At 63.3% G+C, this 57,671-nt stretch carries 50 protein-coding genes, 2 tRNA genes and 1 other RNA gene (2 of these 53 only partly in view); 32 read left to right on the forward strand and 21 right to left on the reverse strand.

Annotated elements, in window-relative coordinates; translation table 11 throughout:
- Positions 1–1,605: the 5' portion of a mechanosensitive ion channel domain-containing protein gene (locus MSG32_RS14485; RefSeq protein ID WP_248380408.1), read on the reverse strand. The gene continues 780 nt to the left of window position 1, outside the view; 1,605 of the gene's 2,385 nt are visible here — the first part of the coding sequence; the start codon lies at positions 1,603–1,605; its stop codon lies beyond the left edge, outside the window.
- A gap of 664 nt (positions 1,606–2,269) precedes the next feature.
- On the opposite strand from MSG32_RS14485, the gene MSG32_RS14490 reads away from it, so the two are divergent.
- From MSG32_RS14490 to MSG32_RS14505, 4 genes are all read left to right on the forward strand, one after another.
- Positions 2,270–3,166, forward strand: coding sequence for an ABC transporter substrate-binding protein (locus MSG32_RS14490; protein WP_248380410.1), 897 nt, complete (start codon positions 2,270–2,272; stop codon positions 3,164–3,166).
- Between the two features lie 176 nt (positions 3,167–3,342).
- Positions 3,343–4,311 (forward strand): iron ABC transporter permease, encoded by a 969-nt coding sequence (locus tag MSG32_RS14495; RefSeq protein ID WP_043333495.1) that lies wholly within the window; start codon positions 3,343–3,345, stop codon positions 4,309–4,311.
- A 138-nt stretch (positions 4,312–4,449) separates the two neighbouring features.
- Positions 4,450–5,508: an iron ABC transporter permease gene (locus MSG32_RS14500; protein ID WP_082388719.1), complete on the forward strand. Its 1,059-nt coding sequence runs from the start codon at positions 4,450–4,452 to the stop codon at positions 5,506–5,508.
- A 153-nt stretch (positions 5,509–5,661) separates the two neighbouring features.
- On the forward strand, positions 5,662–6,519 hold the full coding sequence (locus MSG32_RS14505; protein ID WP_054556486.1) for an ABC transporter ATP-binding protein: 858 nt from the start codon (positions 5,662–5,664) through the stop codon (positions 6,517–6,519).
- 179 nt (positions 6,520–6,698) lie between these two features.
- Here MSG32_RS14505 and ssrA read toward each other — a convergent pair.
- Positions 6,699–7,053: a transfer-messenger RNA gene (gene ssrA / locus MSG32_RS14510) on the reverse strand.
- Between the two features lie 135 nt (positions 7,054–7,188).
- On the reverse strand, positions 7,189–7,665 hold the full coding sequence (smpB, locus tag MSG32_RS14515; RefSeq protein ID WP_043333345.1) for an SsrA-binding protein SmpB: 477 nt from the start codon (positions 7,663–7,665) through the stop codon (positions 7,189–7,191).
- A gap of 162 nt (positions 7,666–7,827) precedes the next feature.
- Here smpB and MSG32_RS14520 point away from each other — a divergent pair, with 162 nt between their 5' ends.
- Entirely contained in the window at positions 7,828–8,265 is a 438-nt protein-coding gene (locus MSG32_RS14520; protein WP_043333347.1) for a type II toxin-antitoxin system RatA family toxin, read from the forward strand.
- Positions 8,266–8,352: 87 nt separating this feature from the next.
- A complete protein-coding gene (locus MSG32_RS14525) occupies positions 8,353–8,664 on the forward strand; it encodes an RnfH family protein (protein WP_043333350.1) in 312 nt (103 codons plus the stop codon).
- A 92-nt stretch (positions 8,665–8,756) separates the two neighbouring features.
- Here the strand turns inward: MSG32_RS14525 and bamE are convergent, their stop codons facing one another.
- A complete protein-coding gene (gene bamE, locus MSG32_RS14530) occupies positions 8,757–9,185 on the reverse strand; it encodes an outer membrane protein assembly factor BamE (RefSeq protein WP_052384519.1) in 429 nt (142 codons plus the stop codon).
- 78 nt (positions 9,186–9,263) lie between these two features.
- On the opposite strand from bamE, the gene fur reads away from it, so the two are divergent.
- Complete coding sequence (fur, locus tag MSG32_RS14535) at positions 9,264–9,686, forward strand: ferric iron uptake transcriptional regulator (protein ID WP_043333352.1); 423 nt, start codon at positions 9,264–9,266, stop codon at positions 9,684–9,686.
- 205 nt (positions 9,687–9,891) lie between these two features.
- On the opposite strand, the gene recN is transcribed toward fur, so the two are convergent.
- Complete coding sequence (gene recN, locus MSG32_RS14540; protein WP_107335699.1) at positions 9,892–11,562, reverse strand: DNA repair protein RecN; 1,671 nt, start codon at positions 11,560–11,562, stop codon at positions 9,892–9,894.
- A 377-nt stretch (positions 11,563–11,939) separates the two neighbouring features.
- On the opposite strand from recN, the gene grpE reads away from it, so the two are divergent.
- The 3 genes from grpE (at position 11,940) to dnaJ (ending at position 16,010) form a co-directional block, all read left to right on the forward strand.
- On the forward strand, positions 11,940–12,563 hold the full coding sequence (grpE, locus tag MSG32_RS14545) for a nucleotide exchange factor GrpE (RefSeq protein ID WP_043333357.1): 624 nt from the start codon (positions 11,940–11,942) through the stop codon (positions 12,561–12,563).
- A gap of 203 nt (positions 12,564–12,766) precedes the next feature.
- The gene (dnaK, locus tag MSG32_RS14550) at positions 12,767–14,689 is read left to right on the forward strand and encodes a molecular chaperone DnaK (protein WP_248380421.1); all 1,923 of its coding nucleotides are present in this window, start codon (positions 12,767–12,769) and stop codon (positions 14,687–14,689) included.
- Positions 14,690–14,858: 169 nt separating this feature from the next.
- Entirely contained in the window at positions 14,859–16,010 is a 1,152-nt protein-coding gene (gene dnaJ, locus MSG32_RS14555) for a molecular chaperone DnaJ (RefSeq protein ID WP_043333362.1), read from the forward strand.
- Positions 16,011–16,186: 176 nt separating this feature from the next.
- On the opposite strand, the gene MSG32_RS14560 is transcribed toward dnaJ, so the two are convergent.
- Positions 16,187–17,215, reverse strand: coding sequence for an esterase-like activity of phytase family protein (locus MSG32_RS14560; protein ID WP_248380423.1), 1,029 nt, complete (start codon positions 17,213–17,215; stop codon positions 16,187–16,189).
- A 210-nt stretch (positions 17,216–17,425) separates the two neighbouring features.
- Between MSG32_RS14560 and dapB the strand changes: the two genes are divergently transcribed.
- The 4 genes from dapB (at position 17,426) to greA (ending at position 23,750) form a co-directional block, all read left to right on the forward strand.
- Complete coding sequence (gene dapB, locus MSG32_RS14565; protein ID WP_248380425.1) at positions 17,426–18,232, forward strand: 4-hydroxy-tetrahydrodipicolinate reductase; 807 nt, start codon at positions 17,426–17,428, stop codon at positions 18,230–18,232.
- A 601-nt stretch (positions 18,233–18,833) separates the two neighbouring features.
- Positions 18,834–19,979 carry a glutamine-hydrolyzing carbamoyl-phosphate synthase small subunit gene (gene carA, locus MSG32_RS14570; RefSeq protein ID WP_248380436.1) on the forward strand — a complete coding sequence of 382 codons (1,146 nt, stop codon included), beginning with the start codon at positions 18,834–18,836 and terminating at the stop codon, positions 19,977–19,979.
- A gap of 67 nt (positions 19,980–20,046) precedes the next feature.
- Positions 20,047–23,277 (forward strand): carbamoyl-phosphate synthase large subunit, encoded by a 3,231-nt coding sequence (gene carB / locus MSG32_RS14575; RefSeq protein ID WP_107335696.1) that lies wholly within the window; start codon positions 20,047–20,049, stop codon positions 23,275–23,277.
- The gene (gene greA, locus MSG32_RS14580) at positions 23,274–23,750 is read left to right on the forward strand and encodes a transcription elongation factor GreA (RefSeq protein ID WP_043333374.1); all 477 of its coding nucleotides are present in this window, start codon (positions 23,274–23,276) and stop codon (positions 23,748–23,750) included. The genes carB and greA overlap by 4 nt, the downstream gene beginning before the upstream one ends.
- A gap of 268 nt (positions 23,751–24,018) precedes the next feature.
- On the opposite strand, the gene yhbY is transcribed toward greA, so the two are convergent.
- Positions 24,019–24,333 (reverse strand): ribosome assembly RNA-binding protein YhbY, encoded by a 315-nt coding sequence (gene yhbY, locus MSG32_RS14585; protein ID WP_043333380.1) that lies wholly within the window; start codon positions 24,331–24,333, stop codon positions 24,019–24,021.
- A gap of 279 nt (positions 24,334–24,612) precedes the next feature.
- Between yhbY and rlmE the strand changes: the two genes are divergently transcribed.
- From rlmE to pnp, 15 genes are all read left to right on the forward strand, one after another.
- Positions 24,613–25,236, forward strand: a complete 624-nt coding sequence (gene rlmE, locus MSG32_RS14590) for a 23S rRNA (uridine(2552)-2'-O)-methyltransferase RlmE (protein ID WP_225347478.1) — start codon at positions 24,613–24,615, stop codon at positions 25,234–25,236.
- 481 nt (positions 25,237–25,717) lie between these two features.
- Positions 25,718–27,727, forward strand: a complete 2,010-nt coding sequence (gene ftsH, locus MSG32_RS14595) for an ATP-dependent zinc metalloprotease FtsH (RefSeq protein ID WP_248380438.1) — start codon at positions 25,718–25,720, stop codon at positions 27,725–27,727.
- Between the two features lie 477 nt (positions 27,728–28,204).
- Positions 28,205–29,047 (forward strand): dihydropteroate synthase, encoded by an 843-nt coding sequence (gene folP, locus MSG32_RS14600; protein ID WP_240548772.1) that lies wholly within the window; start codon positions 28,205–28,207, stop codon positions 29,045–29,047.
- Complete coding sequence (gene glmM / locus MSG32_RS14605) at positions 29,044–30,393, forward strand: phosphoglucosamine mutase (protein WP_043333386.1); 1,350 nt, start codon at positions 29,044–29,046, stop codon at positions 30,391–30,393. Before folP ends, glmM begins: the two co-directional genes overlap by 4 nt.
- 215 nt (positions 30,394–30,608) lie before the next feature.
- The gene (tpiA, locus tag MSG32_RS14610) at positions 30,609–31,355 is read left to right on the forward strand and encodes a triose-phosphate isomerase (RefSeq protein WP_043333389.1); all 747 of its coding nucleotides are present in this window, start codon (positions 30,609–30,611) and stop codon (positions 31,353–31,355) included.
- Positions 31,356–31,360: 5 nt separating this feature from the next.
- A complete protein-coding gene (gene secG, locus MSG32_RS14615; RefSeq protein WP_043333391.1) occupies positions 31,361–31,747 on the forward strand; it encodes a preprotein translocase subunit SecG in 387 nt (128 codons plus the stop codon).
- A 62-nt stretch (positions 31,748–31,809) separates the two neighbouring features.
- Positions 31,810–31,896, forward strand: a tRNA-Leu gene (locus MSG32_RS14620).
- A 103-nt stretch (positions 31,897–31,999) separates the two neighbouring features.
- Positions 32,000–32,076 (forward strand) — tRNA-Met (locus tag MSG32_RS14625).
- Positions 32,077–32,199: 123 nt separating this feature from the next.
- Entirely contained in the window at positions 32,200–32,658 is a 459-nt protein-coding gene (rimP, locus tag MSG32_RS14630; protein WP_043333393.1) for a ribosome maturation factor RimP, read from the forward strand.
- Positions 32,659–32,734: 76 nt separating this feature from the next.
- The gene (gene nusA / locus MSG32_RS14635; protein ID WP_054556444.1) at positions 32,735–34,228 is read left to right on the forward strand and encodes a transcription termination factor NusA; all 1,494 of its coding nucleotides are present in this window, start codon (positions 32,735–32,737) and stop codon (positions 34,226–34,228) included.
- Positions 34,229–34,256: 28 nt separating this feature from the next.
- The gene (gene infB, locus MSG32_RS14640; protein ID WP_043333398.1) at positions 34,257–36,701 is read left to right on the forward strand and encodes a translation initiation factor IF-2; all 2,445 of its coding nucleotides are present in this window, start codon (positions 34,257–34,259) and stop codon (positions 36,699–36,701) included.
- A 27-nt stretch (positions 36,702–36,728) separates the two neighbouring features.
- The gene (gene rbfA, locus MSG32_RS14645) at positions 36,729–37,154 is read left to right on the forward strand and encodes a 30S ribosome-binding factor RbfA (protein WP_043333400.1); all 426 of its coding nucleotides are present in this window, start codon (positions 36,729–36,731) and stop codon (positions 37,152–37,154) included.
- Positions 37,154–38,083: a tRNA pseudouridine(55) synthase TruB gene (truB, locus tag MSG32_RS14650; protein WP_054556446.1), complete on the forward strand. Its 930-nt coding sequence runs from the start codon at positions 37,154–37,156 to the stop codon at positions 38,081–38,083. The genes rbfA and truB overlap by 1 nt, the downstream gene beginning before the upstream one ends.
- A 98-nt stretch (positions 38,084–38,181) precedes the next feature.
- Positions 38,182–38,451 (forward strand): 30S ribosomal protein S15, encoded by a 270-nt coding sequence (rpsO, locus tag MSG32_RS14655; RefSeq protein ID WP_024952154.1) that lies wholly within the window; start codon positions 38,182–38,184, stop codon positions 38,449–38,451.
- Positions 38,452–38,699: 248 nt separating this feature from the next.
- Positions 38,700–40,841, forward strand: a complete 2,142-nt coding sequence (gene pnp, locus MSG32_RS14660) for a polyribonucleotide nucleotidyltransferase (protein ID WP_153635064.1) — start codon at positions 38,700–38,702, stop codon at positions 40,839–40,841.
- 171 nt (positions 40,842–41,012) lie between these two features.
- Here the strand turns inward: pnp and MSG32_RS14665 are convergent, their stop codons facing one another.
- The 10 genes from MSG32_RS14665 to dksA form a co-directional block, all read right to left on the reverse strand.
- Positions 41,013–42,194 carry an acetyl-CoA C-acetyltransferase gene (locus tag MSG32_RS14665; RefSeq protein ID WP_248380440.1) on the reverse strand — a complete coding sequence of 394 codons (1,182 nt, stop codon included), beginning with the start codon at positions 42,192–42,194 and terminating at the stop codon, positions 41,013–41,015.
- Positions 42,195–42,499: 305 nt separating this feature from the next.
- Complete coding sequence (gene panD / locus MSG32_RS14670; RefSeq protein WP_043333409.1) at positions 42,500–42,880, reverse strand: aspartate 1-decarboxylase; 381 nt, start codon at positions 42,878–42,880, stop codon at positions 42,500–42,502.
- 122 nt (positions 42,881–43,002) lie between these two features.
- Positions 43,003–43,857 carry a pantoate--beta-alanine ligase gene (gene panC, locus MSG32_RS14675; protein WP_248380442.1) on the reverse strand — a complete coding sequence of 285 codons (855 nt, stop codon included), beginning with the start codon at positions 43,855–43,857 and terminating at the stop codon, positions 43,003–43,005.
- Complete coding sequence (panB, locus tag MSG32_RS14680; RefSeq protein ID WP_054556449.1) at positions 43,857–44,648, reverse strand: 3-methyl-2-oxobutanoate hydroxymethyltransferase; 792 nt, start codon at positions 44,646–44,648, stop codon at positions 43,857–43,859. The genes panC and panB overlap by 1 nt, the downstream gene beginning before the upstream one ends.
- A gap of 169 nt (positions 44,649–44,817) precedes the next feature.
- Positions 44,818–45,315, reverse strand: a complete 498-nt coding sequence (gene folK / locus MSG32_RS14685; RefSeq protein ID WP_043333416.1) for a 2-amino-4-hydroxy-6-hydroxymethyldihydropteridine diphosphokinase — start codon at positions 45,313–45,315, stop codon at positions 44,818–44,820.
- 46 nt (positions 45,316–45,361) lie between these two features.
- Positions 45,362–46,762 (reverse strand): polynucleotide adenylyltransferase PcnB, encoded by a 1,401-nt coding sequence (pcnB, locus tag MSG32_RS14690; RefSeq protein ID WP_043333418.1) that lies wholly within the window; start codon positions 46,760–46,762, stop codon positions 45,362–45,364.
- Positions 46,763–46,891: 129 nt separating this feature from the next.
- Positions 46,892–47,398, reverse strand: a complete 507-nt coding sequence (locus MSG32_RS14695) for a hypothetical protein (RefSeq protein WP_152965404.1) — start codon at positions 47,396–47,398, stop codon at positions 46,892–46,894.
- Positions 47,399–47,900: 502 nt separating this feature from the next.
- Positions 47,901–49,511 (reverse strand): sigma-54 dependent transcriptional regulator, encoded by a 1,611-nt coding sequence (locus tag MSG32_RS14700; RefSeq protein ID WP_248380444.1) that lies wholly within the window; start codon positions 49,509–49,511, stop codon positions 47,901–47,903.
- A 173-nt stretch (positions 49,512–49,684) separates the two neighbouring features.
- Complete coding sequence (gene gluQRS, locus MSG32_RS14705) at positions 49,685–50,599, reverse strand: tRNA glutamyl-Q(34) synthetase GluQRS (protein WP_248380446.1); 915 nt, start codon at positions 50,597–50,599, stop codon at positions 49,685–49,687.
- Positions 50,600–50,733: 134 nt separating this feature from the next.
- Entirely contained in the window at positions 50,734–51,171 is a 438-nt protein-coding gene (gene dksA / locus MSG32_RS14710; protein WP_043333424.1) for an RNA polymerase-binding protein DksA, read from the reverse strand.
- Between the two features lie 275 nt (positions 51,172–51,446).
- Here dksA and MSG32_RS14715 point away from each other — a divergent pair, with 275 nt between their 5' ends.
- Together MSG32_RS14715 and sfsA are read left to right on the forward strand one after the other, a co-directional pair.
- Positions 51,447–52,631, forward strand: a complete 1,185-nt coding sequence (locus MSG32_RS14715; protein ID WP_054556453.1) for an aminotransferase class I/II-fold pyridoxal phosphate-dependent enzyme — start codon at positions 51,447–51,449, stop codon at positions 52,629–52,631.
- Complete coding sequence (gene sfsA / locus MSG32_RS14720; RefSeq protein WP_248380448.1) at positions 52,628–53,473, forward strand: DNA/RNA nuclease SfsA; 846 nt, start codon at positions 52,628–52,630, stop codon at positions 53,471–53,473. Before MSG32_RS14715 ends, sfsA begins: the two co-directional genes overlap by 4 nt.
- 69 nt (positions 53,474–53,542) lie before the next feature.
- On the opposite strand, the gene MSG32_RS14725 is transcribed toward sfsA, so the two are convergent.
- Complete coding sequence (locus MSG32_RS14725) at positions 53,543–53,875, reverse strand: Rieske 2Fe-2S domain-containing protein (protein ID WP_248380450.1); 333 nt, start codon at positions 53,873–53,875, stop codon at positions 53,543–53,545.
- Positions 53,876–54,060: 185 nt separating this feature from the next.
- On the opposite strand from MSG32_RS14725, the gene MSG32_RS14730 reads away from it, so the two are divergent.
- Entirely contained in the window at positions 54,061–55,143 is a 1,083-nt protein-coding gene (locus MSG32_RS14730) for a ChaN family lipoprotein (RefSeq protein ID WP_248380452.1), read from the forward strand.
- 143 nt (positions 55,144–55,286) lie between these two features.
- Here MSG32_RS14730 and MSG32_RS14735 read toward each other — a convergent pair whose 3' ends face one another.
- From MSG32_RS14735 to MSG32_RS14745, 3 genes are all read right to left on the reverse strand, one after another.
- On the reverse strand, positions 55,287–55,790 hold the full coding sequence (locus MSG32_RS14735; protein WP_213114185.1) for a hotdog domain-containing protein: 504 nt from the start codon (positions 55,788–55,790) through the stop codon (positions 55,287–55,289).
- Between the two features lie 249 nt (positions 55,791–56,039).
- Entirely contained in the window at positions 56,040–56,654 is a 615-nt protein-coding gene (gene metW / locus MSG32_RS14740) for a methionine biosynthesis protein MetW (protein WP_213114186.1), read from the reverse strand.
- Positions 56,647–57,671, reverse strand: partial view of a homoserine O-acetyltransferase gene (locus MSG32_RS14745; protein WP_248380454.1) — the 3' portion only. It continues 169 nt past the right edge of the window; the window shows 1,025 of its 1,194 coding nt (coding positions 170–1,194); the start codon falls outside the window, past its right edge — the gene reads right to left on this strand; the stop codon is at positions 56,647–56,649. The genes metW and MSG32_RS14745 overlap by 8 nt, the downstream gene beginning before the upstream one ends.

The raw sequence follows: 57,671 nt of genomic DNA on the forward strand, positions 1-57,671 counted from the left end.
GGCACCGGCCAGCAGCGGCGCGATGTCGATGCCGATCTCGGACAGCACGATCATCGCGGTGAAGACGATCATCGCGATGGCGATGGCATTGCGGAACAGCGCCAGCAGGGTTTCTACCCGCGAGGACGGCTTGCCCTTGCCGGTGTCCGGATTGAGCTTGTGCTCGATCAGGCTGGCGATGCCGACCCAGACCGCGATGGCGAAGGCGAGAATGAACAGCACATGGAAGATGCGCGATAGCAGCAGGGCACCGGCATCGGTTGCCAGCCACTCGCCGAGCGCCACGATGTGCCAGGCATTCAGCACCATGCCGACCACCACGATCAGGATGATGGCGCGCATGATGCGCAGCGCGGTGGGAATGTAGGAGTTGAGGCGCTTCTCGAGCAGCGGCAGCTGACCGCGCAGCTTGTCGGAGATCTGGATGCGCTTGCCGATCAGCTGTGTCACCACGCGCGACAGCAGAGCACCGCCGCCGATGGCGAGCAGCGTCTTGAGCGTTGCCCCCATCATGAATGGCAGCGCCTCTTCAGGCGTCGTCTGCGAGATGATGAACAGGGTGGCGAAGTAGGCCAGCGCGATCAGATGCCAGGTGCACGCCAGAATGCGCAGACACACGGCGATGAGCGCGTTGTTCGCCTCGCGGGCTTGAGTGAGCAGGCGGTCACGCAGAATGATGCGATTGCGCGAGATCACCACGATGGCCCAGACGAGGGTGATGGCCATGATCAGCAGATTGACGAAGCTGCCGACGGCCGGCGCCAGATTGTTGTTGATCATCGGCACCACGACCAGGATGCCGTAGCCGATGAAGCCGGCCAGCATGGCCAGGGAGCGGTTCCAGTACCGCGCCACGTCATCCGGCATCGGCAGCAGACGCAGCCCCTTGTAACCGGACGAGAACAGCATGCGCATCAAGGCCTTGAACAGCTCGATGACCAGATAGGCGTTCAGGAACATCGACTCGCGCTGACCGATCACGCCCTGTTCGCCATAGGCGAAGATGGCGAGCAGATAGCCGCCGAGGAAGGCGAGACCGATGACCGCGATGTCCACCACCGCCGCGACCAGTACCGCCAGCAGGGTGCGCAGCAGCGGGCTGCGGTGCTGGCCATCCAGTGACCACTGGCTGACGCGCGAGAACAGCGGCTTGGCGAGTCTGCGCAGCACGAGGAACAGCGCGATGGTCGAGATGACGACAAGCCCGAGGCTCACGGCCTCGCTGGTGAAGCGACTCCAGTCGATCTCGTCGGCGTCCTCGTTGGCCAGACCATCGAGGGTGCCCAGCATGCGGTCCAGCGTGGCGGAGAGATCCGCGACCAGGTCCTGGCTGATGGCCGCCAGCTGACGCGACAGTGACGGCGAGTCCTCGCTCAGGGTGACGTCTTCCCCCGCCACCTCGACAGCTTGTTCACTCGCCTTGCTGTCCAGCTGTCGCAGGCCTTCGATCAGGGCCTCGCGCTGACTGGGGTCTTCCAGCAGCGTGGCCAGGCTCTCATAGGAGGATGTCGCGCCATCGCCGCTGCCGTCCTCGGCCGGGGCGGCATGGGACAGGCTGCTGAACCCGAGGCTCAACACCATCAACAGCATCATCAGGGCGGACATCAGCCAGGCAGGTCGCCATGAGTCCGGTTGGCGCGAGGCAGCAAGGGCGGGAGGGGAGTGCGGGGGTGTCGGAATCGCCACAGATGGCTTCTCCATGTCGGTGAGTGTGTGAGGCGTCGGGGTAGAGAGTGAGAGCAGGCTCCGCAGGTGCATCAGAGGCTCGCAAGCGTCCCATCAATAACGCGAGGATCTGTCAGGTAGATGTTGAAGGGGCGTCACGCGCGTCCTGCGCGCACGCCGAGCGAGAGTCCATCCCTCAGTTATCGGGGCACTTGGTGCTATCCCAACCCCTGCGGGGACTCCGCCAGAGACATTCTTGCGCACAGCCTGCGGCAGGCGTCGCCAACCTTCAAGGTCTTCAGGCGCTGCTCGGGGAAGAGGCGTGACCTGCTGCCACGCAGGATGTTGCAATGTCGCGTTGCATGAACTGGTGTGGTGAGTCACAGGATGAGTCGGTATTGTTGCGATTGATTATTATTCGTTGTTCAGGTGTGATAGTCATGCGCACAGGGGCCGCCTTGCGGTATCGTCCTGCGCAGGATCACGCCTGCCTTCGCTTGAGTGCGAGATCATTTCCTTCATTTCGGAGTACTGCATGACCGTCTCGTCGACTGCTTTTACTGCTCGTGGCATGACCCGGCCTGCATGGTTCAAACAGGGCCTGATGGCGACCTTGGCGGTAGCGCTGATGGGGGCTTCCCTGTCTGCCGAGGCACGCAGTGTCGAGACGGCCTACGGTGAGCTGGACATCGAGGGCTCGCCGCAGCGTGTCGTCACCCTGTACGAAGGCGCGCTGGATGTGGCCGTCGCCAGTCAGGTGACGCCGCTGGGCACCGTGACCACGCGTGGCGGTGATGGCGTGGCGAGCTATATCCAGTCGCAGGTGCCGGACATCAAGATCATCGGCACGCCGCGTGAGTTCAATCTCGAGGCGATCGTCGCGCTCAAGCCGGACCTGATCCTGGCGCCGCCGGGCCTCGACAAGACCCAGTACCAGCTGATGTCGCGTCTGGCGCCGACCGTCGTGCCGAGCGCTTCGGCGCTGAGCCAGCAGGGCTGGAAGGAGCAGAGTCGTGTCTATGCCGAGGCGCTGGGCGAGACGGCCGAAGCGGAACTCGAGACACGTCTGGCCGCCATCGACGCTCACGCCGCGCGTCTGAAGGCCGAGATGACCACCCCGGAAACCGCCAGTCTGGTGCGTCGCATGCCGGGCGGCCTGATGGCGATGTCCGACCAGCTGTTCGCGACCGGCCTGATGGCAGCCAGCGGCTATGAGCTGGTCGGCGGTGATCTGGTCAAGCCGGGTCGCCCGCATTCCGATCCGCTCAGCGACGAGAACATGGCACGCATCGATGCGCAGACCATCTTCCTCGCCACCATGGATGACTCCTCTGATGCCGCGGTCGACGCCCTGGCGGCAGAGCCGGCCTTCCAGCGTCTCGAGACAGCGGACCGCGACAGCCTGGTCGGCGTGAATGGCCAGTTGTGGACCAGCGCCAGCGGCCCGTTGGCCGCGGAAGCACTGCTGAAGGATATCGACCGGGCGCGCGATGATGGCTAGTCGCAGTCATGTCGGTGCACGACGTTTGACCCCTGCGCTGGCAGGGGACCTCCCGCAACCGCGACGCGGGAGGTGGTATGCAGGCTGAAGAGACCTCTCCACAGGTCCGCAGGCCACGCGCACATGCCGCCCGGATGACCCACAAGGTCTCCGGGCGTCTTGCGTTGCGTCAGGTGATGCCGCTGGCCTGTCTGAGTGCCCTGCTGACCTGTCTGGCCAGCTTGCTGTGGGGGGCTGGCGATGTCGGCCCCTGGCAGGCGCTGCAGGTGCTGGCCGGACAGGGCAGCGATCAGGCGCGCTTCGTGGTGCTCGAGCTACGCGCGCCGCGTACCCTGATCGGCATGGTGGTCGGCATGATGCTCGCCTGTGGCGGCGCCCTGATGCAGGTGGTGGCACGCAACCCGCTGGCGGAGCCGGGCTTGCTGGGCGTGAGTGCCGGGGCCTCCTTTGCCGTGGCCGTGGCCTTGTTGCTGGGGATGGAAGCGACCGGCATGCACGTGATGGTGGCGCAGAGTGGTGCGCTGCTGGGCTGCCTGTTCGTGATGAGCACCGTGCGGATGAGCGGCGCACGTCAGGACCCGGTGCGTCTGGTGCTGGCCGGCGCGGCGCTGTCGAGCCTGCTGGTGGCGCTGACGTCTCTGGCCTTGCTGATCGACCAGCGCGCGGCCGACGAGATCCGCTTCTGGGTGATCGGCAGTCTGGCCGGGCGCTCGCTGGAGGCGCTTTACAGCAGCCTGCCCAGTATCCTGCTCGCGGTGCTGCTGACGCTGTGGCTGGCGCGGCCGCTCTCCGCGATGGTGCTGGGTGAGCAGGTCGCCAGTGGCCTGGGCCATCATCCCAAGCGCGTGCGCAAGGTCGCGATCCTGGTGGTGGCGCTGCTGGTCGGTGCCGCGACGGCCCTGGCAGGGCCGGTGGCCTTTGTCGGCCTCGCCGTGCCCTATGTGGCGCGAGCGCTGTGCGGCGCCGATGTGCGGCGCACGCTGTGGCTGTGCCTGCCGCTGGGCGTGACCATGCTGCTGAGCGCCGATGTGGTCTCGCGGCTGGTCGTGCCGCCCTCGGAGCTGCCGCTGGGGGTACTGACGACCCTGATGGGCGCGCCCGTGCTGATTGCCGTGGTGCGTGCCCGCCGTCTGCCCACCCTGTAGCGACTGGTGCCTCTGGCGCTTGCGGCGTGAACGATGATGGAGGCCAGGCTGGCGCGCGTGCCGGCGCCATCGCCTCCTTGCTTGAATCGACCGGCCCTGTCAGGCGTTGTCCTGACAGGGCCTTGTTTGGAATCGATGATGTCTAGACCTTCACCGCTTGATCCCCTTCGCTCGGCCCCCACAGGCACGCTCTGGTGGCGACATGGCAAGCTGTCCCTGCTGCTGTTGCGTGCGCCATTGCTGGCGGCCGGAATACTGCTGCTGGCGCTGCTGATGGCCAGTGTCGCCTCGCTGATGCTGGGCAGTGCCGGCCTCGGGCCGTGGGATGCCTTCAAGGCGGCCTTCGGGCACGGCGAGTTCGCCACCGTCTTCGTGGTGCAGGAACTGCGCCTGCCGCGCCTGCTGGCCGGTATTGCCACAGGCGCTGCCTTCTCGCTGGCGGGCTGTCTGATGCAGACCCTGGCCGGCAATCGCCTGGCGACGCCGGGCATCATCGGCATCGACAATGGCGCGACCGCCTTCGCGGTGGCCTCCGTGGTCGGGATGGGCATCTCGCTGGCGCCGCCGGTGATGGCGTTGAGTGGTGCCGTGATCGCCACTGCGCTGGCCTTCGGGCTCTCCGGCGGCATCGGCACGCGCGGTTATCGCTTCCTGGTCGCCGGTATCGGGGTCGGGGCGCTGTTCGGTGCCGGGACGCAGCTGATGCTGGCAAGAGTCTCCATCGATGCCGCCAACAGTGCCTATCCGTGGACGGTCGGCAGCCTCAATGCGCGTGATGCCGATTCGCTCACCTGGCTGGGGCTGGCCCTGCTGATCGGCGTGCCGATCGCGCTCTGGCTGGGACGCGGGCTGAATACGCTGCGCTTCACCGACCGCGTGGCGACCGGGCTGGGGCAGCCGGTGTCGCGTGTACGCCTGATCACGCTGTGGCTGTCGGTCGTGCTGACGGCGGCGGCCGTCGCGGTGGCCGGGCCGGTAGGTATGGTGGCGCTGGTGGGCCCCGAGATCGCACGCTACCTGTCGCGCCACAAGGGCGTGCCGCTGTTGGCTTCGGCGCTGGCCGGTGCGCTGGTGATGGTGCTGGCCGACCTTGCCGGACGTACCCTGCTGTCGCCGCTGGAAATCCCGGTAGGTATCGTGATGGCCGTGGTCGGCAGCCCTTATCTGCTGTGGATACTGCTGCGCAGCCCGCGCTAGCCGTTGCCCCTATTTTCCTGCTGAGCGGTCCAGGGCCAGCCCTTGTCGCTCAGCGTCGCACGACATGTTTCAGCGGCTGATGATGTTCCAGCGGCCGATGATGTTTCAGGAGAGTGCGCCATGAGCGCTGAGACGATGCTTGATCCGCGAGCGATGAATTCCCCGGCCGATCGCCACGCCGCGGCTACCACCGACACCCTGCGAGCGAACGAGCTGTCGCTGGGCTACGGCGCGCGCCAGCGCCATGTCACCGTGATCGATTCGCTGACCCTGGGGCTGCCCGACGGCAAGGTGACGGCGATCGTCGGGCCCAACGGCTGTGGCAAGTCGACACTGCTGGCAGGGCTGGCTCGCCTGCAGTTGCCTGAGTCAGGCGCGGTGTTGCTGGAAGGCAAGGACATTCACGCCTATAAGCGGCGCGAGGTGGCCCAGCGCATCGCGCTGCTGCCTCAGGAGACGCATTCGCCCGAGGGGGTGACGGTGCATGAGCTGGTGCGTTTCGGTCGTCAGCCCTATCAGGGTGCGCTGAGTCAGTGGTCAGAGGAAGATCAGCGGCTGGTGGCCGAGGCGATGGCCGCCGCCGACATCGAGAGCCTGGCGGACCGTGAGCTGGCCTCGATGTCCGGTGGGCAGCGCCAGCGTGCCTGGATCGCCATGGCGCTGGCACAGCAGACGCCCTTGCTGCTGCTGGATGAGCCGACCTCGGCGCTGGATCTCGGCCACCAGATCGAGGTCTTCGAGCTGATCCAGCGTCTGGCCCATGAAGAGGGCAAGACCATCGTGATGGTGGTGCATGACCTGGCCAGCGCCTGCCGCTATGCCGACCACATCGTGGCCATGCACGCAGGTCGCGTGATCGCCGAGGGTGCGCCCGCCGAGGTGGTGACGCCGGAGCTGGTGCGCAAGCTCTATGGGGTCGAGTGCCGCCTGATCCCCGATCCCGACACTGGCACGCCGCTGCTGATCGGTGTACGCCGCACCAGCGAGCGCTTGAGCGGCAGCGCGACCTGAACCCGAGACTGTGGCCATGACGGGCGCTGTGGCGCCTGCGTGGCCGCTGCCGGGCCTTGAGAAGGCCTGAAGAGGGTGACTTGAGAGAGCGGTCTGCCTCTGACAGGAAAGCCCCAGCCAGAACAAATCGCCCACAAACAGAAAGGCCTCCCCGAAGGGAGGCCTTTCTGTCACGGATATGGTGGAGGCGACGGGAGTCGAACCCGTGTCCGCCGGCACTCCGCCTTCGGCTCTACATGCTTAGTTTCATTATTTGATTTAACACGACTGCCGCCAATGAACAGGCTACAGCAATGCGATTCTCTGAGTTTTAATCTCGACCTTAGAGACGTCGGCCAAGACGATCCTGTTTATACGGGCTCGTTCTCAATCCACCTTGAACAGGCGCAACGGTATCATGAGCAGCTTATGCAGCTAGAGCGTAGTTGTCGTCGTTTGCGACTATATATTTGCAACGTTTTATTTACGAGATACGTTACGATCTCGGCATGCACCTCAGGGTTTGCCACCAGCGTCGAATGCCAGAACGCCCCCATAACAGTGTTACCACTTTACTGCGTTGCTACGTCTTCATCATAACAGGTGGGGACTGTGCTACGCCAGTTCAAGCGTTCAGGAAAATTTCTGACCTGACAGTAGCTTGCTGGCGTGAGCTGCCTCACGCTGCCCTCAGCGGTCGCGCAGGATACGGGCCTTCTGACGGTTCCAGTCACGGTCTTTCTCGGTGGCGCGCTTGTCGTGCAGCTTCTTGCCTTCCACCAGCGCGATCTCGCACTTCACGATCGCATTCTTCCAGTACAGCTTGACCGGCACACAGGTGTGGCCCTTGTCCTGGGTACGCGAGAAGATGCGTGCGATCTGCTTCTTGTGCAACAGCAGCTTGCGCGTGCGCTGCGGGTCCGCCACCGCATGGGTGTTGGCGGTTTCCAGCGGGTGGATGTGGCAGCCCAGCAGCCAGGCTTCGGCATTCTTGATCACGATATAGGTATCGGTCAGCTGGCCCTTGCCTGCGCGCAGCGCCTTCACTTCCCAGCCTGCCAGTACCAGACCCGCTTCGAAGGTTTCCTCGATGTGATACTCGTGGCGTGCCTTCTTGTTCTGGGCGATCAGATTGCCGCCCTGTTCGGGTTTCTTTTTCTTGCCCATGTTGCCTCATTTGTCGTGTGCGCCTGCCGTCATCCAGTGTGGATATGGCACATCCTTCTGGATGGGGGGAGGCGTGTTACCATTCAAGGCCAGACGGCACTTCATGCGCCGGCCCATTGTTCATGATACGCATGCTGCGTATCCAAGTCAGCGGAGAGCTAGATGCCTACGGTCAACCGGTCTGCCCTGGTGCGGCATTCGGCCCGGGCAATGTTCGATCTGGTCAATGATTTCGAGCGTTATCCCGAATTCCTGTCCGGCTGCAGCAACGCGGAATTGCTGGAACGTGATGAGGACCATCTCAAGGGCAGGCTCACCCTGTCCAAGGCAGGCATGCAGCAGAGCTTCGTTACGCGCAATGACCTGTATGCCCCCGAGCGGATAGAGCTGAACCTGGTCGATGGCCCCTTCAAGCGCCTGCAGGGGACCTGGCTGTTCACGCCACTGGGCGAAGACGCCTGCAAGGTCTCGCTCGAGATGGACTTCGAGTTCAGCAATCGCCTACTGGGCATGGCGTTCGGCAAGCTGTTCAGTCAGGTCGCCGCTCAGATGGTCGAGGCCTTCACGCGCCGCGCTGACCAGATCTACACCCAGCGCTGACACCTGGCCGTTGGCCAGGGTGCAACGCCGCGCAGGTGATATATCGCACAGGTGGTATATAAAGGTGGCGAGAGCAAAGGAGCAGACATGACAGACAGAATCACGGTCGAGGTGGCCTATGCGCTGCCCGACAAGCAGAAGATCGTCTCGCTGGCGGTCGCCCCCGGTACCACGGCGCGCGAGGCCGTGCGCATGGCGCGTCTGGAGCAGCACTTTCCGACGATTGCCGCCGAGGTGTTTCTCGAGGCGGACCTGGGTATCTTCGGCAAGGCGCTGCGCAAGCCCGATGAGCATGTGCTGGACGCCGGGGACCGGGTCGAGGTCTATCGCGCCTTGATCACCGACCCCAAGCTTGCGCGCAAGCGGCGCGCCGACAAGGCCGCTCGCGCCGCTCAGTAAGACGAGAGACAGGCGAGAATCAAAAACAGCGGGGCACCTTTCAAGGTGCCCCGCTGTTGTTCTGGCTTGTCACTGAGTGAAGAGGACAGTGATCAGCGCTCTTCAGGCAGGTCGGCTGCGCCTGCCTTGGGTTCAGCACGGTTAGGCTGTGCCGCGCGAGGGTCGATGTCCAGGTCCGGCACGATGACGGTTTCCTGGTCGATGTCGCCGCTCTTGTCGATGTTGGAGAGTGAATCGCCTGCGAAGGTCAACGTCACGCGCTTGTTGATGATTTCGCCATCCGCTTTCTTGAGGCGATAGACGTAGTCCCAGCTATCCTCACTGAAGGGGGCGGTCAGCAGCGGTGAGCCCATCACGTAGATGACCTGTTCGCGGCTCATGCCCGGCTTCAATTGCTCGACCATTTCCGGCTTGATCAGGTTGCCCTGAGGAAGGTCGCGCTTGTAGACGCTGAAGTAGCTGCACCCGGTGAGCAGCGACAGGGCGCTGCAAAAGGCGACTGTTTTGATCAAGTTTTGCATTTGCCCTGAAGATTCCCTATCGTTTTGCCTTGGCCGATCATACCTGATACATCAAGCGACTGCGAAGAGTACCCCAGCATGGCCGATCAGAACCATGAACTGCGCAAGGCGGGACTCAAGGTAACCCTACCGCGAGTCAAGATCCTGCAGATCCTCGAGAAATCGACGGATCGACACCTGAGTGCCGAGGACGTGTACAAGGCGTTGCTTGAGGCTGGCGAAGATGTCGGTCTGGCGACGGTTTATCGTGTGCTCACCCAGTTTGAAACAGCGGGACTGGTGATGCGTCACAACTTCGATGGCGGTCACGCCGTCTTCGAACTGTCCCAGGAAGAGCACCATGACCACATGGTATGTCTGGACAGCGGCGAGATCATAGAGTTCTGTGATCCCGAGATCGAGCGCCGTCAGCGCGAGATCGTCGAGGAGCACGGCTATGAGCTGGTCGAGCATGCGCTAGTGCTCTACGTGCGCCCCAAGGGCGACAAGAGCGATAGCTGACGCGGGTTGCGTCAGGGATGACGTGGCCGGAGAGCCTTCTCCGGCCAGATACACGAACGGCCGCCCTCAGGGCGGCCGTTCGTGTATCTGGCGTTCATGTTTCCTCAATCCATGACTCTGGCGTTCGTCTTGTTGAGGAGCGTCATTGGACGAATGGACGTCGCTGGCAGTGCATGAACGGCGACGGCGACTTTGACGACAGCGCTCAGTGGCGGCTGTCGGCAGCGCCCAGCATCTCGCGGGCATGGGCGAGGGTCTGCTCGGAGAGATGAATGCCGCCCAGCATGCGTGCCAGCTCGCGCACGCGGCCGCTTTCATCCAGCAGCGCCATATGGGTGCGGGTCGTGTCCTTCTCGGCCTGCTTCTCTATATGCAGGTGCTGATGCGCCTGTGCGGCGACCTGCGGCAGGTGCGTGACGGTCAGCACCTGGCCCTTGTCGCCCAGGCGACGCAGCAGCTGACCGACGATCTCGGCGGTGGCGCCGGAGATGCCGACATCGACTTCATCGAAGACCAGGCTGGGGATGGTCGAGCGACTGGCAGCCACGACCTGGATCGCCAGTGACACACGCGAGAGCTCGCCGCCGGAGGCCACCTTGGCCAGCGCACGTGGCGGCTGGCCCGGGTTGGCGCTGATGCGGAAGTGGATACGCTCCATGCCTTCCGGCTGCGGGCGCTCCCGCGCCTCGATGGCGACCTCGAAGGTGGCCTTGCCCATGCCGAGGAAGGCCAGCTGGTCCTGGATGTCGCTGGCCAGTTGCGGGGCGGCCGTGGCGCGTTTGGCGCTTACCTCACTCGCCAGCCCCTTCCAGGCCTCGCGACGCTGAGCCACTTCTTCGCGCAAGGCTTCGATGGCCTCCTCATCGCCACCCAGGCCGTCGAGTTCTTCGCTCAGGCGCTGATGAAGGCCATGCAGCTCGTCCGGCATCACATGATGCTTGCGCGCGATCTGGTGAATGCGGCTCAGGCGCTCATCGACGAAGGCGAGACGCTCGGGATCGAGTTCGGTGACTTCCACGAAGCGGTGCAGCTCACGTGCCGCTTCTTCTATCTGGATGCGCGCTTCCTCGAGCATGCCCAGCGCACTGGCCAGTGAGCCGTGTTCGTTGCCCGGCAGATGCGCCAGGCGCGCCAGGGCCTGGTTGAGGCGCGGCAACGCACCTTCTTCGTCGTGATCACAGCATTCGGCGGCGGACTGCGCCTCGGCCAGAATCTGCTCGGCATTGGCCAGCGTTTCCTGCTCCTGCTCCAGGGCTTCCAGCTCCCCTTCGCACAGCGCCAGTTCATCGAGCTCCTCGACCTGATAGCGCAGCAGCTGGCGGCGCGCACGCACCTCATCGCCATCATTGCTCATGCGCTTGAGGCGACGATGCGCCTCCTGCCAGTGACGGAAGTCCTCGCGCAATTGGGCAGCCTGAGTCTCCAGGCCCGCATATTCGTCGAGCTGACGCAGATGCGTCTCTTCCTTGAGCAGGGAGTGATGGGCGTGCTGGGAGTGGATGTCGATCAGGTGCTCGCCCAGCTCGCGCAGGTCGGCGATGGTGCAGGGCGTGCCGTTGATCCAGGCCTTGGAGCGGCCGCTGGCGGTGATAACGCGACGCAGCAGGCAGTCGTCGCTGCCCAGTTCGCGCTCATCCAGCCACTGGCGGGCGTCGCCAAGCTCACTGATATCGAAACGCGCGATGAGGTCGGCGCGGTCGGCGCCATGGCGCACGCTGCCGGCATCAGCACGCTCGCCCAGGCACAGGCCAAGGGCGCCGAGCAGGATGGACTTGCCGGCACCGGTCTCGCCGGTGATGGCGGTCATGCCGCGGCGGAAATCGAGTTCCAGCGTTTCGACGATGGCAAAATCTTGGATGGCGAGTTGCAGCAGCATGACTACCTCCGAGGGGGGCTTTGACGTACGCCGTGCTGGGGGAACATCAGCGGACCCGGACTCGATGGGCGGGCTACGGTGTCGCCATACAGTATGTTTATACAGTGAGCATGGCTTTTTATACAGCACGTTCGGGTGGCCTTCAATCCATGCCGGACTCAGTGGGGAGAAAAGCCCGCGGCAAGGCTTGAGAAGCGATGTGCTGTCCCCATATAGAGGCACTGACACTTTCAGTCGGCAGCAATGGCCTGGCCTTGCTGCCTCTCAAGGCAACTCATGGCCTGTCTGTCAGCCAGTGCGCGTGATGCTTCGCGACAAGCTCAGCAGGCCACGAATCAGGGCAATGGCGCATAGACGCCGGCCCGCAGGAGATCAGCATGGCTCAGGACCCGCAGACCCCGATGGATGAAGAGCTTCAGCGTGCCGCTCGCGATGCCGAGCCGCAGCCGGAAACGCCGGAAGGTGAAGTGATCGACAACGTACTGGATGCCGACGATACCGGCGCCGAAGGCTCTCTGGTGGACAACCCGGAAGCCGAGATGCTGGCCGCCCAGGTCGAAGAGCTTGAGCAGGCCGTCAAGGAAGCCAAGGACCAGGCGCTGCGTGCGGCTGCCGATGCGCAGAACGCGCGCCGTCGTGCCGAGCAGGACGCCGAGAAGGCGCGCAAGTTCGCGCTGGAGAAGTTCGTCAAGGAAATGCTGCCGGTGGTGGATTCCCTCGAGAAGGCACTGGAATCCATGTCGGGTGACGAAGCGGCCAAGACCCACGTCGAAGGCATCGAGATGACCTTGAAAATGCAGCTGGATGCCCTGAACAAGTCAGGCGTCGAGCAGCTGGATCCGCACGGCGAGCCCTTCGATCCGGAATACCATCAGGCTGTCGCCATGGTGCCGTCCCCGGACGCGGAGCCGAACAGCGTCATCGACGTGATGCAGAAGGGTTACACCCTCAATGGCCGCCTGGTGCGTCCGGCGATGGTGGCAGTCAGCAAGGCCTCCTGAGGCCTGCGCGCTCCCGACGTCCGATAGGCGTTGGATCGCGCCCTGTGGGGGCTCAGGGCGATCCGGCCCGGGAAAATTTGCCCGGCCGGGTCTTGAAACCCTGACACGCGACCCCATCTAGAGAAACAAGTTCAGGCACCGACACAAGGTGCCGACATCCAGACTTATCTTTCAGGCTAGCAACAGATTCGAGGTATACGATTATGGGACGCATCATCGGTATTGACTTGGGTACTACCAACTCCTGTGTGGCAGTGCTCGACGGCGAGAAAACCAAGGTCATCGAAAACGCTGAAGGCGGTCGCACCACACCGTCCATCATCGCTTACACCGACGACAACGAGATTCTGGTCGGCCAGTCGGCCAAGCGTCAGGCAGTGACCAACCCGGAGAACACTCTCTTCGCGGTCAAGCGCCTGATCGGTCGCAAGTTCAAGGATGATGTGGTTCAGAAAGACATCAAGATGGTGCCGTACAAGATTGTCGAAGCCGACAACGGCGACGCCTGGGTGCAGGTGAAAGACAAGAAGATGGCACCGCCGCAGATCAGTGCGGAAATCCTCAAAAAGATGAAGAAGACCGCGGAAGACTACCTCGGTGAAGAAGTCACCGAAGCCGTCATCACCGTGCCGGCCTACTTCAACGATTCCCAGCGTCAGGCGACCAAGGACGCCGGCCGCATCGCGGGTCTCGACGTCAAGCGCATCATCAACGAGCCGACTGCCGCAGCCCTCGCCTACGGCATGGACAAGTCTCGTGGTGACAAGACCATCGCGGTCTATGACCTGGGCGGCGGTACCTTCGATATCTCCATCATCGAAGTCGCCGACGTCGACGGTGAGACCCAGTTCGAAGTGCTCGCCACCAACGGCGACACCTTCCTGGGTGGTGAAGATTTCGACATGCACCTGATCAACTACCTGGTTGACCAGTTCAAGGCAGACAGCGGTATCGATCTGTCCGGCGACAACCTCGCCATGCAGCGTCTGAAGGAAGCCGCCGAGAAGGCCAAGATCGAGCTGTCCAGCGCTCAGCAGACCGACGTGAACCTGCCGTACATCACGGCTGACAACACCGGTCCGAAGCACCTGAACGTCAAGGTGACCCGTTCCAAGCTCGAGTCTCTGGTCGACGACCTGGTCGCACGCTCCCTGAAGCCGTGCCAGACCGCACTGTCCGACGCCGGCCTGTCCGCCTCCGAGATCGACGACGTCATCCTGGTCGGTGGTCAGACCCGCATGCCGCTGGTGCAGTCCAAGGTGGCCGAGTTCTTCGGCAAGGAAGCTCGCAAGGACGTCAACCCGGATGAAGCGGTCGCCGTCGGCGCCGGTATCCAGGGCGGCGTGCTGGGCGGCGACGTCAAGGACGTGCTGCTGCTGGACGTGACCCCGCTGACCCTCGGTATCGAGACCATGGGTGGCGTGCTGACGCCGCTGATCGAGAAGAACACCACCATCCCGACCAAGAAGTCCCAGGTGTTCTCCACCGCAGACGACAACCAGAGCGCGGTGACCATCCACGTCCTGCAGGGTGAGCGCAAGCAGGCCGCGCAGAACAAGTCTCTGGGTCGTTTCGACCTGGCCGACATTCCGCCGGCACCGCGCGGTGTGCCGCAGATCGAAGTCGCCTTCGACCTGGATGCCAACGGTATCCTGAACGTGTCCGCCAAGGACAAGGCGACCGGCAAGGAACAGTCCATCGTCATCAAGTCTTCCGGCGGCCTGTCCGACGACGAGATCGAACAGATGGTGCGTGACGCGGAAGCCAACGCCGACGAAGACAAGAAGTTCGAGGAAATGGTCCAGCTGCGCAATCAGGCCGACGGCATGATTCACGCGACCAAGAAGACCCTGACCGAAGCCGGTGACAAGGCCGAAGCCAGCGAGAAGGAAGCCATCGAGACGGCGATCTCCGAGCTGGAAGAAGCCCTGAAAGGCGACGACAAGGATGCGATCCAGGCCAAGCTGGATGCACTGACCGAAGCGTCCGGCAACCTGGCGCAGAAGCTCTACGCCGAGCAGGGCGCCCAGGGTGAGCAGGCTGCCGAAGGTCAGGCTGGCAAGAAGCAGGACGACGACGTGGTTGACGCCGAGTACGAGGAAGTCAACGACGACAAGAAGTCCTGAGGGATTTCTTGAACGACGTCTGATGACAGCGCGGGAGCCTTGTGAAGGTGTCCCGCGTTGTCGTTTGCATCGGTGGCGCCCTGCGCTAGCCGCGAGCCACCGGTGACAACCGGCATTCCAGAACAGACCGGCAGCCTCAGGCTGCCAGCAATCCAGGCGGACCTGATCCATGTCCAAGCGTGATTATTACGAAGTGCTTGGTGTCGAGCGTGGCGCCGACACCAAGGACATCAAGAAGGCGTACCGACGCCTGGCCCAGAAGCATCACCCGGACCGCAACCCGGATGATGAAACTTCGGCCGAGAAGTTCCGTGAAGTCTCTGAGGCCTACGAAGTGCTGTCCGATGCTGACAAGCGCGCCGCCTATGACCAGTTCGGTCATGCCGGTGTCGATGGTCAGGGCGGCGGTGGCTTCGGTGGCGGCGGCTTTGGCGGTGGTGGTGCCGGCGGCTTCGGCGATGTGTTCGGCGATGTCTTCGGTGACATCTTCGGTGGCGGCGGTGGTCGTCGCAATCCGAACGCTCCGCAGCGCGGCAGCGACCTGCGTTACAACCTGGATCTCGATCTGGAATCGGCGGTTGCCGGTACCACGGTCGATATCCGCGTGCCGCGTCTGGCGGCCTGTGGCCACTGCGATGGCGATGGTGCCGAGCCGGGTTCCAGCAAGGAAACCTGCCCGACCTGCAATGGCATGGGCAAGGTGCGCATGCAGCAGGGCTTCTTTGCGGTCGAGCAGGCATGTCCGACCTGCCACGGTCGTGGCGAGAAGATCAGCGTGCCGTGCCGCAAGTGTCACGGCGAAGGCCGCGTCCAGGAATCCAAGACCCTCTCGGTCAAGATTCCGCCGGGCGTCGACACCGGCGATCGCATCCGCCTGAACGGCGAAGGCGAGGGCGGTGTCAACGGCGGGCCGTCAGGTGATCTGTATGTGCAGGTCAACCTGCGCGAGCACGAGATCTTCAAGCGCGATGGTCGTCACCTGCAGTGTGAAGTGCCGATCAGCTTCGTCGATGCGGCGCTGGGCGGTGAGCTCAACGTGCCGACCCTCGACGGGCGTGTCGTGCTGAAGATTCCGGCCGAGACCCAGACCGGCAAGCTGTTCCGTCTGCGCGGCAAGGGCGTCAAGCCGGTGCGCGGCGGTCCCGCCGGGGACCTGCTGTGCAAGGTGGTCATCGAGACCCCGGTCAGCCTGAATGAAGAGCAGAAGGAGCTGCTGCGTCAGTTCCAGCAGAGCCTTGGTGATACCGGCAAGAGCCATTCACCGAAGGAGAACAGCTTCTTCGATGGCGTGAAGAAGTTCTTCGAAGACATGAAGCCCTAGGCATTCGCCTTGCCGTCTGCGGGCCAGCCCCGTGGATGGCCTTCATGCCAGAGAGCCCCGCACTCGACTTGTCGAGTGCGGGGCTCTCGCGTTTCAGGCTCGGTGGCTCAGCCAGTCAATTCAGGCCAGTTGCTCTGTCCAGCAATTCAGCCCAGTAACACAGCCCGGGGGCATGGCTATTCAGGCGCTGATTCAGCCGTGAAGGCCTCGGGCTCGATGACGGCAAAGCAGCTCAGCAGCGTGGTCTGGAAGCTGCTGAAGTTGTCATCCGAGATCATCAGGAAGCGATTGCCTTCCAGATGCGTCAGCCCTTCGAAGTTGTCCAGCGACCAGCCATCGCCGCTCGACAGGCGTGCCAGGGTGCGCACCTCGGCCTGGGTGCCGGGCTCACCGAGATGCGCGCGGCGCAGGCTGATCACCAGCGGGAAGGGCGGCGAGAAGGCGCGCTCCAGCATCAGCATGTCACCGTCGGGCAGCATCTCCATCGCGGTCAGGCTCGAGCCGGTGTCGCTGGCCAGCGGGTAGCTCCACTCGTGCTTGTCGTCGAGGCTGAAGATGCGCGTCATGCCCTCGCTCATGCCTTCCGGCGTGGCTTCCAGTCCGGCGAGCATGCCGTATTCCGGGTGCAGGGTCAGGGCTTCCATGCCGTTGTTGGGCGCCGCGCCACGCGCGCCCATCGGGGTGAAGGGCTCGCTGACGGCCAGGCCGCTGGGCAGGAAGTGTTCGACGCGTGGCTGCTGCTCGAAGCTGATCACCAGGCGGGAGTCGCCGCGGCGGTCATTGTTCGCGCGCAGCAGCTGCAGGCCCTCGGCATCACTGAGGGCGCCGCGCAGCGAGACATCGGTCTCGTCGCGCAGGGTGTAGGTGTTGAGCGCCTTGGCCCCGACCAGCTCACCGTGACGGAAGGCGAGCCGCAGGCGGTGCAGCCAGCCGCGGTCCGACACGGCATACAGCAGTGACTCGTCCTGGTCCCAGCCGATGTCCGACAGGCCCCCGACGGGGGTCTCATCCAGCCATTTGCCCGGCAGCCTGAGCGTGCCGCACCACTGGATTTCCGGGAACTCGCTCTTCTGTTCCGGCGATGCCAGCGTGTAGGGGCGCGGGTGAACGCCGCAGGCGCTCAACAGGCTGGCGAGCACCGTGGTGACAGCGAGGGTCTGGAGCATGCGCCAGCGGCGCGAGGTGGGGGATTGGCGTGCAGGCATGCTGACTCCGGAGACTGAGCGGTGATGAGAAAAATGACGATCAACAGGAGACAACCTGGTACGAGGCTACTCTAGCGCGTAACCGGCACAAATACATGACGTCAGCCAACGCTGCAGGCGGCTGATATACTCGTGGCACAGCATAGGTGGCACGCTCGGGGCATGCTCGCGGGCTGTCACCCTCAAGACCCACAACAGGCAGGAGTCAGCATGACCCGTATCGCAATCATGGGCGTCGCCGGACGCATGGGACGCACGTTGGTCGAGGCCGTCGGCGCAGTGGAAGGTCTGACGCTGGCGGCGGGCATCGTCGAATCCGGCAGCTCCCTGGCGGGCGTCGACATCGGTGAGCTGGCCGGTCAGGGCCGTCTGGGCGTGGTCGCCAGCGACAGTCTGGCTGCCGTGGTGGATGACTTCGATGTGGTGATCGACTTCACCGCACCGCAGGTGACGCTGGCCAATCTGGCGCTGTGCGCCGAGCACGGCAAGCGCATGGTGATCGGCACGACCGGTTTCACGCCGACGCAGCTCGAGCAGCTGGATGGCTACCGTGACTGCGTGCCCTTCGTGTTCGCGGCCAACATGAGTTCCGGCGTCAACCTGACCCTCAAGCTGCTGGAAACCGCCGCGCGTGCCCTCGGCGATGCCGGCTATGACATCGAGATCATCGAGGCGCACCACCGCCACAAGGTCGATGCTCCCTCCGGTACGGCGCTGGCGATGGGCGAAGCCGTGGCGCATTCCATCGGGCGTGATCTCGCCACCCACGGTGTCTTCGCGCGTGAAGGTCAATGCGGCCCGCGTACCGACAAGGAAATCGGCTTCGCCACCGTGCGTGCCGGTGACATCGTCGGTGAGCACACCGTGATGTTCGCCACCGAAGGCGAGCGCATCGAGATCACCCACAAGGCGTCGAGCCGCATGACCTTCGCCAAGGGCGCGGCACGCGCGGCCGAATGGCTGTCAGGGCGCGAAGTCGGCCGCTATGACATGCAGGATGTGCTGGGGCTCAAGTGAGCGAAGTAGAGAGCAAAGTGGGGAGCGGAATGGAGAGCCAAGCGCTGAGATGACAGTCTGGCGGCATTCAGGAGAATTTCTTGAAAGCTGTCTCGGTGGGCAGGATGCGGCGCACGCGTGAGCCATTCTGGCCGCCTTGCGCCGCTGGACTGCCTCGCTTTACAAGCGCTGTGCAGTGTCCCGACTCGGCCAAGGGTTTCGTCAAGCTGACCGCGGCGACGAAACGACCGTATCGTGGGCCTTGTCGCCTGCTGGCGGGGCATGCGCGGGGTGGTCAGCACTCAAGGATTCCGGTAATCTCTACCCAATTTGGCCACGTTCTTGGCCGCCCTATTGGTTGCCGTTTTGGCAGCGCTCGGGCCAGCAGCATTCCGAAGAATGATAACAAGCGGGATGAAACCTGATTTTTCGGTTTCGTCCCGCTTTTTTGCAACCTGAATTTGCCGCTTCTGGCGCGCGTCTGTCCAGTGACAGGCACCTGGCAGAAGTCGGCAGCGGGACACAGGCTCGGCGAATGCCGAGCACGATAATCAAGCAGCATGTCCGGTGTTCGACCGCGGATTCCGGGCAGGAAAGTGGACACTATGGGGAGGACGTTGCGTTGATCAAACCCGCGATACTGGCCTTGGAAGACGGCAGTGTATTTCACGGCAGCGCCATCGGTGCTGATGGGCAGACCAGCGGCGAGGTAGTGTTCAACACTGCCATGACCGGCTACCAGGAAATCCTGACCGATCCCTCCTACACCCGACAGATCGTCACTCTGACGTATCCGCACATCGGCAATACCGGCATCAACGACGAGGACACCGAGTCCGACAGCGTCGCAGCCGCCGGCCTGGTCATCCGCGACCTCCCGCTGCTGGCCAGCAACTTCCGCTCCACTCGCTCCCTCGATCAGTACCTGCGCGACGAGAATGTCGTCGGCATCGCTGATATCGACACGCGTCGCCTGACGCGCATCCTGCGCGAGAAGGGCTCCCTGAACGGTGCCATCCTCGCCGGTGAAGATGCCCGGGGTGATGATGCCGTCGAACGCGCGCTGGAAGCGGCCCGCGCCTTCCCGGGTCTGAAGGGCATGGACCTGGCCAAGGAAGCCTCCTGCAGCGAGCAGTTCGAGTGGCACGAAGGCGAATGGACACTGGGCGAAGGCTACGCCGATACCCGTGAGTCCGAGCGTCCCTTCCACGTGGTCGCCTACGACTACGGCGTCAAGCACAACATCCTGCGCATGCTGGCCTCCCGCGGTTGCCGCCTGACCGTCGTGCCGGCGCAGACGCCTGCCGCCGAGGTGCTGGCGCTCAACCCGGATGGCGTCTTCCTGTCCAACGGCCCGGGCGACCCCGAGCCCTGCGACTACGCCATCACCGCGATTCGTGAAGTGCTCGAGACCGACACGCCGGTCTTCGGCATCTGCCTGGGTCACCAGCTGCTGGCGCTGGCCTCCGGCGCGACTACGGTCAAGATGGGCCACGGTCACCATGGTGCCAACCACCCGGTGCAGGACCTCGACAGCGGTGTGGTGATGATCACCAGCCAGAACCACGGCTTCGCAGTGGATGAAGCGGGCATGCCGAGCAGCCTGCGCGCGACCCACAAGTCGCTGTTTGACGGTAGCCTGCAGGGCATCGAGCGCACCGACCGCCCGGCCTTCAGCTTCCAGGGTCACCCGGAAGCCAGTCCCGGCCCGCAGGACGTCGCCCCGCTGTTCGATCGTTTCATCGAGATGATGCGCGCGCGACGCTGAGCCGAGCGCAGGCCCGAGGGCCTGATCCATCGTTGAGTTCAGTCACCAGATCATTGCGGGAAGAGACATGCCGAAACGTACAGACCTAAACAGCATCCTGATCATCGGCGCCGGCCCCATCGTCATCGGCCAGGCGTGCGAGTTCGACTATTCCGGCGCACAGGCCTGCAAGGCCCTGCGTGAAGAGGGTTACCGGGTCATCCTGGTCAACTCCAACCCGGCAACCATCATGACCGACCCGGTGATGGCCGATGCGACCTACATCGAGCCGATCACCTGGGAAACCGTGGCGCGCATCATCGAGAAGGAGCGCCCGGACGCCATCCTGCCGACCATGGGCGGCCAGACCGCACTGAACTGTGCGCTGGCGCTGGAGCGCGAAGGCGTGCTCGAGCAGTACGGTGTCGAGATGATCGGTGCCAACGCCGACACCATCGACAAGGCCGAAGACCGTGATCGCTTCGACAAGGCGATGAAGAAGATCGGTCTGGCGTGCCCGAAGGCCAAGGTCGCGCACTCCATGGAAGAAGCCTGGGAAATCCAGGCCGAGCTGGGCTTCCCGTCCATCATCCGTCCCAGCTTCACCATGGGCGGTTCCGGCGGCGGCGTGGCGTACAACCGTGAAGAATTCGAAGAGATCTGCCATCGCGGCTTCGAGCTGTCGCCGACCCGCGAGCTGTTGATCGACGAATCGCTGCTGGGCTGGAAGGAATACGAGATGGAGGTCGTTCGTGACAAGAACGACAACTGCATCATCGTCTGCGCCATCGAGAACTTCGACCCGATGGGCGTGCACACCGGCGACTCCATCACCGTCGCCCCGGCCCAGACCCTGACCGACAAGGAATACCAGCTGATGCGTGATGCATCGCTGGCCGTTCTGCGTGAGATCGGCGTCGAGACCGGCGGTTCCAACGTCCAGTTCGGCATCTGCCCGGACACTGGCCGCATGGTCGTGATCGAGATGAACCCGCGCGTGTCGCGTTCCTCGGCACTGGCCTCCAAGGCCACCGGCTTCCCGATCGCCAAGATCGCCGCCAAGCTGGCTGTCGGCTACACCCTGGACGAGCTGCAGAACGACATCACCGGCGGCAAGACGCCGGCGTCCTTCGAGCCGTCCATCGATTACGTCGTCACCAAGATTCCGCGCTTCACCTTCGAGAAGTTCCCGCAGGCCAACGACCGCCTGACCACGCAGATGAAGTCGGTCGGCGAAGTCATGGCCATCGGCCGCACCTTCCAGGAATCCCTGCAGAAGGCGCTGCGTGGCATGGAGACCGGCGTTGACGGTCTCGACCCGATCGTCGAGAACTTCAGCGATGAGAACATGGCGCGCATCAAAGGTGAGCTGCAGGCCGCCGGTGCCGAGCGTATCTTCTACATCGCCGATGCCATGCGTGCCGGCCTCGATATCGAAGAGATCTTCCGCCTCACCAACATCGATCGCTGGTACCTGGTGCAGCTGGCCGACCTGATCGCTCAGGAAGGCGCAGTGGCTGCAAGCTCGCTGGGCGAGATGGACGCTGATCGTCTGTTCCGTCTCAAGCGCAAGGGCTTCAGCGATGCGCGCCTGGCGCGTCTGATGGGCGTGTCCGAGAAGGCCTTCCGCAAGCACCGTCAGAAGCAGGGCATCCGTCCGGTCTACAAGCGCGTCGACACCTGTGCCGCCGAATTCGCGTCCGACACCGCCTACATGTACTCCACCTATGAGGAAGAGTGCGAGGCGGAAGTCAGCGACAAGAAGAAGATCATGGTGCTGGGTGGCGGTCCGAACCGTATCGGTCAGGGCATCGAGTTCGACTACTGCTGTGTCCACGCCTCCCTCGCCATGCGCGCGGACGGCTACGAGACCATCATGGTCAACTGCAACCCGGAAACCGTGTCCACCGACTACGACACTTCCGATCGCCTCTACTTCGAGCCTGTCACCCTGGAAGACGTGCTGGAGATCGCCGACAAGGAACAGCCGGTCGGTGTCATCGTCCAGTTCGGTGGCCAGACGCCGCTGAAGCTGGCGCGTGAGCTCGAAGCCGCCGGTGTGCCGATCATCGGTACCACGCCGGACGCCATCGACCGCGCCGAAGACCGTGAGCGTTTCCAGCAGATGATCGAGAAGCTCGGTCTGATCCAGCCGGAAAACGCCACCGCGCGCAGCTTCGAGGAAGCCTTCGTCAAGGCCGAGGTCATCGGTTACCCGCTGGTGGTGCGCCCGAGCTACGTGCTGGGCGGCCGCGCGATGGAAATCGTCTACTCCGCCGCCGAGCTCGAGAACTACATGACCCACGCGGTCAAGGTCTCCAATGACTCGCCGGTGCTGCTGGACCACTTCCTGAACGCTGCCATCGAGGTCGACATCGACGCGGTGTCCGACGGCAAGCAGGTCGTGATCGGCGCCATCATGCAGCACATCGAGCAGGCCGGTATCCACTCCGGTGACTCCGCGTGCGCCCTGCCGCCGTACTCGCTGCCGGCAGACGTCCAGGAAGAGATGCGCGAGCAGGTCAAGCGCATGGCGCTGGAGCTCAACGTCGTCGGTCTGATGAACGTGCAGCTGGCCTGGCAGGATGGTGTGATCTACGTCATCGAGGTCAACCCGCGCGCTTCACGTACCGTGCCGTTCGTCTCCAAGTGCATCGGCCAGTCGCTGGCGCAGATCGCTGCACGCTGCATGGCCGGCCAGACCCTGGAAGAGATCGGTTTCACCCAGGAAATCGTGCCGACCTTCTACAGTGTGAAGGAAGCGGTGCTGCCGTTCGCCAAGTTCCCGGGGGTCGACCCGATCCTGTCGCCGGAAATGAAGTCCACCGGCGAAGTGATGGGCTCCGGCGATACCTTCGCGGAAGCCTTCTACAAGGCGCAGCTGGGTGCCGGTGAAGCCATCCCGACCCTGACTGGCGATCGCAAGGCCTTCCTGTCCGTGCGTGAGTTCGACAAGGCGGGCGTTATCGAGGTGGCCCGCTCTCTGGTAACATTAGGCTTTACGCTTTGTGCTACCCGTGGCACGGCAGAGGTGATCGCCGCTGCCGGCCTCGAGGTTGAACCCGTCAACAAGGTGTTCGAAGGGCGGCCGCATATCGTCGACATGATCAAGAACGGCGAGATCGCCTATATCGTCAACACCACAGAGGGACGTCAGGCCATCAATGACTCGTCCGTGATCCGTCGCACGGCGCTGGCGCACAAGGTGCCCTACGCCACGACGCTGGCGGGTGCCAATGCCGTGTGCATGGCGCTTGCCTACGGCAACGACGTCAAGGTCCGTCGTCTCCAGGATATGCATGCAGGAGTCATGATATGAGTAGAAGTCCGATGACCGTCGAAGGCGAAGACCGCCTTCGCAAGGAGCTCGAGCACCTAAAGGGCACTGAGCGTCCCCGGGTCATCGCTGACATCGCGGAAGCCCGTGAGCACGGCGATCTCAAGGAGAATGCCGAGTACCACGCCGCGCGTGAACAGCAGGGTTTCATCGAGGGTCGTATCCAGGAGATCGAGTCCAAGCTCTCCATGTCCCAGGTGATCGACGTCACCAAGTTGCCGAAGACCGGCAAGGTGATCTTCGGCACCACGGTCGACCTGATGAACCTCGATGACGATAGCGAAGTGCGCTACCGCATCGTTGGCGAAGATGAAGCCAGCATCAAGGACGGCAAGATCTCCGTCACCTCTCCGATCGCGCGTGCGCTGATCGGCAAGGAAGAAGGGGATGTCGTGGTCGTGCGTACCCCGGGTGGCGATGTGGAGTATGAAATCTCCGAAGTGCATCACATCTGAAGCACGTCACATCTGAAGTACGTTACATCTGAAGAGCATCGCCTCTGATTCGTCAGATCCTGATGTCGTGACAGCCCTGCCGGTCATCCCGGCAGGGCTGTTTTTTTGCCTGCGGGCACGAAATCCTTCAGGCAGACGGCTCTCGGCGTCATCAGGTCGTGATTGTCAGCAACAGAAAACAGAAACGCCGCCCTCGATGAGGGCGGCGTTTCTGTCTGCGGCAGGCGTGGCGTGCGAGGTGAGCCTCGTCAGGCCTGGGCCCGGCGGCTTACTTCTCGCTGAAGCGCTGTACGTTCGACAGCTTCGGCTTGGCCTGCGGGTTGCGGCGATACAGCAGAGCGATCTTGCCGATGCTCTGGATCAGGGTCGCGCCGGTTTCGCTGCATAGGTGGCGAGCCACCTCGCCGCGCGCTTCGCGATCGTTGATCGCCAGCTTCAGCTTGATCAGTTCGTGATCGTGCAGTGCGCGCTCCAGTTCGGTCACGACGCCTTCGGAAAGGCCGTTTTCCGAGACGGTGACGATCGGGTCAAGATGGTGCCCGATGCTGCGAAATGCTTTCTTTTGTGACTGTGACAAGCTCATGGTATCGTAAAGTTTCCCTGTTGGCGTCCGATGGGAGCGGGGAGCGTAGCGAAAGACAGGGTCGACTCCAGGGCTTGAAATCCAGGGGTGTGAACCCGTCTGTTGCGCAGGCAATGTCTGTGCCCACGGGCGGAACCGCGCGCAGGACCCGCCATTCTACTCCATGACGACGCTCATGACACGACCCGTGCGCATGCTTGCCACGCCTTTCGTGTCGTCGTTATCCCCCGCGCTATCTCCCGCCAGTATTCGATTTTCCCCGACATTCCAGGTGACAACGTGGCTCACCCCAGCAAGAGCAGTGCTGGCTGGATGAAGGAACACTTTGATGACGCCTATGTCCAGCGCAGCTGGGCCGACGGTTATCGTTCCCGTGCCAGCTACAAACTGATTGAAATCGATGACAAGGACCGCCTGCTCAAGCCGGGTGCCACCGTCATCGACCTCGGCGCAGCCCCCGGTGGCTGGAGCCAGATCGCCGCGGACCGCGTCGGCATGGAAGGCGTGGTCATCGCCTCCGACATTCTCGAGATGGACGCCCTGGCCGGTGTCGACTTCATTCAGGGCGACTTCACCGAAGAGGCCGTGCTGAACCAGATTCTGGCCACTTTGGGGGATCGCCCGGTAGATCTCGTGATCTCCGACATGGCGCCCAACATGAGCGGCATGAGCGCGATCGATCAGCCTGCCGGCATGTACCTGGTCGAGCTGGCGCTGGATCTGGCGCGCCAGACCCTCAAGCCGGGCGGCAATTTCCTGGTCAAGGTCTTCCAGGGCGAGGGCTTCGATGCCTATCTGAAGGACATGCGTGGCAGCTTCAAGAAGGTCGTGACCCGCAAGCCGGAAGCATCGCGTGCACGCTCACGCGAAGTCTATCTGCTGGGGCAGGGCTTCAAGGGCTGATGGTCAGTGTCCTTGCGTGCCGCTGCACGCGGCAGGCATCGGCTCGCGGTGGCGAGATTTCCACGTTGCTGGTCGCATGCTTCATCGCGGGTTAAGGCGAGCCATGCGATGCTCGTCCAGACTGGCGCCAATGTGTCCGGGCGAGTCGCGGCGCTGGCTGATGCAGGCTGTCTATCGGCGCAATAGTCCATTGTCGGGCTTTAAGCAATGGTTGCCAGCCCCCATCTGGTGTAGTGTCGATATCATTGGGTCTTGAGTACGATGGGCCAGTGACAGTTCGGTGGGTTTCAATGCCTTACCGATGCTGGCAGGCAAGTAGCACAATGCACGGCAAGCTTTGAGTGACTCGGTAGGCGAAGTGGCGCGTTGCGCTGACTTGATACCCCGCAGGCACGATCAGATAGCATGGCAGGCCACCACAAGACGGCAGTCGGAGTATTCACGGCATGCCAAGACAGATTCATGCAATGAGGGTGTCCCCTTGAACGACATGGCGAAGAACCTGATTCTCTGGTTGATCATCGCAGCAGTGCTGCTGACGGTGTTCAACAACTTCAGCGTCGATACCTCGCCGCAGGCGATGAACTATTCACAGTTCGTCCAGCAGGTGCAGAACGACCGGATCAAGAGTGTGACCATCGATGGTTACACCATTGAGGGTGAGCGGGCCGATGGTTCCAGCTTCACCACCATCCGGCCGGCGGCGTCCGATCCCAAGCTGATGGATGACCTGCTTGCCAACAAGGTGGAGGTCATCGGCAAGAAGCCTGAGCAGCAGTCGCTGTGGACACGCCTGTTGATTGCCAGCTTCCCGATTCTGATCATTCTGGCCATCTTCATGTTCTTCATGCGCCAGATGCAGGGTGGCGGCGCCGGCAAGGGTGGTCCGATGAGCTTCGGCAAGTCCAAGGCCAAGCTGCTGAGCCAGGACCAGATCAAGACCACCTTCAGCGATGTCGCAGGCTGTGACGAAGCGAAGGAAGAGGTCGAGGAACTGGTCGACTTCCTCAAGGACCCCAGCAAGTTCCAGCGTCTTGGCGGTCAGATTCCGCGTGGCGTCCTGATGGTAGGCCCGCCGGGTACCGGCAAGACCCTGCTCGCCAAGGCGATCGCCGGTGAAGCCAAGGTGCCGTTCTTCAGCATCTCCGGTTCTGACTTCGTCGAGATGTTCGTCGGTGTCGGTGCCTCCCGTGTGCGTGACATGTTCGAGCAGGCCAAGAAGCAGGCGCCGTGCATCATCTTCATCGATGAGATCGACGCCGTCGGCCGTCACCGTGGTTCCGGCATGGGCGGTGGTCACGATGAGCGTGAGCAGACCCTGAACCAGCTGCTGGTCGAGATGGATGGCTTCGAGGCGAATGACGGCATCATCGTCATCGCCGCGACCAACCGTCCTGACGTGCTTGACCCCGCGCTGCTGCGTCCGGGCCGCTTCGACCGTCAGGTGACCGTCGCACTGCCGGACATCCGTGGTCGCGAGCACATCCTCGGCGTTCACCTGCGCAAGGTGCCGATGGGCGATGACGTCGTACCGGTCAACATTGCACGTGGTACACCGGGCTTCTCCGGTGCGGACCTGGCCAACCTGGTCAATGAAGCCGCCCTGTTTGCCGCGCGTCGCAACAAGCGTCTGGTCGGCATGGAAGAGCTGGAGCTGGCCAAGGACAAGATCATGATGGGCGCCGAGCGCAAATCGATGGTCATGTCCGAGAAGGAGAAGCGCAACACGGCCTATCACGAGTCTGGCCACGCCATCATCGGCCTGGTGATGCCCGAGCATGACCCGGTCTACAAGGTGTCGATCATTCCGCGCGGTCGTGCGCTGGGTGTGACGATGTTCCTGCCGGAAGAGGATCGCTACAGCTACTCGCGTCAGCAGATCATCAGTCAGATCTGCTCGCTGTTCGGCGGCCGTATCGCCGAAGAGATGACGCTGGGCCCGAACGGTGTCACCACCGGCGCGTCCAACGACATCAAGCGTGCTACCGAGCTTGCCCACAACATGGTCGCCAAGTGGGGTCTCTCCAGCGAGATGGGCCCGATCATGTACGACGAGGACGAGTCCCATCAGTTCCTCGGTGGCCCGGGTCAGGGTGGCGGCAAGCTGAAGTCTGGCGACACCACCTCGCGTCTCGACAAGGAAGTGCGTCGTATCATCGACGAGTGCTACGCCAAGGCGCAGCAGATCCTGGAAGAGAATCGCGACAAGCTGGATGCGATGACCGAAGCGCTGATGACCTACGAGACCATCGATGCCGAGCAGCTGGCGGACATCATGGCGGGTCGTGCTCCGCGTCCGCCGAAGGACTGGGGTGGCCCGGCGAGCGGCGGTGACGGTGGCCTGGTGGCCCCGGTTGCCGACACTCCGAAGGAGGAAGCGCCGGAAGCGCCGGAAGCTCCCAAGGCGGATGATGACGCTGATGGCAGTGAAGATGACGACAGCAATCGCCGTCGCCCGTCTGATCCGCTGGGTGGTCCGAGCGGTCATTGATGTACGCCTGATGTAGGCCTGAACTAGGCCCGATGTAGGCATAAGGGGCGCCCGATATCGCATGCGATGTCCGAGTCTCTGAAAGGAAAAACGCCCGACTGGCTTGCCAGTCGGGCGTTTTCTTGTCTGCAGCAATGGTGGCCTGTGCCGCTGCAGCAATGACGCTGGTGAAGTTAAGGTGCTGCTGATGAGTGGCCTACGCCGCGGCGTGACGGTGTTGACTCATGTCTCTGCACGGGCATTGTCAGCGCCATGATGAGCGTGGGGTGAAAGGTCTGAGCCAATGGCGTTGCCATCTGCTGACGCCCCGTGTGGTGGCCATTCCACGCCTTGCGCACCATGGGCTGGCTCTTTAAAGTGGTGCCCAATCATTTCTGACCGGGCTGCGAAGCCACCTTCGTGTCCCTCTCGCCTGCATGGAATGCCATGACGAATTCTGCCTTGAGTGCGCCTCTCGAGCCTCGAGTGGGCCATCTGATGTCATTGGAGTGCGCTGGACGCCTTCTCGATCTTTCGCGTCCGCGGGTGATGGGGATTCTCAACGTGACGCCGGACTCCTTCTCGGATGGCGGCCGCAGCGCGACCCTGGACGCCGCGCTGCGCAATGCCGAGCAGATGCTGGGCGATGGTGCCGCGATGATCGATGTCGGCGGTGAGTCGACACGACCCGGGGCGACGCCGGTCAGCACCGAAGAAGAGCTTGAGCGGGTCTGCCCGGTGGTGGAGCGGCTGGTGAGCGAGCTGGGCGCGTTGGTGAGCATCGATACCAGCAACCCGCAAGTCATGCGCGAAACCGCACGGCTGGGGGCCGGCATGATCAATGACGTGCGTGCGCTGAATCGAGACGGCGCGCTCGAGGCCGCCGCTGACAGCGGGCTGCCCGTCTGTCTGATGCACATGCGCGGCGAGCCGGACACCATGCAGCAGGATACGCATTATGCTCAGTCCATCGAGCAGGAAGTCCGGACGTTCCTGGCGGCGCGTATCGCGGCCTGTGAGGCGGCGGGCATCGCGCGTGAGCGACTGCTGCTGGACCCCGGCTTCGGCTTCGGCAAGTCACTGCAAGACAATCTGCGCCTGTATCACCGCATGGCGCAGTTGCATGAATTCAACCTCCCGCTGCTGATCGGCACGTCACGCAAGAGCATGATCGGCAATGCCCTCGGGCGCGCGGTAGAGGATCGCTTGGCTGGTAACCTGGCACTGACGGCATTGGCCGTTCGTGACGGGGCCAGACTGTTTCGCGTTCACGACGTGGCCCCGACTGTCGACGCTGTCGACATGGCATGGGCCGTGCTACAGGAAGGCACGATACGATGAGTCGACGTTATTTTGGTACGGATGGTATTCGCGGCACGGTCGGGGAGTTCCCCATCACGCCAGACTTCATGCTCAAGCTGGGCTGGGCGGCAGGCCGCGTATTTGCCCGCCACGGCCGCGGCAAGGTATTGATCGGCAAGGACACGCGCATCTCGGGCTACATGTTCGAATCCGCGCTCGAGTCCGGCCTTTCGGCAGCGGGCGTCGATGTGTCCCTGCTCGGCCCGATGCCGACGCCGGGGATCGCCTATCTGACGCGCACCTTCCGCGCCGATGCCGGTATCGTCATCTCGGCCTCCCACAATGCCTATCCGGACAACGGCATCAAGTTCTTCTCCGCTGCCGGCACCAAGCTGGATGATGCGCTGGAAGCCGAGATCGAAGCCGAGCTGGACCGCGACATCGTGATCGTCGGCCCGGACAGCCTGGGCAAGGCGTCACGCATCCAGGATGCGGCCGGCCGCTATATCGAATTCTGCAAGTCCACGCTGCCGGGTCGTCTGGGTCTGCACGGCATGAAGGTGGTACTGGATTGCGCGCATGGCGCGACCTATCACATCGCGCCGAACGTCTTCCGTGAGCTGGGTGCCAAGGTCAGCGTCATCGGCGGTGAGCCGGATGGCCTCAACATCAATCAGGGCGTCGGCTCCACGCACCCGCAGGCGCTGCGCGCGGCCGTCATCGAGCAGGGCGCCGATCTGGGCGTGGCCTTCGATGGGGATGGTGACCGCCTGATCCTGGTCGATGCCGATGGCCGTGTCATCGATGGTGACGACATCCTCTACATGATCGCGCGTGACCGTCACGAGCGCGGCGTGCTGGGCGGCGGTGTCGTCGGCACCCTGATGTCCAACTTCGGCCTGGCGGCAGCACTGGAAGGCCTGGGAATTCCCTTCGAGCGTGCCAAGGTCGGTGACCGCTACGTCATCGAGCGTCTGGAAGCCAATGGCTGGCAGCTGGGTGGCGAATCCTCCGGCCACATCGTCTGCAGCCATATCCAGAGCACCGGTGATGGCATCGTCTCGGCGCTGCAGGTGCTGGCGATCATGGCGCGTGAAGAATGCTCGCTCAGTGAATTGCTGGTCGGCTTCGAAAAGGCTCCTCAGGCGCTGATCAATGTGCGTCTGGCGCCGGGGTGTGACAACAAGGCGCTGATGGCGGCGGACGCCGTGCAGGCCGCGGTGGTCGAAGTGGAACAGACGCTGGGCAACGAAGGGCGCGTGCTGCTGCGTCCCAGCGGTACGGAACCGCTGATTCGTGTCATGGTCGAAGGGCGTCCGCACTTCGATGTCGATGCGCTGGCGGGTCAGATCGCCGCGACGGTCGAATCCAGCATGTCGGCGTGATGCGCTGACAAGGCAGCTCGCCGGGGCGACGGTGCACGTCGCTGAGTGGTCGGGTTGCACAGGACGACAACAGGCGCCGAGTGCGCCTGTTGTCGTTTCTGGCAGTTGCCCCGAGCCTGATCGTGCCGGATCACGGGGCTTGACAGGGGTCGCGAAGGTTGTCAGTCAAGGGCGGCTCCATTACCATCCTCGCACTGCTCACAAGGGAGAAGCACATGCGTACACCGCTGATTGCCGGAAACTGGAAGATGAATGGTGATCTTGCCCTGGTCGATGAGTTTGCCCGGGGTCTGCAGGCGGCTGAGCTGCCGCAGGGCATTCAGGTGGCGCTGGCAGTGCCTTTCCCTTATCTGAGCGCCGCTCGCGCGAGCATGCCTGTGAGCGTGGCACTGGCGGGGCAGACGCTGAACCCGGCGAGCGAGGGTGCCTTTACCGGCGAAGTGGCGGGTCAGATGCTCAAGGATGTCGGTGCCGCGATGGTGCTGGTCGGCCACTCGGAGCGTCGAAGCCTGTATGCTGAAGACGATGCGGCGGTACTGGCGCGTGTCGAGGCGGCGCTTGCCGCTGGCCTCACACCGGTGCTGTGCGTCGGTGAGACGCTCGAAGAGCGTGAAGCCGGTGACACGGAGCGTGTCGTGCTGGGACAGCTGGAGGCGGTGTTCTCCGCGCTCTCCGCCGATGCGCGCACGCGTCTGGTCGTCGCCTATGAGCCCGTCTGGGCCATCGGTACCGGGCGCACCGCCTCGCCCCAGCAGGCGCAGGAGGTCCATGCGGCCATTCGCGCGCGCTTGGCCGAGTGGTCTGCCTCGCTCGCCGAGGCAATGCAATTGTTGTACGGCGGCAGCATGAAAGCTGCCAATGCCGCCGAGCTGCTTGCGCAGCCGGATATCGACGGCGGTCTCGTGGGCGGTGCCTCGCTCCAGATCGACGAATTCCTAGCCATTTGCCAGTCTGCAGGTTGAATCTCATGCAAGTAGCCGTTCTGATGGTCCATGTGGTACTCGCGGTCGCGCTGATCGTGCTCGTCCTTCTCCAGCAGGGCAAGGGTGCCGAAGCTGGCGCTGCCTTTGGTGGCGGTGGTGCTTCCCAGACCGTTTTCGGGTCCAGCGGTAGCGGCAACTTCCTCGCGCGCTTCACGGGTGTTCTGGCCGCGGGCTTCTTCGCGACCTCTCTGACACTGGCCTGGTTCGCGTCCAACGCCAACCAGCCGTCAGTCGAAGCGGGCATTCCGAATGCCAGCGTGATCGAGCAGCAGAAAAATTCACTGCCATCACTTGACGACTCCGAGGAAAGTGTGGAGAATACGTCGCCAGTGCTTGAGGAAAGCGGCAACGCAGACCAACCAGCACTCTAAGGAATTCAAGGCGTTAACTTTGAATTCTTCCGGGTAACGTCTCAGGCGATACCCGCCCCCGTGCCGAAGTGGTGGAATTGGTAGACACGCTATCTTGAGGGGGTAGTGACCTTATGGTCGTGGGGGTTCAAGTCCCCCCTTCGGCACCATCTTGTTAGATCGATTGGCAGTCTGGACGCAACTCTGCCACCTTGGAAAGACGTCATTCCTTGACCTCCTTTTTCGGTGACATTACCATCGTCCGACTATTGTTGCGGGGTGGAGCAGTCTGGTAGCTCGTCGGGCTCATAACCCGAAGGTCATCGGTTCAAATCCGGTCCCCGCTACCAAGTTTCTTGAAAGGCCCCTTCCTATGAAGGGGCTTTTTGTTAGCACCAGTGCCAATCAGCCACCTAGCTCTCTTCTCTACTCCCGGTCAGGTGCCTGATGCAACTGCTGTAGGAGCCTCGTCTGTGTCAACCAAGGACGCTGCGCTTAACGCGCTTATCGATCCAGTCGTCTCTGCTCTGGGCTTCGAGCTCTGGGGTATCGACTATCTCTCCCAAGGCAAGCAGTCCCGTCTGGTGATCTATATCGACCATCCCGATGGCATTACCGTGGACAACTGCGCAAACGTCAGTCGTCAGGTGGGTGCCGTACTGGATGTCGAAGACCCCATTACCGGTCAGTTCCAGCTTGAAGTCTCGTCTCCAGGCATGGATCGTCCGTTGTTCACGCTTGACCAGTACGAGCGCTACATCGGTCACGTGGTGGCACTGCGACTTCGCCAGGCCTTCGATGGCCAGCGCAAGTTCCAGGGGCTGGTGACTGGCACCGAAGACGGTGATGTCGTGATCCGGGTCGATGAAGAAGAATACTGTTTTCCCATTGAAAGCATCGACCAGGCACGCATTGTGCCGCAGTTCAAATAACTGACGTTGTCGGCACACCGCTCGCGTTGCGAGCCCGGGTCGATGCGCAAGGACAGGTTTCTGGCGAGGCAAAGTCATGAGCAAAGAGATTCTGCTGGTCGTTGACGCCATCTCCAACGAGAAAGGCGTGCCGCGGGATGTGATTTTCGAAGCCGTCGAAGCGGCATTGGCTTCGGCGTCACGCAAGCGTTTCGATCAGGAAGAGGCGGATATCCGCGTCAAGATCGATCGTGTCACCGGTGATTACGCGACCTACCGTCGCTGGACCGTCGTCGAAGACGACGAGTTCGAGACGCCGGACTACGAGATCAAGGCCAGCATCGCCGAACAGCGCGAAGAGCCGCTGGCGCTGGGTGCCGTGGTCGAGAAGCAGATCGAATCCGAAGCGTTCGGTCGCATCGCTGCACAGACCGCCAAGCAGGTCATCGTGCAGAAGGTGCGCGAGGCCGAGCGCGCGGAAGTGGTGCGCCTTTACGCCGAACGTGAAGGTGAGCTGGTCGCGGGTATCGTCAAGAAGACGACACGTGATGGCCTCATCATCGATCTGGGCGACAACGCCGAAGGCTTCCTGCCGCGCGGTGAGATGATTCACGGCGAGCGCTACCGCTTGAACGAGCGGGTTCGTGCCCTGCTGTGGAAAGTCGACGCGGATGCTCGTGGTTCTCAGCTGATCCTGTCGCGTACGCGTCCTGAGCTGATCATCGAGCTGTTCAAGATCGAAGTCCCGGAAATCGCCGAGCAGCTGATCGAGATCAAGGGTGCTGCCCGTGATCCGGGCTCGCGCGCCAAGATCGCGGTCAAGAGCAACGACAAGCGCATCGATCCGATCGGTGCCTGTGTCGGCATGCGTGGTTCACGCGTGCAGGCCGTGTCCAATGAACTGCGTAACGAACGCGTGGATATCATCCTGTGGGATGACAATCCTGCCCAGCTCGTCATCAACGCCATGGCGCCGGCAGATGTCGGTTCCATTCTGGTCGACGAAGACACCCATTCCATGGATGTCGCTGTCGCTGCGGACAACCTGGCTCAGGCCATCGGTCGCAGCGGTCAGAACGTTCGTCTGGCCAGTGAGCTGACCGGTTGGCAGCTCAACGTCATGACCGAGGCGGAAGCCGAGGGCAAGCGCGAGCAGGAAATCGACAGTTTCGTCGAATATTTCATCACTCATCTCGAGATTGAAGAGGATCTAGCCCGTGTCCTGGTGGACGAGGGCTTCACCTCACTCGAGGAAATCGCCTATGTCCCGCTCGAGGAAATGCTCGAGGTCGAGGGCTTTGACCAGGATCTGGTCGAGGAGCTGCGCGCTCGGGCCAAGGATGAACTGCTGAATCTCGCCATCGCCACTGAAGAGCAACTGGACGGCGCACAGCCGGCCGAAGACCTGCTCAACATGGAAGGCATGGAGAGTCATCTGGCATACATCCTGGCCAGCAAGGGTATCGTCACCATGGAAGACCTTGCTGAGCAGGCCATCGATGATCTGAAAGACATCGAAGGCGTCGACGAAGAGCGAGCAGCGGCGTTGATCATGACCGCCCGCGCGCCCTGGTTCGCAAGCGAACAGTAACTAGGTCACGGGCTCAGGAGGGTCGTACATGTCAGAAATGACAGTCAAAGAATTCGCCAAGAAGGTGGGCCGCGAGTCAGCCCGCCTACTGGAACAGATGCATGAAGCGGGTCTGAAGCACAAGTCAGAGAACGACGCCGTCTCTGAGGTCGACAAGCAGAAGCTGCTTGATCACCTCACCAAGAGCCACGGTGGTGGCGCCGCTCCGGCAGCGCCCAAGAACCGCATTACCCTGACCCGCAAGACCAAGTCTCGCATCAACACGGGTAGCGGTCGCGGCAAGTCCATCGAGGTGCAGGTGCGCAAGAAGCGTACCTACGTCAAAGAGGGCGAAGAGCAGGCTGCAGAAGCGCCGGCTGCTGCTGCACCGGCAGCTGCCGTTGCGGACAAGCCGGCTGCGGCACCGCAGCGCGAAGAGCGTCGTGGCAATGACAACCGTCGCGAAGAGCGTCCGCGTCAGAGTGCACCGGCTGCTGCCGCTGCACCGGCCGCCGACGCTGCGCCGGAAGTCAATGCGCCGCCGAAGGAGCCGCGTGGTGATGCACCGCGTCGCGCCAAGGCTGCGCCGCGTGATGAATCACGTGATCGTCGCGAAGCCCGTGAAGACCGTAGCGAACGCAAGCGTGGCGGGGCCAAGAAGGTCAAGCGCGCCGAGCGTCGCGGTGGTCGTCGTGGTGGCCGTGATGCCAACCGTCAGCCGCCGAAGCCGGTCCAGACCTTTGTCCGTGAAGTCTCCATCCCTGAGTCCATCTCAGTGGCAGACCTCGCCGACAAGATGGCCGTCAAGGCGTCTGAAGTGATCAAGACCATGTTCAACATGGGCGCTGCGGTCACCATCAACCAGACGATCGATCAGGAAACCGCGACCATCGTGGTCGAGGAAATGGGCCACACGCCCAAGCTGATCAAGGATGACGCACTCGAGACAGCCGTTCTCGAAGGCATCTCCTACGAAGGTGAGCAGATCACCCGCGCGCCGGTCGTTACCGTCATGGGTCACGTCGACCACGGCAAGACCTCGCTGCTGGATTACATCCGCCGCACCAAGGTGGCCACAGGTGAAGCGGGTGGTATCACCCAGCACATCGGTGCCTACCACGTCGAACACGACAACGGCGACATCACCTTCCTGGATACCCCGGGCCACGCGGCGTTCACCGCCATGCGTGCTCGTGGTGCCAAGGCGACCGACGTCGTCATCCTGGTGGTGGCTGCCGATGATGGCGTGATGCCGCAGACCATCGAGGCTGTCGAGCACTCCAAGGCCGCGGGTGTCCCGATGGTCGTGGCGGTGAACAAGATCGACAAGCCGGGTGCTGATCCGGACCGCGTCAAGAATGAGCTGTCCCAGCACGGTGTCATCTCCGAGGAATGGGGTGGTGATACCCAATTCGTCCACGTTTCCGCCAAGACCGGCGAAAACATCGACGCGCTGCTCGAAGGTGTCCTGCTGGTCTCCGAAGTTCTCGAACTTCAGGCCGTGCCGTCCGCGCCGGGTAAAGGCGTCGTGGTCGAGTCCCGTCTCGACAAGGGCCGTGGCCCGGTCGCGACCGTGCTGGTCCAGAACGGTACGCTGAAGAAGGGCGATATCGTCCTCGCCGGCCTGCATTACGGCCGTGTGCGTGCGCTGATCAACGAACTCGGCAAGCAGGTCGATTCCGTGGGTCCGGCCATGCCGGTCGAGATCCAGGGCCTGGGTGGCACGCCGGACGCCGGTGAAGAGTTCACCGTGGTCCCGGACGAGAAGAAGGCACGTGAAGTCGCCAACTTCCGTCAGGGCAAGTACCGCGAAGTGCGCCTGGCACGTCAGCAGAAGGCCAAGCTGGAGAACATGTTCTCCCAGATGGGTCAGGACGAAGTCGCCAAGGTCAACGTCGTCCTCAAGGCCGACGTGCAGGGTTCTCTGGAAGCCATCCGTGGCGCGCTGGAAGAACTCTCCACCGAAGAAGTCAAGGTGGCCGTGGTCTCTTCCGGTGTCGGTGGTATCACCGGTACCGATGCCAACCTGGCGCTCGCTTCCGAAGCGATCCTGGTCGGCTTCAACGTCCGTGCTGACGCCTCCGCGCGTGAGATCGTCGAACGTGAAGGTCTGGATCTGCGCTACTACAGCGTCATCTACCAGCTGATCGACGAGGTCAAGCTGGCCATGACTGGCATGCTGGCACCGGAATTCCGCGAGCAGATCGTCGGTGTTGCCGAAGTGCGCGATGTCTTCAAGGCACCGAAGATCGGCGCGATCGCCGGTTGTATGGTCGTCGAAGGCAACATGTACCGCTCCAAGCGCATCCGCGTGCTGCGTGACAACGTGGTCATCTATGAAGGCGAGCTGGAATCCCTGCGTCGCTTCAAGGATGACGTCAACGAAGTCCGCAACGGCATGGAATGTGGTATCGGCGTCAAGAACTACAACGACGTGCAGGTTGGCGACAAGATCGAGGTGTTCGACCAGATCCAGGTCGAGCGCACGCTCTGATAGCGCCCCTGCAAGGAGAGATCACGGATGCGTGAATACAGCCGTACTGACCGCGTGGCGGACCAGATCCAGCAAGAGCTCGCGCTGTTGATTCAGCGCGAGGTCAAGGACCCGCGCCTTGGCATGCTGACGGTCAGCGCCGCCAAGGTCAGCCGCGACCTGTCCTACTCCGATGTCTACGTGACCCTGCTGGGTGACGACAGCCCGGAACGCATCAAGGAAAACCTCGCCGTGCTCAAGCGCGCGGCAGGTTTCCTGCGCTCCCAGCTGGCGCGCACCATTCAGCTGCGCCACGTGCCGGAACTGCGTTTTCATTACGATGAAAGCGTCGTTCGTGGCCATCACCTGTCCTCACTGATCAACGATGCGGTCGCCGACGATCGCAAGCGCAGTGCTGAACGCGGTGATGATGACAGCGAAGATGGTGCCCCGGGCACCACGCCGGACGCCTGATGGCGCGTCGTCGTCGCGGCTTGCCGATCGATGGCGTTCTGTTGCTGGACAAGCCCAAGGGCATGTCCAGCAACTATGCGCTTCAGAAGGCTCGTCGCCTCTACCAGGCGCAGAAGGCCGGTCATACCGGCACGCTCGACCCGATGGCGACCGGCTTGTTGCCGGTCTGCTTCGGTGAAGCGACCAAGTTCTCCTCGCATCTTCTCGAGGCAGACAAGGTCTATCGGGCACGGATCAAGTTTGGCCAGGTCACCGATACCGGTGATGCGGAAGGCACGGTGATTCGCGAGCGGGAGATTCCCGAGATTGCGCAGGCCGAGCTGGACGCGGTGCTGGACAGGTTCCGTGGCGAGATAGATCAGGTACCGCCGATGTACTCCGCGCTCAAGCACCAGGGACGTCCGCTCTATGAGCTGGCGCGCCAGGGGATTGAAATCGAGCGTGCAGTCCGTCGCGTTACCATCTACAATATGGCGCTTCTTGCGCGGCACTCCGATGGCATCGAGATCGAAGTGGCGGTCAGCAAGGGTACCTACATACGCAGTCTGGCCGAGGATATCGGCGAGGCGCTGGGCTGTGGAGCCCACCTCACGGCACTGCGTCGTCTCAAGACGGGCCCGTTCACGGGTGATGCCATGCTGGATTTCGAGCGCCTCGAGGCGCTGGCTGACCAGCAGGCACGTGAAGGCGTTCTGTTACCTGTCGACATCCTGCTCGATCATCTCCCGCGTCTCGACATCACTGCCGAGATGGCGCGGATGATATTGCGTGGTCAACAGGCTGAAACGACGACAGGGTCGCTGGAAGTGGACTCCCTGGCTCGTGTGTATCAGGACCAGCAGTTGCTCGGGCTGGTCCGGATTGCGGCGGAGGGCGTCATCGCTCCTCGCCGACTGCTCAGTTCTGCCGTCGAGGCGGCGGCTGGGTGAGCTGATTGCGGCCTCGCCGCAAGCCGCATGAAGACTGCAAATATGCGTGGTCTTCGACATTTCTAATCTATCAAGCATATTGCTTACTGGAGAGACAGATGGCACTTACCGCTGAGAAGAAGGCTGAGATCGTTACCGAATTCGGCCGTGGCGAGAACGACACCGGTTCCCCGGAAGTTCAGGTTGCTCTGCTGAGCGCCAACATTGATGGCCTGCAGGGTCACTTCAAGGCCAACAAGCAGGATCACCACTCCCGTCGTGGTCTGATCCGCATGGTCAACCAGCGCCGCAAGCTGCTTGACTACCTCAAGCGCAAGGACTTCGAGCGTTACACCGCTCTGATCCAGCGTCTGGGTCTGCGTCGCTAATCAGCGATGTTGCCGCCATGCACTTCGGTGCATGGCGGGCCCCCGGTGGGCACAGGAAAACCGACACTGCCTGCGGGCGGTGTCGGTTTTTTTGTGCCTGATACCGAGGTGATCCGGGCTTCAGATCAGAGGCTCGACCCGCGCTGCAGCCCGCTTGTCGCGTGGGATCAACCCGCTTTTCATTGCCTGTGGCGCGCTTTACCATGAGCGCCTGGCATCGATGACTATCAGATTAAAGGACATGCGCCGTGAACCCGGTAACGCACAGCTTCCAGTACGGTAATGACACCATCACCCTCGAGACCGGCCGCATCGCGCGTCAGGCGACCGGTAGCGTGATGGTGACCATGGGCAATACCTCGGTGTTGTGCACCGTGGTGGCCAAGGCGTCGCCGAAACCCGGCCAGTCCTTCTTCCCGTTGTCGGTCCATTATCAGGAGAAGGCCTACGCGGCGGGGCGTATCCCCGGCGGCTTCCTCAAGCGCGAAGGGCGTCCCACCGAGAAGGAAACCCTGACCTCGCGCTTGATCGACCGTCCGATGCGCCCGCTGTTTCCCGAAGGCTTCATGAATGAGGTGCAGGTGGTCTGCACGGTGATGTCGGCGGAGCGCAATGTCGACCCGGACATTGCGGCACTGCTCGGCACCTCTGCAGCGCTTTGCATCTCTGGTGTGCCCTTCGCTGGCCCCGTGGGCGCGGCGCGCGTCGGCTTCAGCGAGCAGCGCGGCTACTTCCTGAATCCCGGCTACAGCGAACTGGCGCATTCCGAGCTGGACATGGTGGTGGCGGGCACCGAGAAGGCCGTGTTGATGGTCGAGTCCGAAGCCCAGGAGCTGCTGGAAGACGAGATGCTCGGCGCCGTGCTCTATGGCCATCACGAGATGCAGAAGGCCATCACGGGGATCGAGACGTTCGCCGCCAAGGTCAATCGTCCCAAGTGGGCGTGGGTGCCGCAGAAGCTCGACCGCGTGCTGGTCGAGGCGCTGGAGCAGAGCTTCGCCACCCGGATCGGTGATGCCTATCGCCTGAGTGACAAGATGGCGCGGCAGGACAGTCTGTCGGCGCTCAAGGCGCAGGCCATCGATCTGCTGGGCGCCGAGGATGATGCGCGCTTCAGTGTCGAGGCCGTCGCCACGGCCTTCGCGGCGCTCGAGAAGCGTATCGTGCGTCAGCGCGTTATCGCCGGTGAGCCGCGTATCGATGGTCGTGATACGCGCACCGTGCGACCGCTGGACATGGCGGTCGGCGTGTTGCCCAAGGCGCATGGCTCGGCGCTGTTCACCCGCGGTGAGACCCAGGCGATCGCCACTGCCACCCTGGGGACCACGCGCGACTCACAGTTGATCGAAGGGCTGTCCGGCGAGAAGCAGGACCGCTTCATGCTGCACTACAATTTCCCGCCCTACTGCGTCGGCGAGACGGGCTTCATCGGCGCGCCCAAGCGGCGTGAGATCGGTCATGGGCGTCTGGCGCGTCGGGGCATCGAATCCATGCTGCCGTCGCTGCAGGCCTTCCCCTACGCGATCCGTGTCGTCTCCGAGATCACCGAATCCAACGGCTCGAGCTCGATGGCATCCGTCTGTGGCGCCTCGCTTGCGCTGATGGACGCCGGTGTGCCGCTCAAGGCACCGGTCGCGGGTATCGCCATGGGGCTGGTCAAGGACGCCAATGGCGTCGCGATACTGACCGATATCCTCGGCGATGAGGATCACCTCGGCGACATGGACTTCAAGGTCGCGGGGACCGCGGAAGGCGTTACCGCGCTGCAGATGGACATCAAGATCGAGGGGATCGACGAGGAGATTCTTGAGCAGGCGCTGGAACAGGCCCTCGAGGCACGTCTGACCATCCTCGCGCAGATGAATGAGGTGCTGGCCGCCAGTCGCCAGGAAGTCTCGGACAATGCCCCGGCGATGCTGTCCCTCAAGATCGCGCCCAACAAGGTGCGTGACGTGATCGGCAAGGGCGGCTCCACCATCCGCAAGATCTGTGAAGAGACCGGGGCCAATGTCGATCTCGACGACGATGGCAGCGTGCGCATCTATGCCGAGCACAAGGCGCAGGCGCAGGCGGCTGCCAAGTACGTCGAGGGCATCATTGCCGAGGCCGAGATCGGCAAGCTCTATGCCGGCAAGGTGGCGCGCATCGCCGACTTCGGTGCCTTCATCACCTTCATGCCGGGCACTGATGGTCTGCTGCATATCTCGCAGATCGTCGAGGAGCGGGTCAATGACGTACGTGACTACCTCAATGAAGGCGATGAGGTGGTGGTCAAGGTGCTCGACATCGACAACCGCAATCGCGTCAAGCTGTCGCTGAAAGAGATCAGCGAAGAAGAGAAGGCGGCCTTTGCCGCTGCTCAGGCTGAAGAGGCCGCCGCCCAGGACTGACCGATCGTCGCGGATCGCCCCCGCCTCGGTCTTGCCTGCTCTGCATGAGAGGTGAGCCCTCCGGGCAAGAAAAAGCCCCCGCCAGTAACCTGGCGGGGGCTTTTGCGTGTCTCCCTGCTCGAGATTGCGCGAGCAGGGAGGGTTCAGGCGGGGGTTCAGATATGTGAGCGATCAGCTGCGCTCGATGGCCAGCGCGACACCCTGACCGCCACCGATGCACAGGGTCGCCAGACCCTTCTTGGCATCACGCTCGATCATCTCGTGCACCAGCGAGACCAGCACACGGCAGCCGGAGGCGCCGATCGGGTGGCCGAGGGCAATGGCGCCGCCATTGACGTTGACCTTGTCGACATCCCAGCCCAGCTCCTTGTTGACCGACAGGGCCTGGGCGGCGAAGGCTTCGTTGGCTTCGATCAGGTCGAGGTCTTCCAGGCTCCAGCCGGCCTTCTTGAGGCACAGGCGAGTCGCCGGCGCCGGGCCGATGCCCATGATCTTGGGATCAACACCCGCGTTGGAGTAGGCCTTGATGGTCGCCAGCGGCGTCAGGCCCAGCTCGCGGGCCTTGTCGGCGGAGCACAGCATGACCACGGCAGCGCCGTCGTTGAGCGCTGAGGCGTTGCCGGCGGTGACGGTGCCGTCCTTCTTGAAGGCCGGACGCATGCCGCCGAGCTTCTCGGCCGTGGTGCCGGCGCGCGGGTTCTCGTCGGTATCGAAGACGATCGGGTCGCCCTTGCGCTGCGGGATCTCGACCGGGACGATCTGGCCCTTGAAGCGGCCAGCTTCGATGGCGGCGCAGGCCTTCTGCTGAGAGGCGGCCGCGAAGGCGTCCTGGGCTTCACGGCTGATCTCGTATTTCTCGGCCAGATTCTCGGCGGTGATGCCCATGTGGATGTCATTGAAGGCATCCCACAGACCGTCGTGGACCATGGAGTCGATCGCCTTCCAGTCGCCCATGCGCTTGCCGTCACGCGAGTTGGGCAGCACGTGCGGAGACAGGGACATGTTTTCCTGCCCGCCGGCCAGAATCAGCTCGGCATCGCCGCAACGGATGGCCTGGGTGGCCAGGTGCAGCGCCTTGAGGCCAGACCCGCAGACCTTGTTGATGGTCATGGCGGGCACGCCTTCCGGCAAGCCTGCCTTGATGACCGCCTGACGTGCCGGGTTCTGACCGCATCCTGCTGTCAGCACCTGACCCAGAAGCACTTCATCGACCTGATCGCCACTGACACCCGTGCTGGCGAGGATATCCTTGATGACATGTGCGCCGAGATCCGCGGCGGAAATGCCAGCCAGGCTGCCACCGAAGGCGCCTACGGCGGTACGACGGGCTGCTACGATCACCACATCCTGCATCTGAACGCTCCTGTTCTCTTGCGAGACTGTCTGAGTCAATTGGCTGCGACTATGGCCATGCCATCAAGCAGGCGAGGCGCAGTCCTGCTGAGGTGAGATTCCAGCATAAGGCAGTTTTGTGCGGTGCGGCAATCGCCAAAGGGCATCTCCAGTGTCAGCCTTTAGCCATACGTATCGCCTGTCCAGACGGCACGACGCCAGCGCTCTGACAGGCAGGGCTGGCGTCGTGTTGGAGTGCTCGCGGCAGGCTCAAGGCCTGAAAGCATCAGCCCTCAGGGCGTGGAGCGGCAGGCAGCAAGGGGGGCTCAGGCCATCTGGACCGGGATGGCGTTGGCCGTATGGCTGACCTCGTTGCCTTCCATCAGATAGACCATGGAGGGCTTGTGCGCGTCCAGTTCGCTCTCGGCGTAGTGGGCGAAGGCGCAGATGATCACGCGGTCGCCGACGTCGGCCTGGTGGGCTGCGGCGCCGTTCACCGAAATGATCTTCGAGCCCTCTTCGCCGCGAATGGCATAGGTGGTGAAGCGCTTGCCGTTGTCCACGTTGTAGATCTGGATCTGTTCGTACTCACGAATGCCTGCCATGTCGAGCAGGTCGCCATCGATGGCGCAGGAGCCCTCGTAGTTGAGGACGGCGTGAGTCACGCGGGCCATGTGCAGCTTGGCCTTGAGCATGATGGCTTGCATCAGGATGTCTCCGGTTGAGCGCCGCCGGGCGCAGATCAAGGCCCTGGGACCAGGGCCATGGCGCGTATGGCGTGGCGGACAGTGCCACGCCAGGGTGCAAGGCGGCGCAGTCTAATCAGGCATCAGGCCACCGGCAAGGCGACCTTCAGGTTATCGAGCAGGCGCGTACGGCCCAGATGAGCGGCGACCAGAATCACCGCCTCGCGCGTGTCATCCTCGACCGCCCCCAAGTCAGCCGCGCGGCGCAGCTCGAGGTAGTCCGGCTTGAAGCCGCTCTCGCTGATGGCGGCCAGTGCCTCGCGCAGCGCCACATCACGCGCCACGCCCTGCTCAAGGCGAGCCTTCAGGGCATCGAGGCACTGCTTGAGACGCGGCGCGATGGCACGCTCCTGCTCACTCAGGTAGCCGTTGCGTGATGACAGCGCCAGACCATCCTCGGCACGCACGATGGGCACACCGATGATCTCGATGCCGAAGTGCAGGTCGCGGTTGAGCTTGCGGATCACGGCCAGCTGCTGGAAGTCCTTCTCGCCGAAACAGGCGATTTCAGGGCGTACCAGATTGAACAGGATGCTGACGACGGTGGCGACGCCATCGAAGTGCCCCGGACGGTTGCCGCCGCACAGGCCTTCGGAAACGCCCGGCACCTGCACGTTGCACAGTCCGTCGCGGCCCGTGGGGTAGAGTTCCGCCGTCGAGGGGGCGAACAGCAGGTCACATCCTTCGGTGGCCAGCGCATTCTGGTCGGCCTCGAGGGTGCGCGGATAGCTGTCGAGGTCTTCGCCGGGGCCGAACTGCAGCGGATTGACGAAGATGCTCGCGACGACCATGTCGGCGTGGCGGCGCGCTTCACGGACCAGTGACAGGTGGCCGGCATGCAGGTTGCCCATGGTCGGCACCAGCGCGATACGCAGGCCATCGCGGCGCGCCTGGGCGAGTTGCTCACGCAGGACGTTGATCTGGGAGACGGTTTTCATCAGAAGCCGTGCTCCGGTGCCGGGAAGCTGCGCGTCTTGACCGCCTGGTGGTAGGCGGCGAAGGCCTCCTGCACGCTGCCGGCATCGCTCATGAAATTCTTGACGAAGCGTGGCTTGCGGCCAGGCGTCAGGTCGAGCATGTCGTGCATGACCAGGATCTGGCCATCGACGTCCACGCCGGCACCGATGCCGATCACCGGCACCTCGACGGCATCACGAATGCGCGCGGCCAGCTCGGACGGCACGCATTCGAGCAGGATGATCGCGGCACCCGCGGCTTCCAGCGTGCGGGCATCGGCGATGATCTGCTCGGCGCGTGCCTCGTCGCGACCCTGCACCTTGTAGCCGCCGAAGGCATGCACGTGCTGTGGCGTCAGGCCCATGTGCACACAGACCGGCACGCCACGCTGGACGAGCGCGGTGACGGCATCGGCCAGCCAGGCTTCGCCTTCGACCTTGACCATCTCGGCGCCGGCACGCATCAGACGTGCCGCATGATCGAGCAGGATGTCGGTGCTGGCATTGCTCATGAAGGGCAGGTCGGCCATCAGCAGGCTGCCTTGCTTGCCACGTGCCACGGCGGCGGTGTGGTAGCAGATGTCATCGATGGTGACGGGCAGGGTGCTGGTATGGCCCTGCAGGACCATGCCGAGAGAGTCGCCGACCAGCAGCACTTCAATGCCGGCATCGCTGGCAAGATGAGCAAAGGTGGCATCGTAGGCGGTGAGGCAACTGAACGTCTCACCATCGGCCTTGAGGCGGCGCAGGGTGCTCAGGGTGACGTTTTTCATCGGGACGCTTACTCGTTGCGGCGCGTATGACGCGGCTGCCCGTGGCGTCGAGCAGCCGCGATCGCGAGAAGGCCGCCGAGGGCGGACTGCGGGCGACACGGGCCGGTGTTACCAGAAAGTGTTACCGCACAGGCCAAAGTGGGCACGACGGTAACAAGATGGCGAAACTCTACTCCTGAGGTCCGAGGGGGAGCAAGTCATCGCCCTCAACTCGAGACGCCAGTGTTTCGAGATTCTCCTCGCCCAGCACGCTGAGGCGCTGCGGGCCCAGCAGGTCAGCCAACGGACGCATCACGAAACCACGTTTGAGCATTTCGCGATGGGGCACGACGAGACGCGGCGTCGAGATCCTGCTGTCATTGAAGAGCAGCAGGTCCAGGTCCAGCGTGCGGGGGCCCCAGTGACGCAGCCGCACGCGGCGATGCTGCTGTTCGAGGGCTTGCAGTTGATCGAGCAGGGCGAGGGGAGACAGGCGGGTCGATAGCTCGGCGACGGCATTGACGAAGTCGGGCTGGTCCTGCGGGCCGACCGGCTTGCTGGCATACAGGCGAGAGTGTCGCGTGCAGCGGGTCAGCGGCAGCCGGTCGAGAGCCTCAAGCGCGCGCTCCAGTTGAGCGCGCGGATCGTCAAGATTGGCACCGAGGCCAATCAAGGCTGTCGAAATCATGCGGAGTTCCTGCGTGGAGACGGCAGTGGCTCAGATGAGCCACTGCTCAGCCCTGGCCGCGACCATTGCGCCGACGCTTGCCGCGACGCTTGGTGCCGACCGGCTTGCTGCCGGCGGGGCCTTCATCGGAGACACCTTCGATCATCGTGACCTGGGTGCGAGCATCGACTTCCTGGAAGTCGGTCCACCACTTGCCCAGCCCCGGCTTCACTTCGCCGGCGAATTCGCGCAGCAGCAGGAAGTCGTAGGCGGCGCGGAAGCGCGGATGCTCGCGGGTCTGGAAGGCGCGCTTGCCACGACGGCGCGGCAACTTGGCCTGCATGTCCCAGATCTCGCGCATCGGAATGCTGAAGCGCTTCGGGATCGAGGTGTGGTTGAGCTGGCGAGCAATCGCCTGCTGGGCCGCCTGGTGGGCTGCCGGAATATCGGGCATGCCACTGGCGATCAGCTGGTCGGTACGCGCCTTGACGCCCGGCCACAGCAGGGCGGCATACAGGAAGGCCGGCGTGACCGGCTTGTCTTCGCGGATGCGGTCGTCCGTGCTGGCCAGCGCCTTCTCGATCAGCGGCATGGACCAGTGATAATGCGCGAAGCTCTCTTCCGTCTCGGGGAACAGCATCTGGAACAGACCAAACTCACGCAGGAGATGGAAGGTTTCCAGTGCATAGCCGGACATGAACAGCTTGAGCACTTCCTCGAACATGCGCGCCGGCGGAATCTGCAGCAGCAGCGGGGCCAGTTCGTACATCGGTTCGGCCGTGGCCTCCTCGATGTCGAAGTCCAGCTTGCCGGCGAAGCGGACGGCACGCAGCATGCGCACCGGATCTTCGCGATAGCGTGTTTCCGGATCACCGATCAGGCGAATCATGCGCGCTTCGATATCGCGTACACCATTGGCCCAGTCGTGGATCGTGAAGTCGGACACGTCGTAATAGAGGGCATTGATCGTGAAGTCGCGGCGCAGCGCGTCCTCCTCGATGGAGCCGAAGACGTTGTCACGCAGCAGCATGCCGTCTTCCGACTGCTGGGTATGCTGGCTGGGCGTGCTATCGGCCGGCTTGCCGCGGAAGGTGGTGACCTCGATCACCTCACGACCGAAGCGCACGTGCACGATACGGAAACGACGGCCGATGATGCGGGCATTGCGGAACAGCTCGCGGACCTGTTCCGGCGTGGCGTTGGTGGCCACGTCGAAGTCCTTGGGGCGTTGTCCGAGCAGGGCATCACGGATACAGCCACCGACCAGATAGGCCTGATATCCACCGCTTTGCAGGCGATAGAGTACCTTCAGCGCATTCTCGCTGAGCTGGCGGCGGGACACGGGATGCTCATCCCGCGGTATCACACGCAGGCTGGGCAATGGGGCCGCGGGCGCGTCAGTTGCATTGAAAAGCGTCTTCAAGCGGTCACCGGGGCGTTGTAGAAAGCGGGTAAATCCTTTGAGCATGCAGCGATTCGACTCGTGCGTGGCAGGCCGCCCAGTGTAGCCGAGGGCAGATACCTTGGCAAAGCGCCGGTCTGCCATCCAGGGGCCGACTCTGCACTTCAAGGCGTCTGACGAGGCGAAAATCACCTCTCAGACAAGGAAAAAGGGAGACCGATCACTCGGTCTCCCTTGCAGGTAGGGTACACGCATCCTTGAGCGGATGTTCTTTTTCGTGATGGCGCATCGCCCTGAATACGCACCACAGTCACAAATCAATGCAGACAGATCCTTCGTGTTGCAGATCATGTTGTTGTTGTCTGGCTGTCTGTTCGGTGACCATCTCGTATTCAAAACAATCTTCCATTCACCGACGGCTGAGTAGCCTCCCCCCGCGAGTTGTTGTTGTTTCGGGGGTGATCCGGGGTCGAGCCTGTTGTTCTTGTTGGTGCTCGAGGCCGGATTCGTCGCGTCCTGGTCAGTAGATTCCGGACTGCCGATATCTTGTTGTTGTTGGATCGGCGGATGATGAACTGCGGCCGTTTGTTCTTGTTTTGGCTCTTGCCTGTCACCACTCATGTAGTGAGGCATGCGGTTCATCATCAATGTCACGCGCTCGACGGGTATTGTTCTTGTTGGTGTCGAGGGTTTTCGAAGCATTGCGCGTTCTTGTTGTTGTTGGGCGCGCTTCGTATTTCCGGTTGTTCTTTTTCTTGACCGTGTTATTGCATCGGATGTGCCACAGCTTAAAAAAAACCAGCAATTCAGTCATTTAGACATAGGTCGCTGAGACGTGAGGTGTAGAGAGGTGCGAGGTGTTACCTGACGTGCCCATTGGTGCGCTGGATGGGGTCATGATTTGGGGTCGATGGTAACAATTGGTGCGAAGGTCTAACGAAGTGCCTTGCAAGCTAATGATTGAGCTGGGTTTTTTGCGAGTCTTTCGACACTAAAGTCTAGCGATGCCCTCGATGATGCGGGGATCTCTGGCAGGCAAGGTGGCGCCGCAGGCGGCTTGCTCGCTCGGGAGGGCACCTGCATGGTGCAGTGACTTCAGCGCAGTGACTTCAGCGCAGTGACTTCAGCGCAGTAACTTCAGCGCAGTGACTTCTGTGCGCCAGCGTCAGTGCTCCAGCGTCGCTCCAGCTTCATTGCGCCAACGTCAGTTTGCGGGAGAGCTGCGGCGGCCCTTGCGACGTGGAATGCCCAGGCGCTGACGTCGCTCCCAGAGGTTCTTGCGGCTGATGCCGAGGCGGCGTGCGAGCTCGGTCTCGCTCATGTGGTCCTGATGCTCGAGCACGAAGTGCTGGAAGTAGTCCTCCAGCGAAAGGTCTTCCTCCTCACCGGCATCGCCGACCACCGAGAGGCCGCTGCGTGGGGTGTCCGCAGGCGGTGGCTGGCCCATGTCCTGTTGGCCGGCTGCGGGCTGACCTGTCACAGGCGCTGCGGCCGTCTCGGGACTTGCGCCCCTGGCGGCGCCTTTCACTGTGCCTTTCATCGACCCTTTAATCGCACCTTTCGCCGCCCCTCTGCCCGCTGTCTTCGGCGTCTGAGCAGTGGAGGGTGCCGCCGGGACGGCCGTTGCGGCGGGCGTTGCCTGAAGCGGCTGCCCTGAGGGCGTGCGCAGGCCGAGGTCTTCCGGGGCGATGATGCGGCGCTCCGCCAGGATGACGCCCCGCTCGAGGGCGTTTTCCAGCTCACGGACATTGCCGGGCCAGGCGTAGTGGTGGATTTCCTGACGCGCCCGCTGAGAGAGTCGCATGCCGTCCCGACCATGCTTGCGGGCGATGCCGGCCAGCAGGTGCTCAGCCAGTTCCAGCACGTCATCGCCGCGCTCACGCAGGGGCGGCAGGTCGATCTCCATCACGTTCAAGCGATAGTAGAGGTCGAGGCGGAACTCGCCGCTGGCCGAGAGCTGATGCAGGTTGCGGTGGGTCGCGGCGATGAGGCGGATGTCGACGTAGCGCGTCTCGATGGCCCCCACGCGGCGAATCTCGCCCTCCTGCAGCACTCGCAGCAGGCGTGCCTGGGCATCCAGTGGCAGTTCGCCGATCTCATCCAGAAACAGTGTGCCGCCGTCGGCGGCTTCGATCAGACCGGTGCGTGAGCTGGTGGCGCCGGTGAAGGCGCCTTTTTCATGGCCGAACAGTTCGGACTCGATCAACGTCTCGGGAATGGCGGCGCAGTTGACGCAGATCAGCGGCGCCTGATGGCGTTCACTCTGGCGGTGAATGGCGCGCGCGACCAGCTCCTTGCCGGTGCCGGACTCACCGAGTACCAGCACGGTGACATCGGCGGGCGCAACCTTGCGGATGCGGGTATAGACCTGTTGCATGGCGCGACAGTGGCCAATCATCTCCACCGGCTTGTTGGCCGTGCCAGCATGCGCCTGGGGCGGAGGGGGCGCGGCACTCGGCGCCCCCTGGCGTGGCAGCGACAGCGCATCGCGCACGCTGCGCGCGAAGGCCTGCTGATCGAACGGCTTGGGCAGATAGTCGGCTGCCCCTGCCTTCAGACAGCCGATGGCGGCGTGCAGGCTGGGGTTGTCGGCCAGCAGCAGCACGGGAGTTGGCCGGCTGGCACGCAGGATCGGGTCGGCATGCTCTCCGGCCAGTTCGCTGTCGCAGATCACCAGCGCGAAGTCGGCGGGGTGTTGCAGACGGGCATCCTCCAGGCCGCTGGCCTGCACCACGTCGTGACCCTCGCGCTCCAGCAGATGCTGCAGCGTGTTGCGCGAAGCACCTTCCTTTTCGACGATCAGAATCCGGGCCATGGGGTGATGTCGCTCGCCTGAGGGTGTGCATGAGGGAATGACTGTCGTTCGAGTCTGTCCTGTTCCCACAGGGGAGGCAATCCGACAATCGTGGCTGTTGTCAGGCGTCCCGAGTGCATGGCGTGCCTGGTCTCAGCTTCCCTCAACTTCCCTCAACTTCCCTCAGCAGTCCTTCACATTGGAGCAGTGGCCGCACTGAGTGACGGCGCGGTGCCGACCGCCGCGAGTGACCAGCGAGGAGTGGCGTGGGCGAGTTGTTCAGCGGGGCTGGCGGTCGCCAGTGCCGGTGGCGGCGCCTGACCGAGCAGCGTCAGGGTATGGTGCAGCAGCGTTCGAATCGCGCTGGCGTCTTCCGGCAGGGCCGGTGCCAGATTCTGCTTGGAGAGCTTCTGGCCATTGGCGGCCGTGATCAGCGGCAGGTGCGTCAGGCGCGGCATCGGCAGGTCGAGCGCGGCCTGCAGCAGGCGTTGCCAGGGGCTGTTATCGACCAGATCGAGCCCACGCACGACATCGGTGATGCCCTGCTCGGCATCATCCACCACTACGGCCAGCTGATAGGCCCACAGGCCATCGCGTCGCTTGAGCACCACATCGCCGAGCGCGGCGAGATCCAGCTGGACCGCGCCCTGCAGGCGGTCCTGCCAGCCAGCGATGGCCCGGGCGCCGCCGAAGCGCTCTGCCGCACGCACATCCAGCCGCCAGGCATGCTCGCCCGTGGGAGGTTCAGCTCGCTCACGGCACCAGCCGGGGTAGATGGCATGCTCGCGCCACTGCTTGCGCGAGCAGTCACACGGGTAGGCGATACCACTGGCCTTCAGTTGCTCCAGCGCCTCGGCGTAGGCGGCGTGACGCTGGCTCTGGTAGCGGAGCTCGCCATCGCGCTGCAGGCCGAAGGCATCCAGCTGGCGCAGGATGGTATCGGCGCTCCCGGTGGGGCAGCGTGGTGGGTCGATATCCTCGATACGCACCAGCCACTCGCCGCCGTGATGGCGGGCATCGAGATAGCTGGCGACGGCGGCCAGCAGCGAGCCCGCATGCAGCGGACCGGAAGGGGTAGGGGCAAAGCGGCCACGGTAGGCGGTAGGCATGTGGGCTCCGTCATCCTTCGTGGTGGGGAATTCGCAGGCAGCAGGGCCTGAACGCATACGGGCACCGCTCCGAGGAGGGTGCCCGTATGGGGGATGAGGGCGACGGCCTGACGTCGCTTCATCGACAGCAGGGCTTAGCGGCCCAGCTGCTTTTCCTTCAACTCGGCCAGCGTCTTGCAGTCGACACACTGGGTAGCGGTCGGACGTGCTTCCAGACGGCGAATGCCGATCTCGACGCCGCAGGCTTCGCAGAAGCCGTAGTCGTCTTCATCGATGTTCTCGATGGTCTCGTTGATCTTCTTCAGCAGCTTGCGCTCGCGATCACGTGTTCTCAGTTCGAGGCTGAAGCCTTCTTCCTGAGTGGCACGGTCTGCAGGGTCCGCGTAGTTGTTGGCATCTTCCTGCAAGTGACGCACGGTGCGATCGACCTCTTCCATCAGCTCCTGTTTCCAGTCCAGCAGGATCTGACGGAAGTGCGCTAGCTGCTTCTCGTTCATGTACTCTTCACCCGCTGCCGGCTCATACGGGGTGAATTTCTTAAGCGCTTCCGGCTTGGTTTCAGCTAAGGGCATGGGACCGCCTCATTCCGCAAGGTGACTTGGGCCGTCGACAGTCTGTTGCACTGCCTCCTTGGCCACGGCGAGGGGGCTGTCCTGACTGCTGCCCTCGCGAGAAGATCAGCTTATTTAGCGTAAAAATGACAAGTTTGCAACCGATCTCCGACGATAGTTTGTAGCGGGCAGTGGTCCGGCGTGTACCGGCAAACACCGATTTTCCTGCACGAAGGGGCTGGGAATGGGCCTTGGCAGGCGCCTAGAATGAAGCTCCCATCCTGAGGAGTGTTGTCATGCCGTTTGCCCGCCGTCTTGAATCCGTCGCTGCCTTTCGCGTGATGACGCTGCTGGAAGCCGCCCAGGCGCGCGAGGCCGCGGGCCATGACGTCATTCATCTGGAAGTGGGCGAGCCCGACTTCCCGACCCCCGCGCCGGTGATCGCCGCCGGGCAGGCGGCGCTGGCGGCCGGTCAGACGCGCTACACCCCTGCCTGCGGCCTGCCGGCCCTGCGCGAGGCCATCGCGGCAGACTATCAGCGCCGCCACGGCGTCACGGTGTCTCCCTCCCGTATCATCATCACGCCCGGCGCCTCCGGTGCCTTGCTGCTGGCCACATTGCTGTGCGCCGAACGTGGCGACAGCGTGTTGATGGCCGACCCGACCTACCCCTGCAATCGCCACTTCATGGGCCTGGTGGATGCCCAGCTGGATGTGGTGCCCGTCAATGCGGAGAGTGGCTGGCAGCTGACCGCCGAACTTGCCGATGATTTCTGGCGCGAGAACACGCGGGCCGTGATGGTGGCATCGCCCTCCAATCCCACCGGACACGTGCTGTCGCCCGAGGAATTGAAGGCGCTGGGCGAGCTGTGCCAGACGCGTGATGCGCACCTGCTGGTGGATGAGATCTATCAGGGGCTGACCTATGGCGTGCCTGCGCACACCGCACTGGCGGAGTGCCCCGATGCCTTCGTCATCAACAGCTTCTCGAAATACTTCGGCATGACGGGCTGGCGGCTGGGCTGGCTGGTGGCGCCGGAAGCCGCGGTCGAGCCATTGTCACGCCTGGCGCAGAATGTCTTCCTGGCTGCGTCGACGCCTGCCCAGCATGCGGCGCTGGCGGCCTTCACGCCGGAATGCGAAGCAGAGCTCGAGCGTCGTCGGCAGGTGCTGGAAGCCCGCCGTGGCGTGCTGCTGGCCGGGCTCGAACGCCTGGGGCTGGCGCCGTCGGTGCCGCCGCAGGGCGCCTTCTACGTCTGGCTGGATATCTCGCATCTGAGTGATGACAGCGAGGCCTTCTGCCGCGCACTGCTGGAAGAAGAGAATGTCGCCATCACTCCGGGCACGGACTTCGCGCTGGCCGAAGGGCGTCGCCATGTGCGTATCGCCTTCACCGCTGATGAGGCGCGTCTGCGCGAGGCCCTGGCCCGCATGGAGCGCTTCCTTGAGCGGCGTGCCACTCAGGCGGGAGTGTCGGCATGATGTTGCTTGAGGGACTGTATCGTGGTCGTTTGATCCGTCGCTACAAGCGCTTCTTCGCCGAGGTGGAGCTGCTCGAGGGTGAGCGGGCCGGTGAAGTGGTGACGGCGCATTGCCCGAATACCGGCTCGATGCGCGCGGTGTGCGTCGAAGGCTGTGAGGTATGGCTATCGCCGTCCGACAACCCCAAGCGCAAGCTCGCCTGGACCTGGGAGCTGATTCGCCTGCCTTTGGACCCGCCCGGCGCTGACGGCCGGCGTGAGGCCTTGGTGGCGGTGCATACCGGACGTGCCAATGCCCATGTCGAGGCGGCGCTGCAGCAGGCAAGCGTCAGCGTGCTGCACGACATGGGGCTCGCCGACTTTGCGCGCCTCAAGCGCGAGTCGCGTGTCGAGGTCCTGCTGCCGGGCAATGACACGCCGGAGCGTTCACGGCTTGATTTCCAGATGTGGCCGAAGGAGGAGGGCGCGGCCTCGATCTATCTGGAGGTCAAGCAATTGACGCTGCGTGAAGCCGACGGTCACGGCTATTTCCCGGACTCGGTGAGCACGCGTGCCCAGCGCCATCTGGCCAGCCTCGCGGCGCTGGTCGCAGCAGGCCACCGCTGCGTGCTGGTGTTCTGCGTCGCCCATGACGGGATCGAGGATGTCGCACCGGCGGCGCATCTCGATCCGGCCTATGCGCAGGCCTTTGCCCGGGCGCAGGCCGCCGGTGTCGAGGTAGTGGCGCTGGGCATGCAGATCACGCTCGAGGAGTCTCTTTCGGACGCGGGTCAGCCGCTGTGGCGAGCAAGACTGGGTCTGACGCGCGCGCTGTCACTGCATGACGCGCGCTTTGCTGGCTGATCAGGTCGCTGGCGTTCAGCCTGCCAGTCAGCGCTCGTCTCTCTCTATAATCTCTCCATCATCTCTCTATCATCTCTCCCTCATTTCTCCACCGCTGCCTGCGACCTCCCACAGCAGCAGCTGTGCTGGCGAGGCGTCGTTGTGCACCAGCTCAACGTCCAGCGCGGTCAAGCGTTGGCCGACGCAGGGTCCGCTGATGCAGGTGCCGTGATGCGGTTCGAAACAGGCCTGATGGCGGTGGCAGAGGATCAAGCCGCCGGTCGCGTCCATGTAGGGATCGCCAGTCTCGTCTTCGGTCAGCATTCGGCTGCCCTGGTGCGGGCAGCGGTCGAGGAAGGCGCGCGGGCCGTCGGATTGCATCACCAGCAAGGCCGGACGGCCATCATCGAGTGTCAGGGCCATGCTGCGGCCGATGGGCAGTGATGGCAGCGGCAGTCTCAAGCACAGCCTGGATGAGGGCCCTTGGGGGAGTGTTGGTGGCCTTTCGGACATGAGGGGGCTCGCATCGGGTATCATGGCAGCGTTGGCACGCTCTCTTGTGGTCTTTTACCGTGTCTTGCCGCTTCCTTCCATGCCGGGTCATCTTCATGTCGCTATTTCGCCGCTCGATCACTTCCAGCTTCCGCTCCAGCAACGAATCCGAGACGCCTGAGCGCACGGCCGGGGTGAGCCGTCGCCAGTTGCTGGCCGGCATGGTCGCCTCGGCGGGCGGGCTTTCCGTGCTGGGCACGGCACTGAGAAGCCCGCTCGCACAGGCCGCTCAGCCGGCCAACGGGCCTTTGCCACCACTGCCGGCCTGGCATGACCCCAAGGCGTCCCACCCGTTGCTGGGCAGCATTCTGGTCGCGGAGGGCAATCGTCGTCTGTCGCCAGCGGCGCTGGTCGATTGGAGTCAGGCGCACTCGATGGTGCTGCTGGGCGAGCATCACGACAATCCGGACCATCACCAGCTGGAACGCTGGTTGATCGATGCGCTGGTCGCGCGGCGTCAGCTGGGCGGTGTGGCGCTGGAGATGCTGGACACGACCCAGGATGCCGCCTTGTCGCTGGCCAACCGCACCTCGCTTGCGGTCGCGGGATTGCCGGATGACGAGCTTCAGCAGCTGCTGGCCTGGAATGCGCGCTGGCCCTTCACCGACTACGCCCCTCTGCTGCGCGGAGCGCTGGACAGTGGCGCGCCACTGGCCTCTGCCAGCCTGTCGGCGGCACAGCTGGAGGCCAGCATGGCACCGGGACAGTCGCCGCTGGCACTGCCGGAAGCGGTACTGCGCCTGCAGCGTGAGGCACTGGATGAAGGCCATTGCGGCCTGCTGGGTGCAGAGCGCCTGGATGCGATGTTGCGTGCACAGCTGGCGCGGGATCAGCAGATGGCAGAGCGCCTGGAGGGCCTGACGGCCGACGGCGCCACCAGCCTGCTGGTGTGTGGCTCCGGCCATGCCCGTCGCGATATCGGCGTGCCGCGTTGGCTGGACGGCAGCACGCTGTCCGTGGCGCTGATGCCGGTGGCCTGGGATGACGCGGGCCAACCGCTGACACATCTCACCGATTATCTGCCGGAAAGCGCCGGTGCGGCGCCGGCCTATGATCTGGTGTGGTTCACGCCGGCGACGGCGCCAGTCGCGGATGCCTGTGAAGGCCTGCGTGAGACGATGCAGACGACCGTCAGCTAGCGGCCAGTCAGGCCCTGCTTAGTCAGCCCTCGGACATCAGCAACACAACAGCGGCCTGAATTGCCGGCATGAAAAAAGGCACCTCTCGGAGGTGCCTTTTTCGTTGGTGCGACCTGCGTGGCGCGACCTGAAGAGCGACGCGATCAGGCGTTCTTGAGGTCCGAGGCGCTGTCGGCACGCCGACGCGGTGCCTTCTGCGGCGTTTCGTCTTTGTGATTGTCGTTGTGGCCGTCGTTATGGCTATCGTTGCTGCCGGCCTGCTCACGGAAGCGGTCTTCGATATAGGTGATGCGCGTGCGGCCGTGGGGCACCGGCTTGAAGTCGGCATCGACGCTGACCAGCACGATGCGGTCGATGGTCAGGATGCGCTCGCGGGTGATCTTGTTGCGGATCTCGACGCACAGCGAGATCGAGGTGCGACCGAAGGCGCTGGCGGTGATGCCCAGTTCGATGATGTCGCCCTGACGCGCGCTGGAGACGAAGTTGATCTCCGACATGAACTTGGTGACCACGCGCGAGGTGCCCAGTTGGACGATGGCGTAGATGGCCGCTTCTTCATCGATCCAGGCCAGCAGGCGTCCACCGAACAGGGTGCCGTTGGGGTTGAGATCTTCAGGCTTGACCCACTTGCGGGTATGGAAGTTCATGCACTCTCTCCTCGGGATGCCGGCGCACCTCACCGGAAGTGCGTGCCGTGATCCTCAGCTGCGTTTACCCCGAAAGTATATAGACTTTAGTTGCGACTGTCTGTGCATGGCCCGGATAGCGCAGCACTATCGCGGCGCGGAAGAATCGGTAGTGTCATGACGCGAAACGGCCGACAGGAGTGTCCTGTCGGCCGTTTTCTTGCGGTGCCTGGCGCTTGGTCTGTGGCGACTGCTGTAGGGCGCCTGAACTCAGCGCTGGTCGGGCGGGCAGTTGTCGCGGCAGACGCGGAAGATGGCCACTTCCCCGAACAGGTTCGGCCACCAGGTCGCCGCCGGGTGTGGCTCGTGATCGCCATTGCCGACCGCGCGATCGATGATCTTGAGGCCCTGGGCGCGACACAGGCGCTCGAAGTCCGCGAAGGTCGACAGGTGGATGTTCGGCGTGTCGTACCAGGCGTGAGGCAGCGACTTGGAGACCGGCATGCGCCCCTTCATGCCCAGGTGCAGGCGGTGGCGCCAGTAGGCGAAGTTGGGGAAGGTGATGATGGCCTCACGCGAGACACGCATCATCTCTTCCAGCGCACGGTCCGGGCGACGCAGTACCTGCAATGCCTGGGACATCACCACGCGATCGAAGGTGTCGTCGGCGAAGTTGGCCAGGCCATCATCGACATTCTGCTCGATGACGTTCACGCCACGGGCGATACAGGCACTGATGTTGTCGGGGTCGATCTCCAGGCCATAGCCGAAGACCTGCTTGGTCTCCTTGAGGGAGGCCAGCAGGGTGCCGTCACCGCAGGCGAGGTCCAGCACGCGCGCGCCTTCGGGAATCCAGTCATGAATCTGGGCGAGGTCGTTACGCATGGCTGGTCTCCTTGGTGCTCGGCTTTTGCGTGGCTGGCGCGCCACAGGCGTGGTCGTAAGCGCGAGTCAGGAAGTTGCCCAGCACCGTCTCGTAGCGCTCGCCCGGCAGCAGGAAGGCATCATGGCCGTGCGGCGAGTCGATGTTGGCGTAGCTGACCGACTTGCCGGCATGGATCATGGCATTGACCAGCTCGCGAGAGCGTGACGGCGCGAAGCGCCAGTCGGTGGTGAAGCTGACTACCAGTACCGGGCAGCTGATCGGCGCCATGGCCGCGGACAGGTCTTCGCCTGCCGTGGCGGCAGGATCGAAGTAGTCGAGCGCCTTGGTCATCAGCAGGTAGGTATTGGCATCGAAGGCGGTGGAGAAGGTATCGCCCTGGTGGCGCAGATAGCTCTCGACCTGGAAGTCGACGTCGTAACCGAAGTTGAGGCGGTCCTGACGCAGATCACGCCCGAACTTGGTGCCCATCGAATGCTCGGAAAGATAGGTGATGTGACCGACCATGCGCGCCAGCTTGAGGCCGCGCTTGGGCACGGCATCGACACGCGAGTACCAGCCGTCATGGAATTCCGGGTCAGAGCGAATCGCCTGACGCGCGACTTCATTGAAGGCGATGTTCTGCGCCGAGAGTTTCGGCGTGCAGGCGATGATGGCGACATGACCGACGCGATCAGGGTGATCCATTACCCACTGCAGCGCCTGCATGCCACCCAGCGAGCCACCGACCACTGCCGCGAAGCGGGTGATGCCGAGAGACTCGGCGAGGCGCTTCTGGCTCTCGACCCAGTCCGGCACGGTAACCAATGGGAAGTCAGGCCCCCATTGCTCGCCCGTCTCCGGGTTGATCGAGGTCGGGCCGGTACTGCCGTGGCAGCCGCCGATGTTGTTCAGCGCGATGACGAAGAAGCGCGAGGTATCAATGGGCTTGCCGGGGCCGATGTAGTCGTCCCACCAGCCAGGCTTGCGGTCGCTCATGGCGTGATAGCCGGCCGCATGATGGTGGCCGGTGAGGGCAT

This window comes from Cobetia sp. 1CM21F, assembly GCF_023161745.1.
In the GTDB taxonomy this organism is placed as follows: domain Bacteria; phylum Pseudomonadota; class Gammaproteobacteria; order Pseudomonadales; family Halomonadaceae; genus Cobetia; species Cobetia amphilecti.

Coding starts and splice junctions, on each gene's coding strand:
- MSG32_RS14490 (WP_248380410.1), top strand. CDS start 2,270: ATGGCGACCTTGGCGGTAGCGCTGATGGGGGCTTCCCTGTCTGCCGAG.
- MSG32_RS14495 (WP_043333495.1), top strand. CDS start 3,343: ATGCCGCTGGCCTGTCTGAGTGCCCTGCTGACCTGTCTGGCCAGCTTG.
- MSG32_RS14500 (WP_082388719.1), top strand. CDS start 4,450: ATGTCTAGACCTTCACCGCTTGATCCCCTTCGCTCGGCCCCCACAGGC.
- MSG32_RS14505 (WP_054556486.1), top strand. CDS start 5,662: ATGAATTCCCCGGCCGATCGCCACGCCGCGGCTACCACCGACACCCTG.
- smpB (WP_043333345.1), bottom strand. CDS start 7,665: ATGGGCAAGAAAAAGAAACCCGAACAGGGCGGCAATCTGATCGCCCAG.
- MSG32_RS14520 (WP_043333347.1), top strand. CDS start 7,828: ATGCCTACGGTCAACCGGTCTGCCCTGGTGCGGCATTCGGCCCGGGCA.
- MSG32_RS14525 (WP_043333350.1), top strand. CDS start 8,353: ATGACAGACAGAATCACGGTCGAGGTGGCCTATGCGCTGCCCGACAAG.
- bamE (WP_052384519.1), bottom strand. CDS start 9,185: ATGCAAAACTTGATCAAAACAGTCGCCTTTTGCAGCGCCCTGTCGCTG.
- fur (WP_043333352.1), top strand. CDS start 9,264: ATGGCCGATCAGAACCATGAACTGCGCAAGGCGGGACTCAAGGTAACC.
- recN (WP_107335699.1), bottom strand. CDS start 11,562: ATGCTGCTGCAACTCGCCATCCAAGATTTTGCCATCGTCGAAACGCTG.
- grpE (WP_043333357.1), top strand. CDS start 11,940: ATGGCTCAGGACCCGCAGACCCCGATGGATGAAGAGCTTCAGCGTGCC.
- dnaK (WP_248380421.1), top strand. CDS start 12,767: ATGGGACGCATCATCGGTATTGACTTGGGTACTACCAACTCCTGTGTG.
- dnaJ (WP_043333362.1), top strand. CDS start 14,859: ATGTCCAAGCGTGATTATTACGAAGTGCTTGGTGTCGAGCGTGGCGCC.
- MSG32_RS14560 (WP_248380423.1), bottom strand. CDS start 17,215: ATGCCTGCACGCCAATCCCCCACCTCGCGCCGCTGGCGCATGCTCCAG.
- dapB (WP_248380425.1), top strand. CDS start 17,426: ATGACCCGTATCGCAATCATGGGCGTCGCCGGACGCATGGGACGCACG.
- carB (WP_107335696.1), top strand. CDS start 20,047: ATGCCGAAACGTACAGACCTAAACAGCATCCTGATCATCGGCGCCGGC.
- greA (WP_043333374.1), top strand. CDS start 23,274: ATGAGTAGAAGTCCGATGACCGTCGAAGGCGAAGACCGCCTTCGCAAG.
- yhbY (WP_043333380.1), bottom strand. CDS start 24,333: ATGAGCTTGTCACAGTCACAAAAGAAAGCATTTCGCAGCATCGGGCAC.
- folP (WP_240548772.1), top strand. CDS start 28,205: ATGTCATTGGAGTGCGCTGGACGCCTTCTCGATCTTTCGCGTCCGCGG.
- glmM (WP_043333386.1), top strand. CDS start 29,044: ATGAGTCGACGTTATTTTGGTACGGATGGTATTCGCGGCACGGTCGGG.
- tpiA (WP_043333389.1), top strand. CDS start 30,609: ATGCGTACACCGCTGATTGCCGGAAACTGGAAGATGAATGGTGATCTT.
- secG (WP_043333391.1), top strand. CDS start 31,361: ATGCAAGTAGCCGTTCTGATGGTCCATGTGGTACTCGCGGTCGCGCTG.
- nusA (WP_054556444.1), top strand. CDS start 32,735: ATGAGCAAAGAGATTCTGCTGGTCGTTGACGCCATCTCCAACGAGAAA.
- infB (WP_043333398.1), top strand. CDS start 34,257: ATGTCAGAAATGACAGTCAAAGAATTCGCCAAGAAGGTGGGCCGCGAG.
- rbfA (WP_043333400.1), top strand. CDS start 36,729: ATGCGTGAATACAGCCGTACTGACCGCGTGGCGGACCAGATCCAGCAA.
- truB (WP_054556446.1), top strand. CDS start 37,154: ATGGCGCGTCGTCGTCGCGGCTTGCCGATCGATGGCGTTCTGTTGCTG.
- rpsO (WP_024952154.1), top strand. CDS start 38,182: ATGGCACTTACCGCTGAGAAGAAGGCTGAGATCGTTACCGAATTCGGC.
- MSG32_RS14665 (WP_248380440.1), bottom strand. CDS start 42,194: ATGCAGGATGTGGTGATCGTAGCAGCCCGTCGTACCGCCGTAGGCGCC.
- panD (WP_043333409.1), bottom strand. CDS start 42,880: ATGCAAGCCATCATGCTCAAGGCCAAGCTGCACATGGCCCGCGTGACT.
- panC (WP_248380442.1), bottom strand. CDS start 43,857: ATGAAAACCGTCTCCCAGATCAACGTCCTGCGTGAGCAACTCGCCCAG.
- panB (WP_054556449.1), bottom strand. CDS start 44,648: ATGAAAAACGTCACCCTGAGCACCCTGCGCCGCCTCAAGGCCGATGGT.
- folK (WP_043333416.1), bottom strand. CDS start 45,315: ATGATTTCGACAGCCTTGATTGGCCTCGGTGCCAATCTTGACGATCCG.
- pcnB (WP_043333418.1), bottom strand. CDS start 46,762: ATGCTCAAAGGATTTACCCGCTTTCTACAACGCCCCGGTGACCGCTTG.
- MSG32_RS14695 (WP_152965404.1), bottom strand. CDS start 47,398: ATGCTTCGAAAACCCTCGACACCAACAAGAACAATACCCGTCGAGCGC.
- MSG32_RS14700 (WP_248380444.1), bottom strand. CDS start 49,511: ATGGCCCGGATTCTGATCGTCGAAAAGGAAGGTGCTTCGCGCAACACG.
- gluQRS (WP_248380446.1), bottom strand. CDS start 50,599: ATGCCTACCGCCTACCGTGGCCGCTTTGCCCCTACCCCTTCCGGTCCG.
- dksA (WP_043333424.1), bottom strand. CDS start 51,171: ATGCCCTTAGCTGAAACCAAGCCGGAAGCGCTTAAGAAATTCACCCCG.
- MSG32_RS14715 (WP_054556453.1), top strand. CDS start 51,447: ATGCCGTTTGCCCGCCGTCTTGAATCCGTCGCTGCCTTTCGCGTGATG.
- sfsA (WP_248380448.1), top strand. CDS start 52,628: ATGATGTTGCTTGAGGGACTGTATCGTGGTCGTTTGATCCGTCGCTAC.
- MSG32_RS14725 (WP_248380450.1), bottom strand. CDS start 53,875: ATGGCCCTGACACTCGATGATGGCCGTCCGGCCTTGCTGGTGATGCAA.
- MSG32_RS14730 (WP_248380452.1), top strand. CDS start 54,061: ATGTCGCTATTTCGCCGCTCGATCACTTCCAGCTTCCGCTCCAGCAAC.
- MSG32_RS14735 (WP_213114185.1), bottom strand. CDS start 55,790: ATGAACTTCCATACCCGCAAGTGGGTCAAGCCTGAAGATCTCAACCCC.
- metW (WP_213114186.1), bottom strand. CDS start 56,654: ATGCGTAACGACCTCGCCCAGATTCATGACTGGATTCCCGAAGGCGCG.